57 protein-coding genes and 1 pseudogene (2 of these 58 only partly in view) are annotated in these 55564 nt (G+C 72.4%); 46 read left to right on the top strand and 12 right to left on the bottom strand.

The window, feature by feature from the left end:
- The 19 genes from ACFYSC_RS22065 to ACFYSC_RS22155 form a co-directional block, all read left to right on the top strand.
- Positions 1-249, top strand: partial view of an L-threonylcarbamoyladenylate synthase gene (locus tag ACFYSC_RS22065; RefSeq protein WP_362930421.1) — the 3' end only. It extends 417 nt beyond the left edge of the window; 249 of the gene's 666 nt are visible here — the last part of the coding sequence; the start codon falls outside the window, past its left edge; its stop codon occupies positions 247-249.
- A 137-nt stretch (positions 250-386) separates the two neighbouring features.
- A complete protein-coding gene (locus ACFYSC_RS22070) occupies positions 387-2582 on the top strand; it encodes a hypothetical protein (protein ID WP_389964612.1) in 2196 nt (731 codons plus the stop codon).
- A 40-nt stretch (positions 2583-2622) separates the two neighbouring features.
- Positions 2623-3003, top strand: coding sequence for a hypothetical protein (locus ACFYSC_RS22075; protein WP_362930425.1), 381 nt, complete (start codon positions 2623-2625; stop codon positions 3001-3003).
- A gap of 235 nt (positions 3004-3238) precedes the next feature.
- The gene (gene glyA / locus ACFYSC_RS22080) at positions 3239-4507 is read left to right on the top strand and encodes a serine hydroxymethyltransferase (protein ID WP_389964616.1); all 1269 of its coding nucleotides are present in this window, start codon (positions 3239-3241) and stop codon (positions 4505-4507) included.
- A gap of 57 nt (positions 4508-4564) precedes the next feature.
- Complete coding sequence (locus ACFYSC_RS22085; protein ID WP_389964619.1) at positions 4565-5896, top strand: glycosyltransferase family 4 protein; 1332 nt, start codon at positions 4565-4567, stop codon at positions 5894-5896.
- Between the two features lie 153 nt (positions 5897-6049).
- On the top strand, positions 6050-6475 hold the full coding sequence (locus ACFYSC_RS22090) for a hypothetical protein (protein WP_389964622.1): 426 nt from the start codon (positions 6050-6052) through the stop codon (positions 6473-6475).
- A gap of 75 nt (positions 6476-6550) precedes the next feature.
- Positions 6551-6766, top strand: a complete 216-nt coding sequence (locus ACFYSC_RS22095) for an AtpZ/AtpI family protein (protein WP_389964625.1) — start codon at positions 6551-6553, stop codon at positions 6764-6766.
- A gap of 64 nt (positions 6767-6830) precedes the next feature.
- On the top strand, positions 6831-7622 hold the full coding sequence (gene atpB / locus ACFYSC_RS22100) for a F0F1 ATP synthase subunit A (protein WP_389964628.1): 792 nt from the start codon (positions 6831-6833) through the stop codon (positions 7620-7622).
- 62 nt (positions 7623-7684) lie between these two features.
- Complete coding sequence (atpE, locus tag ACFYSC_RS22105) at positions 7685-7918, top strand: ATP synthase F0 subunit C (RefSeq protein ID WP_012888402.1); 234 nt, start codon at positions 7685-7687, stop codon at positions 7916-7918.
- Positions 7919-7949: 31 nt separating this feature from the next.
- Positions 7950-8498 carry a F0F1 ATP synthase subunit B gene (locus tag ACFYSC_RS22110; RefSeq protein WP_389964632.1) on the top strand — a complete coding sequence of 183 codons (549 nt, stop codon included), beginning with the start codon at positions 7950-7952 and terminating at the stop codon, positions 8496-8498.
- Entirely contained in the window at positions 8498-9307 is an 810-nt protein-coding gene (locus tag ACFYSC_RS22115; RefSeq protein WP_389964635.1) for a F0F1 ATP synthase subunit delta, read from the top strand. The genes ACFYSC_RS22110 and ACFYSC_RS22115 overlap by 1 nt, the downstream gene beginning before the upstream one ends.
- A gap of 23 nt (positions 9308-9330) precedes the next feature.
- Positions 9331-10980: a F0F1 ATP synthase subunit alpha gene (gene atpA / locus ACFYSC_RS22120; protein WP_389964638.1), complete on the top strand. Its 1650-nt coding sequence runs from the start codon at positions 9331-9333 to the stop codon at positions 10978-10980.
- A gap of 3 nt (positions 10981-10983) precedes the next feature.
- The gene (locus ACFYSC_RS22125; RefSeq protein WP_389964641.1) at positions 10984-11883 is read left to right on the top strand and encodes a F0F1 ATP synthase subunit gamma; all 900 of its coding nucleotides are present in this window, start codon (positions 10984-10986) and stop codon (positions 11881-11883) included.
- 1 nt (position 11884) lies between these two features.
- The gene (gene atpD, locus ACFYSC_RS22130; protein WP_389964644.1) at positions 11885-13312 is read left to right on the top strand and encodes a F0F1 ATP synthase subunit beta; all 1428 of its coding nucleotides are present in this window, start codon (positions 11885-11887) and stop codon (positions 13310-13312) included.
- A gap of 67 nt (positions 13313-13379) precedes the next feature.
- Positions 13380-13784 (top strand): F0F1 ATP synthase subunit epsilon, encoded by a 405-nt coding sequence (locus ACFYSC_RS22135; RefSeq protein ID WP_389964647.1) that lies wholly within the window; start codon positions 13380-13382, stop codon positions 13782-13784.
- Between the two features lie 37 nt (positions 13785-13821).
- On the top strand, positions 13822-14235 hold the full coding sequence (locus ACFYSC_RS22140; protein ID WP_389964650.1) for a DUF2550 domain-containing protein: 414 nt from the start codon (positions 13822-13824) through the stop codon (positions 14233-14235).
- Positions 14236-14498: 263 nt separating this feature from the next.
- A complete protein-coding gene (locus tag ACFYSC_RS22145; protein WP_389964654.1) occupies positions 14499-14858 on the top strand; it encodes a GntR family transcriptional regulator in 360 nt (119 codons plus the stop codon).
- Positions 14855-15721: an ATP-binding cassette domain-containing protein gene (locus ACFYSC_RS22150; protein ID WP_389964657.1), complete on the top strand. Its 867-nt coding sequence runs from the start codon at positions 14855-14857 to the stop codon at positions 15719-15721. Before ACFYSC_RS22145 ends, ACFYSC_RS22150 begins: the two co-directional genes overlap by 4 nt.
- Complete coding sequence (locus ACFYSC_RS22155; protein WP_389964660.1) at positions 15718-16425, top strand: hypothetical protein; 708 nt, start codon at positions 15718-15720, stop codon at positions 16423-16425. Before ACFYSC_RS22150 ends, ACFYSC_RS22155 begins: the two co-directional genes overlap by 4 nt.
- Positions 16426-16495: 70 nt before the next feature.
- Here the strand turns inward: ACFYSC_RS22155 and ACFYSC_RS22160 are convergent, their stop codons facing one another.
- On the bottom strand, positions 16496-16618 hold the full coding sequence (locus ACFYSC_RS22160; RefSeq protein ID WP_389964663.1) for a hypothetical protein: 123 nt from the start codon (positions 16616-16618) through the stop codon (positions 16496-16498).
- On the opposite strand from ACFYSC_RS22160, the gene ACFYSC_RS22165 reads away from it, so the two are divergent.
- Entirely contained in the window at positions 16612-16875 is a 264-nt protein-coding gene (locus ACFYSC_RS22165) for a hypothetical protein (protein ID WP_389964666.1), read from the top strand. The two genes, ACFYSC_RS22160 and ACFYSC_RS22165, sit on opposite strands and share 7 nt — an antisense overlap.
- A 266-nt stretch (positions 16876-17141) precedes the next feature.
- Entirely contained in the window at positions 17142-17333 is a 192-nt protein-coding gene (locus tag ACFYSC_RS22170) for a hypothetical protein (RefSeq protein ID WP_389964669.1), read from the top strand.
- A 61-nt stretch (positions 17334-17394) separates the two neighbouring features.
- Here ACFYSC_RS22170 and ACFYSC_RS22175 read toward each other — a convergent pair whose 3' ends face one another.
- Positions 17395-18300 (bottom strand): RHS repeat-associated core domain-containing protein, encoded by a 906-nt coding sequence (locus tag ACFYSC_RS22175; protein ID WP_389965180.1) that lies wholly within the window; start codon positions 18298-18300, stop codon positions 17395-17397.
- Between the two features lie 124 nt (positions 18301-18424).
- Positions 18425-20746 (bottom strand): annotated as a pseudogene (locus ACFYSC_RS22180) (DUF6531 domain-containing protein); the annotation flags it as partial.
- Positions 20747-20756: 10 nt separating this feature from the next.
- On the opposite strand from ACFYSC_RS22180, the gene ACFYSC_RS22185 reads away from it, so the two are divergent.
- The 3 genes from ACFYSC_RS22185 to ACFYSC_RS22195 are packed head-to-tail and all read left to right on the top strand — an operon-like array spanning position 20757 to position 21766.
- A complete protein-coding gene (locus ACFYSC_RS22185) occupies positions 20757-20936 on the top strand; it encodes a hypothetical protein (RefSeq protein ID WP_389965221.1) in 180 nt (59 codons plus the stop codon).
- Positions 20933-21274: a hypothetical protein gene (locus tag ACFYSC_RS22190; RefSeq protein WP_389964672.1), complete on the top strand. Its 342-nt coding sequence runs from the start codon at positions 20933-20935 to the stop codon at positions 21272-21274. The genes ACFYSC_RS22185 and ACFYSC_RS22190 overlap by 4 nt, the downstream gene beginning before the upstream one ends.
- Before the next feature lie 3 nt (positions 21275-21277).
- Complete coding sequence (locus tag ACFYSC_RS22195; RefSeq protein ID WP_389964675.1) at positions 21278-21766, top strand: hypothetical protein; 489 nt, start codon at positions 21278-21280, stop codon at positions 21764-21766.
- A 153-nt stretch (positions 21767-21919) separates the two neighbouring features.
- On the opposite strand, the gene ACFYSC_RS22200 is transcribed toward ACFYSC_RS22195, so the two are convergent.
- Positions 21920-22510, bottom strand: a complete 591-nt coding sequence (locus tag ACFYSC_RS22200) for a cob(I)yrinic acid a,c-diamide adenosyltransferase (RefSeq protein WP_389964678.1) — start codon at positions 22508-22510, stop codon at positions 21920-21922.
- A 65-nt stretch (positions 22511-22575) separates the two neighbouring features.
- Between ACFYSC_RS22200 and ACFYSC_RS22205 the strand changes: the two genes are divergently transcribed.
- On the top strand, positions 22576-25773 hold the full coding sequence (locus ACFYSC_RS22205; protein ID WP_389964681.1) for a S41 family peptidase: 3198 nt from the start codon (positions 22576-22578) through the stop codon (positions 25771-25773).
- A 344-nt stretch (positions 25774-26117) separates the two neighbouring features.
- On the top strand, positions 26118-26435 hold the full coding sequence (locus tag ACFYSC_RS22210) for an STAS domain-containing protein (RefSeq protein ID WP_362930475.1): 318 nt from the start codon (positions 26118-26120) through the stop codon (positions 26433-26435).
- Positions 26436-26546: 111 nt separating this feature from the next.
- On the opposite strand, the gene ACFYSC_RS22215 is transcribed toward ACFYSC_RS22210, so the two are convergent.
- Together ACFYSC_RS22215 and nucS are read right to left on the bottom strand one after the other, a co-directional pair.
- Entirely contained in the window at positions 26547-27137 is a 591-nt protein-coding gene (locus ACFYSC_RS22215; RefSeq protein ID WP_389964685.1) for a TetR/AcrR family transcriptional regulator, read from the bottom strand.
- A gap of 309 nt (positions 27138-27446) precedes the next feature.
- Entirely contained in the window at positions 27447-28106 is a 660-nt protein-coding gene (gene nucS / locus ACFYSC_RS22220; protein ID WP_362930479.1) for an endonuclease NucS, read from the bottom strand.
- A gap of 130 nt (positions 28107-28236) precedes the next feature.
- On the opposite strand from nucS, the gene ACFYSC_RS22225 reads away from it, so the two are divergent.
- The 4 genes from ACFYSC_RS22225 to ACFYSC_RS22240 all read left to right on the top strand — a co-directional run bounded on the left by ACFYSC_RS22225 (position 28237) and on the right by ACFYSC_RS22240 (position 30530).
- Entirely contained in the window at positions 28237-28410 is a 174-nt protein-coding gene (locus tag ACFYSC_RS22225) for a hypothetical protein (RefSeq protein WP_389964688.1), read from the top strand.
- Positions 28407-28751, top strand: a complete 345-nt coding sequence (locus tag ACFYSC_RS22230; protein WP_389964691.1) for an ATP/GTP-binding protein — start codon at positions 28407-28409, stop codon at positions 28749-28751. The genes ACFYSC_RS22225 and ACFYSC_RS22230 overlap by 4 nt, the downstream gene beginning before the upstream one ends.
- 124 nt (positions 28752-28875) lie before the next feature.
- On the top strand, positions 28876-29589 hold the full coding sequence (locus tag ACFYSC_RS22235) for an alpha/beta hydrolase (protein WP_362930485.1): 714 nt from the start codon (positions 28876-28878) through the stop codon (positions 29587-29589).
- Positions 29590-29738: 149 nt separating this feature from the next.
- A complete protein-coding gene (locus ACFYSC_RS22240) occupies positions 29739-30530 on the top strand; it encodes an alpha/beta fold hydrolase (RefSeq protein WP_389964694.1) in 792 nt (263 codons plus the stop codon).
- A gap of 255 nt (positions 30531-30785) precedes the next feature.
- Here ACFYSC_RS22240 and ACFYSC_RS22245 read toward each other — a convergent pair whose 3' ends face one another.
- Both ACFYSC_RS22245 and mce read right to left on the bottom strand, forming a co-directional pair.
- Complete coding sequence (locus ACFYSC_RS22245) at positions 30786-32087, bottom strand: DivIVA domain-containing protein (RefSeq protein WP_389964697.1); 1302 nt, start codon at positions 32085-32087, stop codon at positions 30786-30788.
- A gap of 481 nt (positions 32088-32568) precedes the next feature.
- Positions 32569-33015, bottom strand: coding sequence for a methylmalonyl-CoA epimerase (mce, locus tag ACFYSC_RS22250; RefSeq protein WP_389965182.1), 447 nt, complete (start codon positions 33013-33015; stop codon positions 32569-32571).
- Between the two features lie 84 nt (positions 33016-33099).
- Here mce and ACFYSC_RS22255 point away from each other — a divergent pair, with 84 nt between their 5' ends.
- Complete coding sequence (locus ACFYSC_RS22255) at positions 33100-34287, top strand: acetyl-CoA C-acetyltransferase (RefSeq protein WP_389964700.1); 1188 nt, start codon at positions 33100-33102, stop codon at positions 34285-34287.
- A 1-nt stretch (position 34288) separates the two neighbouring features.
- Entirely contained in the window at positions 34289-35269 is a 981-nt protein-coding gene (gene meaB, locus ACFYSC_RS22260; protein ID WP_389964703.1) for a methylmalonyl Co-A mutase-associated GTPase MeaB, read from the top strand.
- 48 nt (positions 35270-35317) lie between these two features.
- Here meaB and ACFYSC_RS22265 read toward each other — a convergent pair whose 3' ends face one another.
- A complete protein-coding gene (locus ACFYSC_RS22265) occupies positions 35318-35992 on the bottom strand; it encodes a DUF4230 domain-containing protein (protein ID WP_362930495.1) in 675 nt (224 codons plus the stop codon).
- A 179-nt stretch (positions 35993-36171) separates the two neighbouring features.
- Positions 36172-37569, bottom strand: a complete 1398-nt coding sequence (locus ACFYSC_RS22270) for a hypothetical protein (RefSeq protein ID WP_389964706.1) — start codon at positions 37567-37569, stop codon at positions 36172-36174.
- A 340-nt stretch (positions 37570-37909) separates the two neighbouring features.
- Between ACFYSC_RS22270 and ACFYSC_RS22275 the strand changes: the two genes are divergently transcribed.
- The 5 genes from ACFYSC_RS22275 (at position 37910) to ACFYSC_RS22295 (ending at position 43648) form a co-directional block, all read left to right on the top strand.
- Positions 37910-38443 carry a MarR family winged helix-turn-helix transcriptional regulator gene (locus tag ACFYSC_RS22275; RefSeq protein ID WP_389964709.1) on the top strand — a complete coding sequence of 178 codons (534 nt, stop codon included), beginning with the start codon at positions 37910-37912 and terminating at the stop codon, positions 38441-38443.
- A 271-nt stretch (positions 38444-38714) separates the two neighbouring features.
- Positions 38715-40382 carry a methylmalonyl-CoA mutase gene (locus ACFYSC_RS22280; protein WP_389964712.1) on the top strand — a complete coding sequence of 556 codons (1668 nt, stop codon included), beginning with the start codon at positions 38715-38717 and terminating at the stop codon, positions 40380-40382.
- Between the two features lie 101 nt (positions 40383-40483).
- Positions 40484-41425: a co-chaperone YbbN gene (locus ACFYSC_RS22285; RefSeq protein ID WP_389964715.1), complete on the top strand. Its 942-nt coding sequence runs from the start codon at positions 40484-40486 to the stop codon at positions 41423-41425.
- 100 nt (positions 41426-41525) lie between these two features.
- Positions 41526-42152 carry an AAA family ATPase gene (locus ACFYSC_RS22290; protein WP_389964717.1) on the top strand — a complete coding sequence of 209 codons (627 nt, stop codon included), beginning with the start codon at positions 41526-41528 and terminating at the stop codon, positions 42150-42152.
- Positions 42153-42235: 83 nt separating this feature from the next.
- Positions 42236-43648, top strand: a complete 1413-nt coding sequence (locus ACFYSC_RS22295) for an NAD-dependent malic enzyme (protein ID WP_389965185.1) — start codon at positions 42236-42238, stop codon at positions 43646-43648.
- A 96-nt stretch (positions 43649-43744) separates the two neighbouring features.
- On the opposite strand, the gene ACFYSC_RS22300 is transcribed toward ACFYSC_RS22295, so the two are convergent.
- Positions 43745-44689: an NADP-dependent oxidoreductase gene (locus tag ACFYSC_RS22300; RefSeq protein ID WP_389965188.1), complete on the bottom strand. Its 945-nt coding sequence runs from the start codon at positions 44687-44689 to the stop codon at positions 43745-43747.
- A 55-nt stretch (positions 44690-44744) separates the two neighbouring features.
- Between ACFYSC_RS22300 and ACFYSC_RS22305 the strand changes: the two genes are divergently transcribed.
- Positions 44745-45758 (top strand): GlxA family transcriptional regulator, encoded by a 1014-nt coding sequence (locus tag ACFYSC_RS22305; RefSeq protein WP_389964720.1) that lies wholly within the window; start codon positions 44745-44747, stop codon positions 45756-45758.
- Between the two features lie 37 nt (positions 45759-45795).
- Positions 45796-46374: a YqgE/AlgH family protein gene (locus tag ACFYSC_RS22310; RefSeq protein WP_362930509.1), complete on the top strand. Its 579-nt coding sequence runs from the start codon at positions 45796-45798 to the stop codon at positions 46372-46374.
- Positions 46375-46426: 52 nt separating this feature from the next.
- Here ACFYSC_RS22310 and ACFYSC_RS22315 read toward each other — a convergent pair whose 3' ends face one another.
- Positions 46427-47188 (bottom strand): TetR family transcriptional regulator, encoded by a 762-nt coding sequence (locus tag ACFYSC_RS22315; RefSeq protein WP_389964722.1) that lies wholly within the window; start codon positions 47186-47188, stop codon positions 46427-46429.
- Positions 47189-47337: 149 nt separating this feature from the next.
- On the opposite strand from ACFYSC_RS22315, the gene ACFYSC_RS22320 reads away from it, so the two are divergent.
- The 7 genes from ACFYSC_RS22320 to ACFYSC_RS22350 form a co-directional block, all read left to right on the top strand.
- Complete coding sequence (locus ACFYSC_RS22320; protein WP_389964725.1) at positions 47338-48930, top strand: DHA2 family efflux MFS transporter permease subunit; 1593 nt, start codon at positions 47338-47340, stop codon at positions 48928-48930.
- 125 nt (positions 48931-49055) lie between these two features.
- Positions 49056-49892 (top strand): L,D-transpeptidase family protein, encoded by an 837-nt coding sequence (locus ACFYSC_RS22325; RefSeq protein ID WP_389964728.1) that lies wholly within the window; start codon positions 49056-49058, stop codon positions 49890-49892.
- A gap of 45 nt (positions 49893-49937) precedes the next feature.
- A complete protein-coding gene (locus tag ACFYSC_RS22330) occupies positions 49938-50189 on the top strand; it encodes a DUF3039 domain-containing protein (protein ID WP_389964731.1) in 252 nt (83 codons plus the stop codon).
- Between the two features lie 92 nt (positions 50190-50281).
- Positions 50282-51466, top strand: a complete 1185-nt coding sequence (locus tag ACFYSC_RS22335) for a M43 family zinc metalloprotease (protein ID WP_389964734.1) — start codon at positions 50282-50284, stop codon at positions 51464-51466.
- A gap of 20 nt (positions 51467-51486) precedes the next feature.
- Positions 51487-52878: an MFS transporter gene (locus ACFYSC_RS22340; RefSeq protein WP_389964737.1), complete on the top strand. Its 1392-nt coding sequence runs from the start codon at positions 51487-51489 to the stop codon at positions 52876-52878.
- Between the two features lie 672 nt (positions 52879-53550).
- Positions 53551-54501, top strand: a complete 951-nt coding sequence (locus ACFYSC_RS22345; RefSeq protein ID WP_389964740.1) for a hypothetical protein — start codon at positions 53551-53553, stop codon at positions 54499-54501.
- 111 nt (positions 54502-54612) lie between these two features.
- Positions 54613-55564: the 5' portion of a DEAD/DEAH box helicase gene (locus tag ACFYSC_RS22350; protein WP_389964743.1), read on the top strand. Its footprint extends 797 nt past the window's final position; the window shows 952 of its 1749 coding nt (coding positions 1-952); the start codon lies at positions 54613-54615; the stop codon falls past the right edge of the window.

Consider the following 55564-nt stretch of genomic DNA (forward strand, 5'->3'; position numbering starts at 1 on the left):
GCCGTCTCCAGCGCCAACCGCTCCGGCGCCCCGCCCGCCACCACCGCCGCGGACGCCGAGGAGCAACTGGGGGAGTCGGTCGCGGTCTACCTCGACGGCGGCCCGTGCTCCGACGACGTGCCCTCCACCATCCTCGACCTGACCACGGCCGTCCCCCGGCTGCTGCGCCAGGGCGCACTCCCGGTGGGCAAGATCCGCGGTGTGATCGGCTACGTCGCGACGGACGCGGAGCCCGACTCCGCCGGTTGATCCGGCGTGTGCCCAGGCCCGTGCGCACGGTCCATGACTCACGGCCCGTGCCGTGAGTCATGCCGTCTGATTATCATCGTGACGCCGGGCGATCTCCCCGGTACCTTGAAGTGGGCCGACACTTCTGGGAGACGTCCATGGGCAAGTTCGACGGAATGGACCCCGAGCTGGTCCGCGATCTGCTGTCCGAGGTGCGTCAGGCGGCCGAGCAGATACGGTCCGTCGAGGGCAGGGTCACCCGGCTGATGAGCGCGGCCGGTCTGTCCTCGCAGTCCGCCCACCGTCCGGCGCAGGTGGCCGACTCCGGCGACAAGATGGTCCGTGACGTCTCCGCCCGCGTGGCGCTGCTGGAGAAGAAGATCAAGCAGGGCACCGGGCACGAGGCGGGCCCCAAGGCCGCGGCCCCGAAGCCGGACACCGAGCCGTCGAAGGCCGACGACCGCGCCCCGGAGAGGCCGAAGGCCGAGGACCTCACCCCGGCCGTTCCCAAGGACGGCGACGGCCCGGACACCGGGCACGACTCGGGCTCGCACTCCAAGCAGGACGGCGGCCCGGACGCCAAACATGACTCGGACGCCAGGAAGGATTCGGACGCCAAGAAGGACGCCGGTTCGGACGGCAAGCAGGAGGTCCGGCGGGACGCCAAGGTCGAGGACAAGCCCCAGACCGGTTCCAAGGGGGACGAGACCTCCCCGCGGCGCGACACCTCCGTCCCCGACACCTCCGCACGCGGAGACGACCAGGCCCAGGACACCTCCACCCGCCGCGACGACCAGGCTCCGGACACTTCGGCCCGCCGCGACGACTCCGCCCAGGACACCTCCGCGCGCCGGGACGGCTCCATCCCGGAGACCTCCGCGCCCCGTGACGACTCGACCCCGGAGTCGCCCGGCGGGCGTTCCGACGGGAAGATCGAGATCGTCTCCATCGGTGACCACGACGCAGGTCAGGACCCCGGTGGCGACGCCGGAGGCAAGGGGGACACCGGTTCCAAGGGTGACGAGCGCTCTCCCAGGGCGGACCAGACCGGGACCCAGCAGGTCGGGACGGACCAGCAGGGGACCGGCCGGCAGGGAGCCGATCAGACCGGGACCGGTCAGCAGACCGCCGACCAGACCGGAACCGATCAGACGGGGACCGGGCAGACGGGGACCGGGCAGACGGGGACCGGGCAGACCGGGACCGATCAGACGGGGACCGATCAGACAGGGACCGGGCAGGGGACGTCCGGCGCCGACATCCTGGACACCCCGCGCAAGGACCACCCCGACGACATCGACCAGACCGATCCGAGGCCGAAGGTCGTGACGGTGGACGGCGTGAAGGTGCTGCAGATCCCGCTCAACCAGCCCACCGCCGCCGAGGTGACCGATCTGCTGAACAACGCGGGAGGCGTCCCGCCGGCCGACATGCCCACCGTGGACGGCACTCCGGATCCCGCGGGGGCGCCCCCGGCCCAGGACGCCTCCCAGGGCGTCCCCCCGGCCCAGGACGCTCACCGCGGCGTGCCCGCCCAGGACACCGCTCAGGGCGTGCCCACCGCTCAGGACGCCTCCCAGAGGGTTCCCACGACCCAATACGCCCCTTCCGACGCCCCCACCGCCTCGCAGGGAGTCCCCACGGTCCAGGACGCCTCCCACTCCACCTCCCAGGGGGTCCCCACGACGCAGGGGACCGCGGACGCCCCGGCCACCGGGACGCCGGCCCCCTCCGGCGACTCCGGGACCGCGGGGGTCCCGCTCGACCGGCCGGGGCAGGTGGAGCCGCACGGGCCGGTGCGGGACGTCAAGCCCGCCTTCCCCATCCCGGACACCGTCGAGCCCGTCCCCGACCAGGAGATCCAGCCGCCGGGAACGGGTGGGGAGCCGGCCTCCTCGCAGCACGGCGCCCTCCGCCCGGACGGCTCCGCCGCCCATCACTCCGCCGCCCATCACGTGGTGCGGCACCCCTTCGACGCCCCGGACGCCCCGGACGCCCGGAGCACCGGCACGACCGGCGACGCCGTACCGCGGCAGGCGCCGCCGGTCGCGGGAGCGGCGGCGGGCGGTGGCCTGGGCGGCGACGCAGGCGGCGCGGGCGGCGCGGGCGGCGACGTGGTCTCGGCGCGGGTGGTCCCGCCGGACCCGGACGTCCTGGCGGGGCTGGTCGACGACGCGCGGGACGTCGAGCCGATGGACATGCCGAGTGTGCGGGTCCCCGGCGGCGAGGTGTGGGGCGAGGGGGCCTGGCGGCCCATGGACGTCGGGCCGGACGGCCCGGCGGGCGACCTGGACCCGGGAGACCCGCTGCGGCCGATCCCTCCGCCCGGTGACGAGCGGCAGGGCGGACGGTGACGGTGGACGGTGACCGCGAGGCGACTGTGAGGAGCGTGTGATGTACGTGGACCCGCCGGCGCCGCAGCCCATGCGTCAGGGAGAGACCCCTCCGGTCTCCCCGAGCCCCGGCCTGCCGACCCCGGGCACGGCGACGGCCTGGGAGTTCAACCCCGACTACCAGAAACTGGTCACGCTGTGGCGGGAGGTCCTCCCCCTGCTCGACACGCTGACCACCAGCCTGGACAAGGCGTACCGGATGGCCAGGAGCGGGGACGTCTGGGACGCGCCCGTCGCCGAGCGCTACGTGGAGGACATGACCGAGTGGCGCAACCGCCTCGGCCTCTACCGGCAGGCGATCCTCACCTCGATCAGCGACCAGGCGGCCGACACGCCGAGATGGGTGCCCGCCGACGTCGGGGCGCCGCACGCGTTCTCCTGAAGGACACCCCTGGCCGAAACGGCTGCCGGACCCGGCCGGGACGGCCGCCGGACCCGGCCGGGGAAGGCGTCCGGCCCGGCTCGACGGCGGATCCAGGCCCTTCCCGGCGTCGGGTCCGGGTCCGGTCCGGCGGCCGGGCGCGGGCCCGGCTCGGCGAGGCGATCCGCGCCTGACCTGGGAACGGAGAGGCGGTTGGACTTAGAGTGGGGTAGTCACCGTCCCGGGGATGTGAGCCATGGACGACGCAGATCCGTACTACGGTCCCGACTTCGGCCTCCTGCGGAGGCAGGACCCGGAGGTCGCGAGCGTCCTGCTGGACGAGCTCGAACGGCTTCGCGGGGGGCTCCAGCTCATCGCCAGCGAGAACTTCACCTCGCCCGCGGTGCTCGCCGCCCTCGGCTCGACGCTCACCAACAAGTACGCCGAGGGGTATCCCGGCAGGCGCTACTACGCCGGGTGTGAGGTCGTCGACCGGGCCGAGCGGCTCGCGATCGACCGGGCCAGGCGGCTCTTCGGCGCCGACCACGTCAACGTGCAGCCCCATTCGGGGGCCTCGGCCAACCTCGCCGCCTACGCCGCGCTGCTCCAGCCCGGTGACACCGTCCTGGCCATGGCGCTGTCGCACGGCGGTCACCTCACCCACGGCTCCAGGGTCAACTTCTCCGGCCGGTGGTTCGACGTCGTCGCGTACGGCGTGCGCCGGGACACCGAGCTGATCGACTACGACGAGGTGCGGGAGCTGGCGCTGCGGCACCGGCCCAAGATGATCATCTGCGGGGCCACGGCCTATCCCCGTGCGATCGACTTCGCCGCCTTCCGCGGGATCGCCGACGAGGTGGGCGCGTGGCTGCTCGCCGACGTCGCGCACACCATCGGGCTGATGGCCGGGGGCGCCCTGCCGTCGGCGGTGCCGTACGCCGACGTGGTCACCTTCACCACGCACAAGGCGCTGCGCGGGCCGAGGGGCGGCGGGATCATGTGCACGGAGGAGCTGGCGGCCAGGATCGACCGGGCGGTCTTCCCGTTCGTCCAGGGCGGTCCGCTCATGCACGCGGTGGCGGCCAAGGCGGTGGCGTTCGGGGAGGCGCTCCGGCCGGAGTTCGCCGGCTACGCCCGGCAGGTGGTGGCCAACGCCAGGGCCCTGGCCGACGGCCTGGCCGCGGAGGGCATGCGTCCCGTCTCCGGGGGCACCGACAGCCACCTGGCCCTGATCGACCTGCGCGACGCCGGGATGTCCGGCGCCGTCGCCGAGACGCGGTGCACCGCCGCGGGCATCACGCTGAACCGCAACGCGATCCCCTACGACCCCGAGCCGCCCACGGTGACGTCCGGTCTCCGGGTCGGCACCCCCTGCGTCACGACGCAGGGCATGGACGCGGAGGCGATGAAGGAGGTCGCCTCGATGGTGGCGCAGGCCGTCCGGAATCCGGACGCATCAGGAGAGATCAGGGAGCGGGTGGCGGGGCTCGCCCGCGAATACCCCGCATATCCCAGCGAACTCTGAGGTGTTCCGTACCCCTTTCCGGTCACAGCCGGTCGTGGCATCCGCGAAACTAGGTCCGTGCGCGAGTATCTGTTCATGGCGCTGGTGGCGGCCGCGGTGACATACCTGCTGGTGCCTCTGGTGCGCGTGTTCGCCATCCGCATCGGAGCGATGCCGGAGGTCCGTGACCGGGACGTGCACACCATCCCGACACCCCGGCTCGGCGGCCTGGCGATGTACGGCGGGCTCGTCGCCGGCCTGCTGGTCGCCGCCTATCTCCCGTACGCCGGAGGCAAGCTGGCCGAGGGCAAGACCGTCATCGCGCTGATCGCGGCGGGCGGTCTCATCACCCTGACCGGCTTCCTGGACGACTGGTGGGGGATGGACGCCTTCATCAAGCTGGCCGGGCAGATCGGCGCCGCCGGAGTGCTGGTGGTGTTCGACGTCAGCCTGCCCTGGCTGCCGCTGCCCGACTCGCTGGGCGGCCAGGTCATCCTTGACTCCACGCTGAGCCCGCTGATCACCATCATGGTCGTGGTGGTCATGATCAACGCGGTGAACTTCGTCGACGGCCTCGACGGGCTGGCGGCCGGGATCGTCGGCATCGCCGCGATGGCCACGTGGAGCTATTCGGTCGTCCTGTCGAAGGACTACGGCAACACCAGCATCAACGTGACGGCGGCGATCGCCGCGGTGCTCATCGGGGTCTGCCTGGGCTTCCTGCCGCACAACTTCCATCCGGCCAAGATCTTCATGGGCGACACCGGGGCGATGCTGATCGGCCTGGTCCTCGCCTCCACGATGATCACGATCACTCCGCTCGATTCCGAGACCTTCGAGGTCAACAGCTTCCCGGTGGTCCTGCCGCTGGTGGTGCCGGTCGCCATCCTGGTGCTGCCGCTGCTCGACCTGATCATGGCGGTCATCCGGCGCACGTCCAACGGGCTGTCGCCGTTCGCGCCCGACCGGGGGCACCTGCACCACCGGCTGCTGGACATCGGCCACTCCCACCGGCGCAGCGTGCTGCTGATGTACGCCTGGACCTTCCTGTTCGCCTTCGCCGTCGTGGCCATGGCCGCGTGGGGCGTGCCGCTCCTGCTGTTCCCGCTGGTGGTGCTGCTGGCCGTCGGCGTGCTGGTGATGATGGCGCTGCCGCGCTGGCGGGCGCGCCGGGGCGGCGGCGGGGCGGCGCCCGACGCCGGGCACCACGACCGGCCGGACACCGGTCCGGGCCCGGACGGCGGCCGGGCCCGCCCGCTCCCGGGGGAGATGCCGGGGCTGCCGCCGGAGATGCCCGGTCCCCGGTCCTCAGGCGCCGCGGGGGACGACACGGCCACGCTGGCGGTGCTGCCCGACATCACGGTCACCGCCCCCGGGCCGGGTGTTCCGGGTCCTGAGACGGGTCGCTGATCGTCCTCGCGTTCACGCCTTGATCGTTTACTTGAAACGGCAGGTAAAGGCGCTCTTCCATGAGCTTGTGATAGCTTTCACTAGCAGCCGCCGAGTTGGACGCGCCCTGTAAGGTACCAATCGCTCGCTTGATAACAGTCATCTGGAGTGTCGATGCAGACCAACGACCTGCGCCTCCTGAAGGGGGCCGCGATCCCCACGTTGCTGGTGGGTCTGGTCGTGGTCGTCGTCGCCGCTCTCCTGGCGGGGGGCGGGGGAGCACTCGGCGCGGCGATCGGCGTCGTGGTCGTCAGCGCGTTCTTCGCGCTCGGCATCCTGGCCGTCTCCTACGCCAGCCGGATCTCGCCGATGGCGATGATGACGGCCGCGGTGGTGGGCTACCTGGTGCGGATCGTCATCGTCATGGCGCTGTTCCGGATGTTCCAGGACGTCACGGTCTTCGAGCCGAAGGCGTTCGGCTGGGGCGCCCTCGCGAGCATCGTGGCCTGGACGGCCGGCGAGATACGCGGTTTCATGAAACTCCGGATCCTCTACGTCGATCCGGCCGCCGGTCCCCCCGGGCAGGGCGGCCCGCGATGAGGCGTAGGATCCTCCCGGGCGTGATGGGGCCCGATATGACTAGCCCTCACCATGCCTGCTATCGTCGTGCCCGCGATGAGCGAGAAGAAAATCCGGCCCGAGGACGACGGCCGCGACTTCGCCAACGCCGCCTGGTCGATTCCCAGCTATCTTCTCGCCGGGATGATCCTGTACGGCGGCGCGGGGTGGTTGCTGTCCAAGTGGACCGGCGTGGTCGCCTTCACGCCGATCGGGCTGATCCTCGGAGTCGCGCTCGCCGTCTACCTGGTCTACCGGAAGTACGGTCGCTAGCCGGCGGCGGTCGCCTCGCCGACGAAGCCATTTCGATCCACTACCACGCTGAAGGGAACGCCGCGTGAGCACGCTGACGCTCCTCGCTTCCGGGGACGAGTTCACCCCTCCGGGCCTTGAGCTCTTCAACTCCACCCCGATCATCTCCGGCGTCGCCTGGTTCACCAAGCCGGTGCTGCTGGCACTGCTGAGCACGCTCATCGTCGTGGCCTTCTGCTGGTCGGCCTTCGCCAACCCGAAGCTGGTGCCCCGGGGTGTGCAGAACGTCGCCGAGATGGGCTACATGTTCGTCCGCGACCAGGTCGCCCGGCCGTTCCTCGGCAAGGACGCAGACCGGTGGATGGGCCTGCTGCTCAGCATCTTCTTCCTGGTGTGGATCTGGAACCTGATGGGGGTCGTCCCCGTCCTGCAGTTCCCGGTCGCCTCGCACATCGCCTTCCCGATCGTGCTGGCCCTGTCGATCTACATCCTCAAGATCTACCTGGGAGTCAAGCACCAGGGCGCCGTCGGCTACTTCAAGAACATGATGTTCCCCCCGGGCCTGCCCAAGCCGATCTACGTGCTGCTGGCCCCGATCGAGCTCCTGTCGAACATGATCATCGCGCCCTTCACGCACGCGGTGCGACTGTTCGCCAACATGTTCGCGGGCCACATCATCCTCGCGTTCTTCAGCCTGGTCGGCTTCTGGTTCCTCTTCGAGAAGCTCACGCCGCTGGGCGCCCCCCTCGGTGTGGTCGGCGTCATCATGACGATCGCCATGACCGGGTTCGAAATGTTCATCCAGTTCCTGCAGGCGTTCCTCTTCTCGATGCTCGCCGCGATGTACATCGGCAACTCGCTCCACGCCGAGCACTAGACCACTCTTCGAATGTCCAGACCGGTGAAGCCCTCACCGGCCGACCAGTAAAGGAATACACAATGAGCGTCCTCGCTGAGGTCACCGGCTCCCTCAACGCTCTCGGCTCGATCGGTTACGGCCTCGCCGCCATCGGCCCCGGCATCGGCGTCGGCATCATCTTCGGTCAGGGTGTGCAGGCCATCGCCCGCCAGCCCGAGGCGTACGGCCTCATCCGCCAGAACATGCTGCTCGGCTTCGTTCTGACCGAGGCCCTGGCCCTGATCGGCCTCGTCGCGCCGTTCATGTTCCGCTGAGACGCACGACAACTGACGGAAGGCTGCACCAATGATTAAGGCAGCTTCACTCCTGGCGGCGGAGGAGGGGGGCAACCCCCTCATCCCGCACACCTACGAGCTGGTCGTCGGTGTCTTCGCGTTCTTCGTCGTCGTTCTCGTCGTCGGCAAGATCCTCACCCCGCGCATCCAGAAGACCCTGGCCGAGCGGACCGAGGCCATCGAAGGCGGGATCCAGAAGGCGCAGGACGCCCAGGCCGAGGCCCAGGCACTGCTCCAGCAGTACAAGGACCAGCTCGCGGAGGCGCGCCACGAGGCTTCCCGCCTGCGCGAGGAGGCCCGCGAGCAGGGTGCGCAGATCAAGGCCGAGCTCCGTGAGGAGGCGCAGGCCGAGGCCCGCCGCCTCGTCGAGGCCGCGCACGCCCAGATCGAGGCCGACCGCCAGCAGGCGTTCGCGCAGCTCCGCAACGAGATCGGCCGCCTGTCGGTCGAGCTCGCCACCCGCATCGTCGGCGAGTCCCTCGAGGACGAGGCGCGTCGCCGCCGCACCGTCGACCGGTTCCTCGAGGAGCTGGAGTCCAGCAGCGCGGCGGTCAGGTGATGAGGGGCTTGAGCAGGGCCTCGCTGGCCGAGGTCGAGGAGCGCTTCAACGCCGTGGCGGGAAGCGCGGACCTCGGCTCGCTGGCCGACGAGCTCTTCGCGGTCGCCGACCTGCTCGACCGTGAGCACGGGCTCCGCCGCTACCTGTCCGACCCCTCCCGCGACGCGGCCCAGAAGGGGCAGGCCGTACGGGTCCTGCTGCAGGGCAAGGTCGGCGCCGCCGCGCTGGAGACCATCGCGGCGGCCGCGTCCGCCAGGTGGACGCGGCCCGGCGACCTGGCCGACGCGCTGGAGCGGCTCGGCGTCGTCTCGGCGGCCGCCGAGGCCGAGGCGCAGGGCAGGCTCGACGACGTCGAGGACGAGCTGTTCCGGTTCGGCCGCGTCGTCGCCTCCAACCGCGACCTGCACCAGGCGCTGGCCAACCCCAACGTCCCCGCGGAGGGCAAGCGGGAGCTGCTCCGGGGGCTGATCGGGGCCAAGGTCTCGCCCAGCACCCTCCGCCTGGTCGGGCAGGTCGTCGCACACCCCCGAGGACGTAGCCTGGACGGGGGGCTGGAGGAGTTCGGCAGCCTGGTCGCCGCCCAGAGGCAGCGCCTCGTCGCGGTGGTGCGCAGCGCCGTCGTGCTCTCCGAGGAGCAGAAGCAGCGTCTCGCCAGGTGGCTGCGCACTACGTACGGTCACGACGTTCAGCTGAACGTCGAGGTGGATCCGCGGGTGCTGGGAGGGTTCTCGGTACAGATCGGGGACGACCTCATCGACACCACCGTCGCGGGACGAATCGAAGAAGTCCGCCGCCGGTTGGCCGGCTAGGCGAATAGGGAGACTGAAGAGAGATGGCGGAGCTTACGATCCGGCCGGACGAGATCCGGGACGCCCTTGAGCGCTTCGTCCAGGCATACGAGCCGGAAGGTGCCGCGCGCGAGGAGATCGGGACCGTCGTCGACGCCGGCGACGGCATCGCCCACGTCTCCGGCCTTCCCTCGGCGATGGCGAACGAACTGCTGGAGTTCGAGAACGGCACGCGCGGCCTGGCCCTGAACCTCGACACCCGTGAGATCGGTGTCGTCGTCCTGGGTGACTTCAGCGGCATCGAGGAGGGCCAGACGGTCCGCCGGACGGGCCAGGTCCTGTCCGTGCCGATCGGAGACAACTTCCTCGGCCGCGTGGTCGACCCGCTGGGCGTCCCGATCGACGGCAAGGGCGCCATCGAGTCCGAGGGCCTGCGCGCCCTGGAACTCCAGGCCCCTTCCGTGGTCCAGCGCCAGCCGGTCAAGGAGCCGCTGCAGACCGGCCTCAAGGCCGTCGACGCCATGACGCCGATCGGCCGCGGCCAGCGCCAGCTGATCATCGGTGACCGCGGCACGGGCAAGACCGCCATCGCCGTGGACACGATCCTCAACCAGCGGGAGAACTGGCTGTCGGGCGACCCCGACAAGCAGGTCCGCTGCGTCTACGTCGCGATCGGCCAGAAGGGCTCGACGATCGCCCAGGTGCGGGGCCGCCTCGAGGAGGCGGGCGCGATGGAGTACACCACCATCGTCGCCGCTCCGGCCTCCGACCCGGCCGGCTTCAAGTACCTCGCCCCCTACACCGGTTCGGCCATCGGCCAGCACTGGATGTACCAGGGCAAGCACGTGCTGATCATCTTCGACGACCTGACCAAGCAGGCCGACGCCTACCGCGCGGTCTCGCTGCTGCTGCGCCGCCCGCCGGGCCGTGAGGCGTTCCCCGGCGACGTCTTCTACCTACACTCCCGCCTGCTGGAGCGCTGCGCCAAGCTCTCCAAGGAGATGGGCGGCGGCTCGATGACCGGTCTGCCGATCATCGAGACGAAGGGCAACGACGTCTCGGCGTTCATCCCGACCAACGTCATCTCCATCACCGACGGCCAGTGCTTCCTTGAGACCGACCTGTTCAACGCGGGTGTGCGTCCGGCCATCAACGTCGGTGTCTCCGTCTCCCGAGTCGGCGGCTCGGCGCAGATCAAGGCGATGCGCAAGGTCGCCGGCACGCTCCGCCTGTCGCTGTCGCAGTACCGCGACCTGGAGGCCTTCGCGGCCTTCGCCTCCGACCTGGACGCGGCCTCCCGCGCCCAGCTGGAGCGCGGTCAGCGCCTGGTCGAGCTGCTCAAGCAGTCGCAGTACGCGCCGTTCCCCATCGAGAAGCAGGTCGTGTCGGTCTGGGCCGGCACCTCCGGTGAGCTCGACGACGTCCCGGTCGAGGACATCCGCCGCTTCGAGGCGGAGTTCCTGGACCACCTCGAGCGCAACAACAAGGGTCTCTTCGACGGCATCCGCGAGACCAAGGAGCTGTCGGACGACGCGGTGACGACCCTCAAGGACGCCATCACCGAGTTCAAGAAGACCTTCGAGACCGCCTCCGGCGAGCTGCTCGTCCGCGACGAGTCGGTGGCCGCCCTGGACGCCGGCGACGTCGGCCAGGAGAAGATCACCAAGCACGTCCGCACGGCTGAGAAGAAGTAGCCGATGGGTGCCCAGCTAAGACTGCTGCGGCGGCGGATCCGGTCGGTCAGGTCCACGGCGAAGATCACGCGTGCCCAGGAGCTCATCGCTTCGTCGCGCATCGTGAAGGCGCAGCAGCGGATGCAGGCGGCCATGCCGTACGAGCGCGAGATCACGCGCGCCGTCACGGGCGTCGTCAGCAACACCGCCAGCGTCGACCACCCGTTGACCGTGGCCAAGGAGCAGCCCGCCAGGGCCGCCGTGCTCATCCTGAGCAGCGACCGCGGGTTCGCCGGCGGTTTCAACGCCAACGTCCTGCGCGAGGCCGAGGCCCTGCGCGGCCTCCTGGAGCGCAGGGGCGTCACGCCCACGCCCTACGTGGTGGGCCGCAAGGGCATCGCCTGGCACTCCTTCCGGGGTCGCGAGATGGGCGGGCAGTGGGCCGGGTTCTCCGACAACCCCTCCTACTCCCACGCCAAGGAGATCGCTGACGCCCTGATCCAGGCGTTCTCGGCGGAGGACGGGGTGGACGAGATCCACATCGTCTCCACCGGATTCGTGTCCATGCTGACCCAGGAGGTGCGGGTCAACCGCATCCTGCCGCTGGAGGTCGAGGAGACGACCGAGGCGCCGGACACGCCGCTGCCGTACTTCGAGTTCGAGCCCGGCGCCGGTGCGGTGCTGGACTCGCTGCTGCCGCGCTACGTGGAGTCGCGCATCTTCAGCGCGCTCCTGCAGTCGGCGGCCTCCGAGCACGCGGCGCGCCGCCGGGCCATGAAGTCGGCGACCGACAACGCCAACGAGCTCATCAGGGTCTTCACCCAGCAGATGAACCAGGCTCGCCAGGCGGAGATCACCCAGGAAATCAGCGAGATCGTCGGTGGCGCGAACGCGCTGGCTGACGCCGCAGCGGGGAAAGAGTGAAATGACTGCAGAGACTGTTGAGACCGGCGTGGGCCGCGTCGCGCGGGTCACTGGTCCCGTCGTCGACGTGGAGTTCCCCGTCGAGGCGATGCCCGACATCTACAACGCCCTCACCGTCGATGTCACCATCGGCGAGGAGACCCAGACCCTGACCATGGAGGTCGCCCAGCACCTGGGTGACAACCTGGTCCGCGCCATCTCCATGCGGCCCACCGACGGCGTCGTCCGCGGCGCCGCGGTGACCGACACCGGCGGCCCGATCTCGGTGCCGGTCGGCGACGTCGTCAAGGGCCACGTGTGGAACGCCCTCGGCCAGCCGCTGGACACCGACGCCGCGTCGCTTCAGGTGACCGAGCGCTGGGGCATCCACCGCCCGTCGCCGTCGTTCGACTCCCTGGAGTCGCGCACCGAGATGCTGCCCACCGGCATCAAGGTCATCGACCTGCTCACCCCGTACGTCAAGGGTGGAAAGATCGGTCTGTTCGGCGGCGCCGGCGTCGGCAAGACCGTTCTGATCCAGGAGATGATCCGCCGTGTCGCGCTGAAGTTCTCGGGCACCTCGGTGTTCGCGGGCGTCGGCGAGCGCACCCGTGAGGGCAACGACCTCTGGCTGGAGATGGAGGAGGCGGACGTCCTCAAGGACACCGCGCTCGTCTTCGGCCAGATGGACGAGCCGCCGGGCACCCGTCTGCGCGTCGCGCTCTCCGCCCTCACCATGGCGGAGTACTTCCGTGACGTGCAGAAGCAGGACGTGCTTCTGTTCATCGACAACATCTTCCGGTTCACCCAGGCCGGTTCCGAGGTCTCCACCCTGCTCGGCCGCATGCCGTCCGCGGTGGGTTACCAGCCGACCCTGGCCGACGAGATGGGCGTCCTGCAGGAGCGCATCACCTCGACCCGCGGTCACTCGATCACCTCCATGCAGGCGATCTACGTCCCCGCGGACGACATCACCGACCCGGCTCCGCACAACGCGTTCGCGCACCTCGACGCGCAGACCGTTCTGTCCCGGCCGATCTCGGAGAAGGGCATCTACCCCGCGGTGGACCCGCTCGACTCCACCTCGCGGATCCTCGACCCGCTGATCATCGGCGAGGAGCACTACCGCGTGGCCCAGGAGACCAAGCGGATCCTGCAGAAGTACCGCGAGCTGCAGGACATCATCGCGATCCTCGGTATCGACGAGCTCTCCGAAGAGGACAAGGTCACCGTCCAGCGGGCCCGCCGTATCGAGCGCTTCCTCTCCCACCCGATGTACGCCGCCGAGGCGTTCACCGGCCAGCCGGGTGAGTTCGTGCCGCTGGACGAGACGATCGCCTCGTTCAAGGGCCTGTGCGCCGGTGAGTACGACCACCTCCCCGAGCAGGCGTTCTTCATGGTCGGTGGCATCGAGCAGGCCATCGCCAAGGCCAAGGAACTCGCCCGCTAGTCGCCTTGGGCGCCGGCGCGGCCCAAGGGCCGTGCCGGCGCCTGGTTCGAAAGGAACTGGAAAGAAAGTGGCGAAGCTGCGAGTAGGCGTCGTCTCTCCGGAGCGGGAGCTCTGGTCCGGAGAGGCCGACATGGTGATTGCCAAGACCATCGAGGGTGAGATCGGCATCATGCCGAGGCACGCCCCGGTGATCGGTGTCCTCGTCGAGGGCGGCGTGCTGAGGATCAAGCGCGGTGACGACACGGACCTGGTCGCCGCGGTCCACGGCGGGTTCATCTCGGTGGCCGGCGACGAGGTGTCGATCCTGGCCGAGACGTCCGAGCTCGGCTCCGAGGTCGACGTCGACCGGGCCCGGGACGCGCTCCAGCGGGCCCAGGCCTCGATCGACGCCAACGAGAGTGACGTCGACGACGCCGCCGCCGCCAAGCGCGCCAGGGCCAGGCTGCGCGCGGCCGGCGAGGAAGTCGGTTAAATTCTGCTTCTGAGCGGTACGGCTTTTGGGAGCGGGAATGACGGCGCTGAACGTGCTCATCGTGGTGACGGCGGTCGTCGTCCTCGTCGCCCTCCGCGGGCTGGTCCTGACACGCTCCCGGGGATCGGTGCTGTGTTGCCTGCGCCCGGTTCCGGGGAAGCGGAGCTGGCGGGTGGGGGTGGCCCGCTACGCCAAGGACCAGCTCAACTGGATTCCGCTCATAGGTCTGCTGCCAAGGCCGCGCCACGTCATCGTGAGGCGCGGCCTTGTCGTTTCCGGGCGCCGCAAGGTGGGGTCCGGTGAGTTCTTCGGGTTCATCGAGGGGGTCACGGCGCTGGAGTGCCGCAACGGCCCGGACGCCTTCGAGATCGCCATGGGTTACCGCGCGCTGACCGGGTTCGTCGCCTGGCTGGAGTCCGCACCGCCCAGTGCCTATCTCGACGTCGCCTGACTCCTCCGCCGCCTTCCCTATCGCCGGCAGGCCCCGTTCCCGGTCCGCCGGGGACGGGGCCTGCCGCTTTTCCAGCTCTCTTCTCCCTGATCCGGCCCCGCGTCCGGTACGGCTCGCGCCCCGGGTCCGGCCCTCGTGCCCGGTACGGCTCCCGCCCCGCGTCCGGTCGTCGTCCCCGGCCGGGTGCTCGCCGGAGGATTGACCGGTTCCCGTGCCCCTTCTATGGTTCATTAGTAGAGTAATGAACCATAGAAGCAGGTGCCATGTTCGACGACCGGAGCCCGATCTACCGGCAGATCGCCGAGCGCATCAGGGCCGATGTGCTGAGCGGGACGTTGCGCGGCGACGAGCAGGTCATGTCCACCAACCAGTACGCCGCCTTCTACCGGATCAACCCGGCGACGGCCGCCAAGGCCTTCCAGCAGCTGGTGGACGAGGGCGTGCTGTACAAGAAACGAGGGATCGGCATGTTCGTGAGTCCGGACGCCCCGGAGAGGCTCAGGGCCGGGCGCAGGGAGAGGTTCTTCACCGACGTGGTGGACCCGATGGTGGCCGAGGCCAGGGCCATCGGCATCCCGCTGGGCGAGGTCGTCGGCCGCATCGAGGAGCTGGAGGGGAGATGAGGGTCGACGTCCGGGATCTGGTGCTGCGTTACGGCGAGACCACGGCGCTCGACGGGCTGACGTTCACCCTGGAGAGCGGGAAGATCTACGGACTGCTCGGCCGCAACGGCTCGGGCAAGTCGAGCCTGACGTCGGTCCTGGCGGCCTTCCGCCGCCAGACGAGCGGCGAGGCGCTGGTGGACGGGAGGCCGGTGTTCGAGAACGCCGGCCTCACCCGCGGGATCGCCCTGGTCCGCGAAGAGGGGGAGGCGATCACCATCGGCACCGCCGAGGACGCCCTCTACTTCGCCGAGGGGCTCCGCCCGAACTGGGACGCCGGCTACGCCCGCTCGCTGCTGGAGACGTTCGGGATCCCGCCCAAGGCGAACGTCAAGGCGATGTCCAAGGGGCAGCGCTCGGCGCTGGGAGCGGTGGTCGGCCTGGCGAGCCGGGCGCCGCTGACCATGTTCGACGAGGCCCACCTCGGCATGGACGTGCCGTCCCGGCAGGCGTTCCACGACGCGCTGCTCGCCGACTACATGGCGCACCCGCGCACGTTCCTCCTGGCCGGCCACCCCATCGAGGAGGCCGCCCCGCTGTTCGAGGGGGTGCTGGTCATCGACCGCGGCCGGCTCGTCGTGCAGGAGGACGCCGGGACGCTGCTGTCGAGGGGGGCCTCGGTGACCGGCCCCGCCGCCCGGGTGGACGCCTTCACCGCGGGGCTGACCGTACTGGGCGTCAAGGACCTCGGCCCGACCAGGTCGGCGATGGTCTACGGCGACCTCGACGACACGCGGCGCCGCGAGGCCGCCGAGGCCGGCCTCGAACTCGGGCCGGTCGCCATGCAGGAGCTGTTCGTCCACCTGACCGGAGGCCCCCGATGAGGTTCCCCAGCCGTCTCCTGGCCGCCAACGTGTTCTTCGCGCTGCTGCTGTGGGGGTTGCTCCTGGTGGGCGTCGCCCTGGTCGCGGCGGGCGTCGCGGTCTTCGGCACGCTCACCGGGAGCACCTGGGAGAAGGGCGTGCAGCTCGCCCGATGGTACGCGCTGTTCGCCGGCGTGGCCCTGGTGCGGGAGTTCCTCCCGATGTACGTCGCGCACGGGGTGACCCGCCGCGAGTTCGGCGCGCAGGCGGCCGTCACCGCCACCCTGTTCGCGCCGTTCCTGGCCGTCCTGGTCGCGGCCGGCTACCTGCTGGAGGCGGGGGCGTACGGCCTGGCCGGCCTGCCGCAGACGCTGGACCGGGCCCACCTGTTCGCCGAGCCGACCCACGTGCCGCTCGTCTTCGCCGAGTACCTGATCGAGCTCGCCGCCTGGCTGGCCGCCGGATCCTTCATCGGGGCCGGCTTCTACCGATGGGAGGGAGGCGGCCTGCTCACCCTGCCGGTCGGCGTCGGCCTGGTCGTGCTGGCGGAGAGCGCGATCGGCACGGAGCTGCGGCTGCCGTTCGTCAGCCGCCTCGCCCTGGGCGTGGACGTCCCGCAGTCCCCGGCGGTCACCGCCGGCCTCGGGCTCGCCGCGTTCCTGATCGGCCTGGCCCTGACCTGGCTGGTCATCCGCGACGTGCCGCTGCGCAACAGGCCGGCCTGAACGACGGGCCGGGACCGGGTTCCGCACGACGCCGCGAACCCGGTCACGACTGCTTCCTCTGACCGGCCTCTCAGTGGGCGTCCTGCACCTCCTCGATCTCGGGCCTGCCCTCGATCTGGGCGATGCGGCGCAGGAGGTACGGCGATGCGAAGACGGCTCCGGTGGAGTGTGTGTATGGTTGTGTGTATGGCACGTAGGAACGTCTACATCGACGATGAGCTGGACGCGCAGCTCAGGAGACATCGAAAGCTCAACGCCTCAGAAATCTTCCAGAAAGCCGTGCGGGACGCCATCCTCGCCAGCGAGATGGACGACTACATCGCCGGTGTCGAGGCCGAGCTGGCGGAACGGGGTGTCACGGATGAGGAGTGGGCCGTCGCCGAACGGTACGCGGACGAACTGATGAACCGCATCGCGCCCTCCGGAAACGACGAGCGGATGGTCGGCTAGACGTGCCGCGTCTGATCCTCGACTCCGGGGCCGTGACCTTCTTGGCAGGCAGGACCCCCGAGTCGATCGCCGTCATGCGCCGACTCCGCGACGAAGGCGTGTGGCCACCCCTGATTCCTTCGGTCGTGCTGGTCGAGTGCTTCACGGGTCATCCGGCGCGGGATGTGGGGGTCAACCGTTTCCCCCCGGCACGTGCTCCTCGTACCGAAGTGCCGAAGGAGCTCGCCAGACGTGCGGCGGCCTTGCGCACCAAGGCCATGGCCGCCATGGCGAGATCAGACCGTAAAGCACTGCCCTCCGCGGTGGACGCGCTGGTGGTGGCGTACGCCGAGGCGGAAGGGCCCGCATTCGTGCTGACCGGTGACGGCAAGGACCTGCGTCCGCTGGCGGACGAGGCACGGGGAGTTCAGATCGAGATGCTCGCCCAGGCGGTGGAGAGGTCCCGAGGCCGCCGCTGATACCGGAGTCCGGTGCAGCGGTCACGGTCGTTCGGCGGTGGGACGCGGGTCTTCTCTCGTGTCAGGGGACGTAGTCCGTCACATGGATCTTGATCTTGGCCCATTCGTCGTCCACGTAGACACCGGGGCGGTTTCCGGTGGTCCCCCTGGCGGCGTCGTGGCCCTCCCCGCCCCACGTCGGCCTGTCCAGCCTCGACCCCCGGTCCGGACGGACCTCGGTGTAGAAGGTGAAGCTTCCCCGCTTGTGCCGCTCGGAGGCCGGCAGCGGCCCGGCGTACGCCTGGACCTGGGGAAAGGAGCTGTAGCGCGGCGACCGGCCCCACAGCTCGCCTGAGTCGAGGACCCTCTGCAGGAAGTCCGGCTCCTGGTTCGGGGTCATGATCCGGTGGAAGGGCCCGTACAGCAGTTTCTCGTTCTCCGGCACGTCCGGCGTGCAGCCCATCAGGCCGAGCGGGTTGTGGACGTAGGCGTAGGGGTTGGGGTGGGACAGCAGCCCCAGCGGGTCGGCGCTCGCGTACCGCGCGGTCTCCGGGTCGTAGTGGCGGTGGTGGTTGTGGTGCAGGCCGCTCTCCGGGTCGGCGTACTGCCCGGGGAGGCGCAGCGGGCACTCGGCGGAGCCGGCCGGCTCGTCCGGATGTTCGCCCCACAGGGTCGGCCGCGCCCGCCAGGTGACGGTACCGCCGGGGCCGGCCAGCTCCGCCGGCGCGCCGGCCGGATCGGTGACGACGGCCCGGAAACGCTCGTCGGACCACCCCTGTACGGCGTCGCCGGCCGGGAAACGCGCCTCGAACCGTCCCTGTACGGCATCGCCGGTTCGGGTGCGGCGGACCTGCGTGACGGGACGGAAGGTGCCGGGTTCGTACTCCCACACCGTGGCCTCCAGGCCGGTCGGCCCCGTCTCCGCGCCGTTCCACCCCGTGCCGCGGATCTCCTCGGCCAGCAGGAAGCCGTCCCAGGCGAAGTCCACCCGTTCCGCGACCGACCGGCCGTCCGGTCCGAGCCGCAGCTTGGAGACCCGGCGGCCCAGGGCGTCGTACAGGTACCGCCACCGGGTCCGGTCGGGGGTGAGGACGCCGCTCGGGCCACGATGCGTCCACGACGTTCCCCGACGGGTCGTAGGAGTACCGCTCGCTCCAGCCGGCGCCGTGTACGGCGGTGATCCGCCCGGCCGCGTCCAGGTCGTGGCGCCGCGGGCCCGTGACGGAGTCGTCGACCCCGGCGAGGAGGCCGTCCGCCCGGTAGGTGAAGGCGCTGTGCCGCAGGAGGACGCCGTGCCGTACCGGGTCCGCCGGGGCGCGGCCGGTCACCGCGTCCGGAGACGTGTCGGGGAGCGGGTCCGGGGACGTGCCGGGGTGCGGGCCCGCCGGGTCCGGGAGCGGGACGTCCGGCGCCGTCCGGAGGGTCTGGGAGGTGAGGCGGCCGGCCGCGTCCCAGGTCCGGGCGAGTGTCATCACCGAGTCGACGTGGCGCAGGACCTCGCGGCCCGCCGCGTCGCGGCCGAACGACACCGTCCGCCCGCCGGTGCGCACCCGCGCCGCCTGGCCCGACGCGTCGTGGTCCCACAGGCTCTCGGCGCCGGAGGGGGTGCCGCGCCGTACGCGGCGGCCCGCGGCGTCGTACGCCGAGGTGACGACGAGGCCGTCGCGCCACTCGGCGACGACCCGGCCGAGCGGGTCCCGCTCGAACCGCAGGTCGGCGTCGGCGTTGACCGCCCGCACCATGCGCCCGGCGGCGTCGTAGGCGAACCTGGAGACCAGGTCGCCGGACCGCCGTTCCACGACGTTGCCGAGGGGGTCGCGGACGTAGCGCGTCGCCCGTCCCGCCCCGTCGGTCCGCTCGGCGAGCCGTCCGGCCTCGTCGTAGGAGTAGGAGCGCACGTGCCCGGCGAAGTCGGTCTCCCGTACCAGGCGGCCGGCCGCGTCGCGCTCGTAGCGCCAGACCAGGCCCCGCGGGTCGGTCACCGAGACCAGCCGCAGCTCGGTGTCGTGGCCGAACTCGAGGCGGGCCCCGTCCGGCCCGGTCCGGGCCGACTCCATGTCGAAGACGGCGAACTCCGACCGTACGGCGTGCCCGGCGGCGTCGACGTACTCGACCGGGTTGCCCTCGCCGTCGTAGGCCCACCGCTCGGTCGCGCCGCCGGGGAGCGTCCTTGAGGCCAGCCGGCCCTCGGGGGTCCAGGTCAGCCGGGTGACGCCTCCCGCGGGGTCGGTGATCGAGACGACCCGGCCGAACGCGTCGCGCCCGTAGCGGGTCGCCCGGCCCTCCGGGTCGACGGCCGTGACCGGCAGCCCGGCGGCGTCGTACGCGGTACGCCATGTGCCGCCCAGCGGATCGACGAGGGCCGTCACGAGGCCGCGTCCGTCGATCTCGAAGGTCGTGGTGGCCCCGGTGGGGTCGGTGACCGCCGTGCGGTTCCCCCGGGGGTCGAACCGCTGCCGCCAGACGGCCCCGTCGGCGCCGGTGATCTCGACGGGCAGCCCCGGCCCGTCGTGGACGACGGTGACCCGGGTGCCGTCCGGGCGGGTGACGAGGGCCAGGTTGCCGTCCCGGTCGTAGGAGTAGCGGGTGGTCCCGCCGAGCGGGTCGGTGCGGGACAGGAGGCGGTCGCGGCGGTCCCACTCCGAGCGGGTGACCCGCCCGAGCGGGTCCACCTCGGCGACCACCTGCCCGGCGTCGTTCAGGTGGAAGCGGGTGGTGTGCCCGAGGGAGTCGGTGAAGGCGGTCAGCCGGTCCGCGTAGGCGAAGTCCGCGTTCAGGAAGCCCCCGGTGCCCCGGCCGCGCACGCAGCGTCCCGCCTCGTCGTAGGTGTAGCGGTAGTCGCCGCCGTTGCTGTCGCGCCAGCGGGTGAGCCGGCCCTCGGGGTCGTGCTCGAAGCGTACGGCGGCCCCGGAGGAGTCGGCGACCCCGGCGAGCCGGCCGGCGTCGTCGTAGCGGTACCGCCGCAGCTCCACGCCCGTCTCCCCGGTCCGGGGCAGGAGGCGCAGCGCGGTGATCCGTTCCCCGGAGGTCTCCACCGTGATCCGGTGGTCCCCGGAGTGCCGCACCGTCGCCGGCGCTCCGGCGTCGTCGTAGTCGACCTCGACGCGGTGCCCGTTGCGGTCGGAGATCTCCGCCAGCGGGAAGACCTCCGGCGGCGTGCCCGCCGTCCTGGTGAACCGGAAGACGTGGCCGTTCTCCGGCACGGTGACCGTATACGTCCCGCCGTCGGCGCTCACCGTCAGCGGCCAGGGCGGTCCCTCGACGGGCAGCACCGGGGCCTCCGGCATCGGTGCCGGATAGGCGAGGATCATGCCGTCGGCCGCGGCGAAGCAGGCGCCCGACGCGTCGGCCTCCACCCGCTGGTCCAGCGTCGAGCTCCACGACTCCCCGAACCAGCGGCCCGCGCGGTAGAGCGAGGAGCTGTGCGCGCAGATCGTGCTCGCGGTGAACGCGGCGCTGGACGACCTGCGGGACCGGGTCGCGCGGGCGGGCGGCGAGGTGGACCACGAGGCGCTGCTCGCGCGGCTGCGGGAACTGCAGAGCGACTCGGTGCGGCAGATGGAGTCGTTCGCCCAGTCCATCGGCGAGATCGTCGGCCGCATCGAGAGCCGGACGGAGCGGTGAGCGGGCACGGGCCGGCGCGGCCGGTGCTGATCGTCAGCTCTCCCGGCCTGCGGGCCGTGGCGGAGGACCTCCGGGAGGCCGGCGAACGGCTGACCGGCCGGTGGGACGCCCTGTGGGCGTCGGTGAACACGGCGGGCATGTGCGGGGGCGACGACATGATCAGCCAGCTGATCAGGGCGTCCTTCACCTCCGTCATGGACCGGGCGGAGGAGTCGGTGAGGTCGGTGACGGAGCTGTGCGGCGTCTACGGCGCCCACGGCTCCCGAATGGACGAGCCGGTACGGCAGGGCGAACACGCCGTGGTGAGGCACATCGCGTCGATCGAAACCGCGGGGTGACGGATGGGACTCCAGCTTCCCCCGGCTCTGGCGGCCCTGCTCGTGGATCTCGGCTTCCAGTGGACCCGGTCGGACGAGGTGATCCTCGCGCAGGTGGGTGACCTGTGGCGGGACTTCGAGTCGGGGCTGGACGACGTCGAGCACCTCCTCGCGGGCGCGCTCCACCGCATGCGGGACGGTAACGCGGGGGAGGGCGTGGAGGCGTTCACGGCCGCCATGCTCGCCGGAGACGCGCCGCAGGCGACGGTGCGGGACGCGGGCACGGGCTCGCTGGCGGTCGGCGCGGGCTGCTACATCAGCGCCGCGATCGTGCTCGCGGTGAAGAGCCACGTGATCGTCCAGCTCGCCCTGCTCGCGGCGGGGCTCTCGGCGCTGTTCGCGGCGGCGGGGCCGACCATGGGGGCGTCGCTCGCCCAGGTCCCGGTCGTCAAACAGGTCACCGGCCGGCTCATCGACATGATCATCTCGCGCCTGACCGCGCTGCTCGTCTGACGGCCGCGAACGGGACCCGGCGCCCGGCCTCCGCCCGCCGTACCATCACCCGCCGAGCCGAGCCGAGCCGAGCCGAGCCGAGCCGAGCCGAGCCGAGCCGAGCCCGTGCCGCCGCCGGGGGCCGGCGGGTTCCCGGCCCGCGCCGCCGGGGCGTCAGCGGGTGCCGCCGGGCCTCCAGAGGATCTCGTCGCCGTGGGCGGCGACCCGGCACAGGATGAACATCAGGTCGCTCAGCCGGTTGAGGTATCTGGCGGTCAGCGGGTTGACGTCGTCGTGGGCGGAGAGGGCCGCCCAGACGGTCCGCTCGGCCCGCCGTACGATCGTGCGGGCCACGTGGAGCTGTGCGACGGCGGGGGCGCCGCCGGGCAGGATGAAGCTGCGCAGCGGCTTGAGACGCTCGTTGAACTCGTCGCAGCGCTCCTCCAGCCACTCGACGTAGGAGGGCTCGACGCGCAGCGGCGGGAACTCGGGGTTCTCGGTGACCGGGGTGCACAGGTCGGCGCCGACGTCGAACAGCTCGTTCTGGATCCGGCCGAGGACCGCCGCGACGTCCTCGTCGAGGGCGCCGGTCGCCAGGGCCACGCCGATCGCCGCGTTGGCCTCCTCGACGTCGGCGTAGGCGGCCAGCCGGGGGTCGGTCTTGTGGGTGCGGCTCATGTCCCCGAGCGCGGTCGTGCCGTCGTCGCCGGTCCGGGTGTAGATCTTGGAGAGCACCACCGGCTCGTCCCTGTCAGCTCGCGTCATGGGGTTCAGCGTAGCGACCGTAAAACCCTTACGATCCTCTTCATAGCGGACAATATGCTGGATAAATGGGCTCTGGTTTCTACCTCCGATTTCCCCATCTCTCCCGTGACACGCTGACGTTCGTCGCCGACGACGACGTCTGGGCCGCTCCCGTGGACGGCGGGCGCGCCTGGCGCCTGACCTCCGACCGGGCCCCCGCGGCGCATCCCCGCCTCTCCCCGGACGCCACGAAGGTGGCCTGGACGAGCTTCCGCGACGGCGACCCCGAGGTGTACCTCGCGGACCTGGAGTCCGGCTCGGCCGAGAGGCTGACCTACTGGGGGGACATGCGGACCCGCACCCGCGGCTGGACGCCCGACGGGCGGGTCCTCGCGGTCAGCGCGACCGGGGAGCCGTTCGCCGCCTGGAGCTGGGCCTACACCATCGGTGACGGCCTGCCCGAGCGGCTGCCGTACGGGCCGGTCACCGACCTGTCGATCGCCGGGGAGGGCGAGGAGGCGGGGGAGGCGGCCGGCGCGGTGGCGCTGCTGACCGGCGCCCTGGGCCGCGACCCGGGCACGTGGAAGCGCTACCGGGGCGGCACCGCCGGCCGGCTGTGGGTACGGCGGGCGGGCGAGGAGTCGTTCACCCGGCTGCTGGCCGACCTCGACGGCCACTTCGCCGACCCGATGCTCGTCGGCGGGCGCCTGGTGTTCCTGTCCGACCACGAGGGGATCGGCAACCTCTACTCCTGCGCCCTGGACGGCACCGGCCTGCGCCGGCACACCGACCACGACGTCTTCTACGCCCGGCACGCCACCACCGACGGCACCCGGATCGTCTACCAGAACGCCGGCGACCTCCACCTGCTGGACGGGCTGGACGCCGAGACCCGGAAACTCGACGTCAGGCTCGGCTCCCCGGCGCGGGGGCCGCAGCCGTACCGGGTGGACGCCGAACGGCGGCTGCACGACCTGGCGGTGGACGAGACCGGCCGGGCCAGCGCCGTCGAGGTGCAGGGGACCGTGCACTGGATCACCCACCGGGACGGCCCGGCGCGGCAGCTCAGCTCCGGCCTGGCCGCCGGGACCCCGCGCCTCCTGGGTACGGACCGGGTGGTGTGGGTCGTCGACGACGGGCACCGGCAGGGCCTGGAGATCGGGCCGGCCGGCGGCGGGGAGACCCGCAGGATCGCCGAGGGGCTGCTGGGCGAGGTCGGTGACCTGGCCGTCGCGCCCGACGGGAACACGATCGCGGCGGCGGCCAGGGACGGGCGGCTCCTGCTGGTGGACGTCACCTCCGGCGAGGTCGTCGAGCTGACCCGGGCCGAAGGGCAGGTCGACGGGCTGGCCTTCTCGCCCGACTCCGCCTGGCTGGCCTGGTCGCACCCCGAGGCCGATCCGCTGCGCAGGATCCGCCTGGCCCGGCTGGCGGACCGGGTGGTCACCGACGTCACCGACGGCCGGTTCGTGGACACCTCGCCGGCCTTCACCGGCGGCCACCTGGCGTTCCTGTCGCGCCGCGGCTTCGACCCGGTCTACGACGCGCACTCCTTCGACATGTCCTTCCCGTTCGGCCACCGCCCCTACCTGGTGCCGCTGTCGGCGGCCACCCCGTCGCCGTTCGCGCCCAGCGCCGAAGGGCGCCCCGTCGGGTCCCCGGACGACGACGGCGACGGCGACGACAAGGGCGAGGACGTCTCCGCCGCCCCCGCGCTCACCGTCGACCTGGAGGGCATCGCCGGGCGGGTCGTGCAGGTGCCGGTCCCCGAGGGCCGCTACTCGAAGCTCAGCGCGGTCAAGGACGGGTTCGTCTGGCTGCGCGAGACGCTGGCCGGGGAACTGGGCGAGGACCGCGAGAAGGTGGGGGCCGACGCGCCCAAGCCCGCGCTGGACCGCTACGACCTGGTCAAGCGCAGGTGCGAGGAGATCGTCGACGAGCTCGACGACTACTGGGTGAGCGGCGACGGCACCCACCTCGTCGTCTCCTGCGACGGCGAGCTCACCGTCCACAAGGTCGGCGGCAAGAACGACGACGACGTGACCGTGGACCTGTCGCGGATCCGGGTCACCGCCGATCCCCGCACCCACTGGCGGCTCGCCTACGACCAGTTCGGCCGCCGGATGCGGGCCGACTTCTGGGTCGAGGACATGGCGGACGTCGAGTGGGACGCCGTGCTGGAGGAGTACCGGCCGCTGGTGGAGCGCGTCGCCACCGCCGACGACTTCGCCGACCTGCTCTGGGAGGTCGCCGGCGAGCTCGGGACCTCGCACGCCTACGTCATGGCGGCCCCGTGGGGGCAGCCGACCTGTGACCGGGTCGGCCTGCTGGGGGCCGACCTGTCCCGGGACGCCGACGGACGCTGGCGGGTGGACCGGGTGCTGCCGGGCGAGTCGTCGGACGTGCACGCCCGCTCGCCGCTGGCCGCGCCCGGCGCGGCCGTCCGCCCGGGGGAGAGGCTGCTGGCGGTGGACGGCCGCCCGGTGCCGCCGGACGGGCCGGCGCCGCTGCTGGTCGGCGCGGCCGACAAGCCGGTCGAACTGACCCTGGACGGCGGGCGCAAGGCGGTCGTCACCCCGCTCGGCGACGACCGGCGCCTGCGCTACCAGGACTGGGTGAACGGGCGGCGGGCGCGGGTCCGCGAGCTGGGGGAGGGCCGGGTCGGCTACCTGCACATCCCGGACATGGTCGCCGAGGGCTGGGCGCAGTTCCACCGCGACCTGCACCGGGAGATGGCCCGCGAGGCGCTGGTCGTGGACGTCCGTAACAACCGGGGCGGTCACACCTCCGAGCTGGTCATCGAGAAGCTGATCCGCCGCGTCATCGCCTGGGGGAACCCCCGCGGCATGACGCCCCAGACCTACCCCCAGGACGCGCCGCGCGGTCCGCTGGTCGCCATCGCCGACCGCGACGCCGGGTCCGACGGCGACATCGTCACCGCGGCCTTCAAGTTCCACCGGCTCGGGCCGGTGGTGGGCACCCGCACCTGGGGCGGGGTGATCGGCATCGAGGACGCCCACCGCCTGGCCGACGGGACGCGCATCACCGTGCCGAAGTACTCCTTCTGGTTCGAGGACCTCGGCTGGGGGGTGGAGAACCACGGCGTCGAGCCGGACGTCGAGAGGGACATCACCCCCGACGACTGGGCCGCCGGACGCGACACCCAGCTGGAGGAGGCCGTACGGCTGGCACTGGCCGCGCTGCGGGAGCGCCCGGCGGTGACCCCGCCCGACCCGGCGACCCGGCCCTCCCGCCGCCGCCCGGTGCTGCCGCCGCGGCCGTAGCGGGCGACGGCGTCACCGAAAGGCCGTGTCCGCCGTCTCTCCGGAGAGGCCGCCGCCCGTCGCCGGACCCGGCGACGGGCGGCGGGACCACGGCCGTCCGGGAGCCCCGGGAGGGACGACGGGATCGGGCCCGTCCGATCCTCCGGAGAAAAAGGCCGGCTCCGGCAGAATTTTTTCCCTCCGCCGGGGCAGGCCTTTTCGGTAGGCGGAAGGATCGCAGGGGGTCAGACCATCGCCTTTCACATCACGTAGTCATCGAGCCGCTCCGTGTGACCGCCCCTACAGGTCACGCGCCGTGGTTCTCGTCCGGCCGCATCCCCGGCGGCCGGACACGAGGAGGAGGCATGCGCGTCGCTGAAAACCCCGAAGCACAGGTGGTCGACGTCGGGAACCGTCTCGACGTGGGCACCGTCGCCGAGGTGCGCCCGCGGCTGCACGAGGCCGTCGACACGGGGCACGGTGACCTGATCGCCGACCTCTCCGGGCTGGAGATGATCGACGCCACCGGCCTGGGAGTGCTGGTCGGCACGCACCGGCGCGCGGCGGCCGCCGGACGCCGGCTCATCCTGCGCGGCGTGCCGCCCAGGGTCATGCGCGTGCTGGCGGTGACCCGGCTCAACCGGGTGCTCACCGTCGAACTCCCGGTGGACGCGGTCGCCTGACCCCGGTCTCGGGTCTCGGGTCTCCGGAAACGGCCCCGGGCGTCTGATTCCGGTCCCTGGAAACGGTCCCGGGCGCCGGCGGGCCATCGGGCCACCGGGCGGTGAGTCCCCTCACACCACCAAGGCCCGGTGGAAGACGTGCACGGCGGTGTCGATCATGTGGTCCACCTCGGGCGGGTCGTCGGCCAGCACCCATTCGGTGAGCAGCTCATGGATGGCCCCGATGACCCCGATGGCCAGCAGTCGCCGGTCCAGTCCGGCCGGGCCCGCCAGGGCGGGGTCATCGGGACTGATGATCTCGACTGCCTCGCGGAAGCCCGCCAGGGCCTGCTCACGCGCTTTGGCGAGGCAGCCGGCGGCTCGCCGTACCTCCAGGTGCATGAGGCGGGCCCGCCGCCTGTCCTCGGTGACGAAGCCGATGTATCCGCCGATGCCGGCCCTGATCCTTTCGAGCAGTGAGTCGGGGGCCTGCGCGACGGCCTTCGCCACGGACGCCAGTGACTCCTGCACGCACCGGTCGTGCACGGCCTCCATCAGCTCGTCGCGCCCGGAGAAGCACTCGTAGAAGGCGCGGTTCGAAATGCGGGCGGCGGCGCACAGCTGCTCGATCGTCGTCTCCGGGAATCCGAGATCGCAGTAGAGCGTGTACGCCGCGGTCATCAGGCGCTCGCGGCGGTCCGCCAGTCGCTCCTCGGATGACATTCCCCGATAGGGCCGTCCATTCATGTCAAGCTCCCGGTGCCGTCGTGAGCTTGACAATGCATCGCTTTATCACTTCCACCCCAAAGTCATGGCCCCAGAATCCACCATTATGGGTGCAAGATCCGTTTTTCTGGAAGAGTCAAAACGTCATGTATTCCGGTCTTCATGTAAGAAGGTCAGGATTCTGACCGGTCGGTCAAGCGCTCGGGGAGGCCGGAGCGGAAACACGAGAACATTTCTCATTTCGGACGGCCATGTGGCTTTCCGGAAAAGACGGCCCGGAGGGCGTCCGGAGGATCGGGGAGGGCTTCAGAAGAGCGTGTCGGTGCGCTCGATGCCCCGCAGCGCGTCGTAGTCGAGGGTGACGCAGCGGATGCCGCGGTCCTCGGCGAGCGTCCTGGCCTGCGGCGCGATGGCCTGGGCCGCCAGGATGCCGGAGACGGGGGCGAGCAGCGGGTCGCGGTTCATCAGCTCCAGGTAGCGCGTCAGCTGCTCCACCGCGTCGATGCCCGCGCGGCGCTTGAGCTCCACGGCCACGGTCGAGCCCTCGTGGTCGCGGCACAGGATGTCCACCGGCCCGATCGCCGTCATGTACTCGCGGCGGACCAGCGTCCAGCCCGCGCCGAGCGTGGTGATGTGCTCGGCCAGCAGCTCCTGCAGGTGGGCCTCGACACCGTCCTTGATCAGGCCGGGATCGACGCCCAACTCGTGGGTGGAGTCGTGGAGGATCTCCTCCATGGTGAGGACGAGCTTCTCGCCGCTCTTGCCGTGGGTCACCGTCCAGGTGCCCTCCTCCTCGCGGAGCCGGCACGGCGGGTTCATCCAGTTGAGCGGTTTGAACGCCCTGTCGTCGGCGTGCACGGACACGCTGCCGTCCGCCTTGATGAGGATGAGCCTCGGCGCCATCGGAAGATGAGCGGTGAGCTTCCCCACGTAATCCACGCTGCATCGCGCGATGACCAGCCGCATGGGGGCCAACCTTACCGCCGGAACGCCGGTGCCGGTGGCCACGCCGGCGGATCCGGCGACCCGCACCGGCGTTGAGCTGGATTTGGGGTGGTTTTGAGGAGAGCGGGGGACCTCTGGGAGACTGGTCGGCATGACGCGCAGCTTCGACCGGACCGGAGCGGCCGCCCCCGGCTCGACGGGCGCCGCGGGCGCCGTGACCTCCGTGGTTTCCCCGGTCTCCGCGGTTCCCGTGGTCTCCGCCCCCGTGCCGCCGCCCGGCCGCCCCGCCACGGCCGCGGCGCGGAGCGTCCGCGACCTGCCATGAGCCCCCGCCGATCCCGCCGCAAGGATCCCTTCGCCCGCGACGGCCGCGGCGGGCGCGGAGGCTCCGGCCGCCCGCCGTCCTCCCGCCCCGTGGGGATGTTCGTCGCCGGTGTCGACCAGGTCGAGGAGTGGCCGGACGGCGACTGGCACGTACGGCGGGTCACCGGCGCCGGGGCGGACAAGACCTACCGCTGCCCCGGCTGCGACCAGGAGATCAGGTCCGGCGTGCCGCACCTGGTGAGCTGGCCCGCCTGGACCGGCGGGGAGGAGGAGCGCCGGCACTGGCACACCGCGTGCTGGCGCCACCGGACCAGACGGGGGCCGGGCCGGACCAGATACTGACCGGATACTGAAAGGCGGCCGTACGGTCCCCGCACCCAGGGCGGCCGACGGCGGCCGACGGAGGCCGTACGGTCCCGTGCCCCGCTGCTCCGGCCACGACACGACGTCACGAAGTGAGGAACACATGGAGATCCGGGCCTCCACGGTGCTGCCCGCGCGCAGGGAGCCGATCGAGCTGGTCACCGCCGACGGGCTGACGCTCGTCGGCGAGCTGGCCCTGCCCGCGGACCGGCCCCCGGCCGCCACGCTGGTCTGCCTGCACCCGCTGCCCACGCACGGCGGCATGATGGACAGCCACATCTACAAGAAGGCGGCCAACCGGCTGCCCGCGCTGGCGGACCTCGCCGTGCTGCGGTTCAACACGCGCGGCACCACCTCCGACCGCGGCACCTCCCAGGGGGCCTTCGGCGGCGGCGAGGACGAGCGTCTCGACGTCGCCGCCGCGCTGGAGTACGCCGAGTTCCACGACCTGCCCCGGGCCTGGCTGGTGGGCTGGTCCTTCGGCACCGAACTGGCGCTGAAGTGGGGTCGCGACCCGCTGGTGGAGGGGGCGATCCTGCTCTCCCCGCCGCTGCACCGGGCCACCGACGCCGACCTCGACGGCTGGGCGGAGTTCGGCCGGCCGCTGACCGCGCTGGTCCCCGAGTTCGACGACTACCTGCGACCGGCCGAGGCCCGCGAGCGCTTCGCCCGGGTGCCCCAGGCCGAGGTGGTCGGGGTGGACGGCGCCAAACACCTGTGGGTCGGCGAGCCGTACGTGCGGATCGTCCTCGACGAGATCGTCCGGCGGGTCAACCCGGCCGCGCACCCCCTGCCCACCGAGGTCCCCGAACCGTAGCGCGGGCCGGCGCGATCCAGCGAGGCCGCCGGACGGCCGGGAGATCGAGGGGCCGGAAGACCGGGGCGCGGGCCGGCGTCTCCGGTCCGGCCATGCCGCTTCGCGCGTCAAGGGATGTCAGAACCGGGACGCGCGACTACCGTGGATCTGTGCATCTGTACACCCGGTCGGCGGGCGAAGGACTTCCGGTCGTCCTGCTGCATGCGTTCCCCCTGTCCTCTGCCATGTGGCTGGCCCAGCGCGAGGGCCTGTCCGCGGTCTGCAAGGTCATCACCCCCGACCTGCGCGGCTTCGGCGGCTCGGTGCTCGGGGACGAGGAGCCGTCCCTCGACGTGATGGCCGACGACGTCGCGCGGACGCTCGACCGCGAAGGCGTCGACCGGGCCGTCATCGGAGGGCTGTCCATGGGCGGCTACGTGACGATGGCCCTGTGCCGCCGCCACCCCGACCGGCTGCTGGGGCTCGTCCTCGCCGACACCAAGGCGAGCGCCGACCCCGACCAGGCCAGGGTCAACCGTGAGCGCATCGCCGCCGCCGTGGTCGAGGACGGCCCGGCCGTACTGCTGGAGGAGGTCCTCCCGCCGCTGGTCGGACGGACCACCGCCGAGCGCCGGGCGATGGTGTACGGCAGGGTGCGCGGGCTGGTCCAGTCGGCCCCGCCGCGGGCGGTGGCCTGGGCCCAGCGGGCCATGGCGGCCCGCCCGGACTCCTTCGACACCCTGCGCGCGCTCAAGGTGCCCGCGCTGGTGCTGGTGGGGGAGGAGGACGGCCTCACCCCGCGGGCCGACGCCGAGGCGATGGCCGGGGCGGTGCCCGACGGGCGGCTGACCGTGATCGAGAAGGCCGGCCACCTGAGCGCGGTCGAGCAGCCGGAGGCGTTCAACCGCGCGCTGGCGGGCTTCGTCGCCGAGCTGGCCGGGCGGGCGCCGCTCGGCGGCTGAGTGCGAACCGGCCCGGGGACGCGGGACCCAGGACGCGCGGGCCCAGGGACCGGGCGGACCGCGAGGACCCGGGGCGGGGGTTCCGGGACGCCGTGAGGACCCCGCGGCAGGGTTCGGGCGGAACGCGAGGATCCGGGGCGCGGGCTCGGGGACGGCGCCACGAGGACCCCGGAAGACGAAGAGGAGCCCGGCGATCCACACGGATCGCCGGGCTCCTCAGGTCAGCCGTCTCGACGCCTCCCGATCAGCGGCCCCCTACTCCTGCCACCACTCGGCGTCGTCGTCCTTGGTCTCGGCCTTGGGCGCGGGAGCCGGGGCCGGCGCCGAGGCCGAGGCCGGAGCCGGGGTCTCGGCCGGAGCGGAGATGGCCGGCTTGACCGGGGCCGGGGCGATCGCCGGCTCCGGGTCGGCGGCCGGAAGCGGCGCGCCACCGAGCAGCTGGCGGAGCTGCGCGAGGTGGCTGGTGATGCTGTCGCGCTGCCGGGTCAGCTCGTCGACCTGGCGCTGGGCGACCGAGAGACCCCGCTCGGCCTCGATCTTGGCCTCGGAGACGATCGTCTCGGCGTTCGTCTTCGCCTCGGCCACGAGCTGGTCGGCGTTCTTGCGCGCGTTGGCGAGCAGCTGCTTGGCGTGGGTGTCGGCGTCGCGGCGGGCCTGCTCGGCCTGCTGCGTGGCCTTGGTGGCCCGCTGCTCGGCGGTGGCGGCGCGCTCCTCGGCCTTGGAGACCATCTGCTGGGTGTGGGCCTGCGCGGTGGCGTGGCGCTCGGCCTCCACGCGCTCGGCCTCCTCGCGCCGGGCGGCGAGCTGGATCTCGAACTCGGCCTCGTCCTGGGCCCGCTTGGCCTCCGACTCCTCCAGGACCCGCTGGGCCTGGGCGCGCATCTCGTCGGCCTGGCGCTTGGCGGTGGTGAGGATCTCGTCACGCTCGCGCTTGGTCGAGGCCCGCAGCTGGGCGACCTCGCGCTCGGTGGTGGTGCGCAGCTTGTCGATCTCGCGCTCGGCGTCGGCGCGCTTCTCGGCCACCTCGTGGTCGGCGGTGGCGCGCAGCTTGGCCACCTCGCGCTCGGTGGTGGAGGTCAGCTCGTTGGCCTCGCGGCGGGCGGTCGAGCGGATCTCCTCGGCCTCGCGCTCGGCGGTGGTGCGCATCTCGTCGGCCTCGCGGGTGGCCAGGGCCCGCTTCTCGGCCGCCTCGTTCTCCGCGGCGGCGCGCGCGTCGGCGGCATCGACCTTGGCGGCGGCCCGGATCTCGTTGGCCTCGGACCGGGCGGCCTGGACCAGCTCGGTGGCCTGCTCCTCGGCGAGCCGGAGCAGCTGCTCGATCCGCGCGCCCAGGCCGGAGTAGGTGGGGCGCTCCTGCTCCTGCAGCTGGCGCTGGGAGTCGGCCAGGTCGCGCTGCAGGCTCTGCGCCTGTTCCTTCGCCTGACGCAGCTCGGCGTCGACCTGCTTGAGATGATCATGGACCTGGTGCCGGTCATAGCCACGGAGCACCACGTCGAATTCCCGAGCGGGGGAGTCTTCAAAGAAATTGTTGAGCTGGGCGTCGATGTCGGACTGCATGGAGGCTCGATCCTGGGTTGTCGAGACGGCTACACGGGGCGGACGAAGGATTCGGACACCCGAGCTGGGATCCGTGGCGGGACCCACGTCCGGTGATAGGCCAGCGTACTCTGGAGTTGCCGCGTTGGCGGTCCCCTCTGACTTTCTGCGTGACTTGTTACGTATGAACCTTTCCTGCATGTGACGCGACACCCGGCCGCCGCGTTGACCGCATCCGGCCGCCACTTGGCCGGGCGCGCCGGCGGCGACCGGCGGGCGCGTTGACCGGACACGTTGACCGCTTCCGGCCGCCGCGTTGACCGTGTCCGGCCGTCACCCCGATCGCTCCCGGGTGTCACGCCGCCCGCGTCCGCCGGACACGGGCGTCCGTGCCCGGCCGTCACACCGGCCGTGCCCGGGGTGGCAACGTCCGGCGGGGCCGTCAACGTCCGGCGGGGCCGTCGGCGTCCGGCGGGGCCGTCGGCGTCCGGCGGCCGGGCCGTCAGCGTCCGTGGGACGACGCGTCGCCGGTGCCGGGGGCCTGAACCAGCTCGGTCAGCACCCCGCCCATGTCCTTGGGGTGGAGGAAGGCGATCGACGACCCCAGCGTGCCGTGCCGGGGCTCGGCGTCCAGCACCCGGACGCCCCTGCCGCCGATCTCCCGCATCGCCTCCGCCACGTCCGGCACCCCGAACGCCACGTGGTGCACCCCCTCCCCGCGCCTGGCGAGGAACTTCCCGACCGGGGTGTCGGGGCCGAGGGGCTCCAGGAGCTGGATGTAGGAGCCGCCGCCCTCGCCGTCGGCGACGTGCAGCAGCGCCTCCTTGACGCCCTGCTCCTCGTTGGTCTCGCGAGCGACCACCCTGAGGTCGAAGGTGCGCTCGAAGAACGCGATCTTCTCCTCCAGGTCGTGGCAGGCGATCCCCACATGGTCGATGCGCATGAACATATGGACGGCCTCCATGGCGATCGGTTCGGTACTCATGGGTATGGTGGCAAAGTCGTTCGAAGACTCGCCAGGAGGCCCCTGCTCATGTCTGGTTCCGTCATCGTCGCCGGAGCTCGCACCCCCATCGGACGGCTGCTCGGCTCGCTGTCCGGCCTCACCGCCGCCGAGCTCGGCGGCATAGCCATCAAGGCCGCGCTGGAGCGCGCCGGCGTCGCCCCCGAGACCGTGCAGTACGTGATCATGGGTCAGGTCCTGCAGGCCGGGGCGGGGCAGATCCCCTCCCGCCAGGCGGCCGTCCTGGCCGGGATCCCGATGACCGTGCCGTCGCTGACCATCAACAAGGTCTGCCTGTCCGGCCTGGACGCCATCGCCCTGGCCGACCAGCTCATCAGGGCCGGCGAGTTCGACATCGTGGTCGCCGGCGGCATGGAGTCGATGTCGAACGCCCCGCACCTGATGCGCGGCCTGCGCCGGGGCGTCAAGTACGGCGACGCCACCGTCGTCGACTCTATGGCCTACGACGGCCTGACCGACGCCTACGACCAGATCGCGATGGGCGAGTCCACCGAGCGGCACAACGTCCGCCTGGGCCTGACCCGCGAGGAGCAGGACGCCTACTCCGCCCGCTCCCACCAGCTCGCCGCCGCCGCGATCAAGAACGGCGCGCTCGACGACGAGATCGTCCCGGTGCCGGTCCCGCAGCGCAAGGGCGACCCCGTCCTGTTCTCCGCCGACGAGGGCGTGCGCGGCGACACCACCGTCGACGTCCTGTCGCGGCTGCGCCCGTCGTTCGTCCCGGACGGCACCATCACCGCCGGCTCCGCCTCGCAGATCTCCGACGGCGCCTGCGCGGTCGTCGTGATGTCGAAGGCCAGGGCCGAGGAGCTGGGCCTCGACTGGCTCGCCGAGATCGGCGCGCACGGCAACGTCGCGGGTCCGGACAACTCGCTGCAGTCGCAGCCGGCCAACGCCATCAAGCACGCCCTCGCCAAGGAGGGCATCACCGCCGGCGACCTCGACCTGCTGGAGATCAATGAGGCGTTCGCCCAGGTCGTCCTCCAGTCGGTCAAGGAGCTCGACGTCCCGCTGGAGAAGGTCAACGTCAACGGCGGCGGCATCGCCATCGGCCATCCGATCGGCGCGTCCGGCGCCCGCATCGTCCTGACCCTCGCCCACGAGCTGAAGCGCCGGGGCGGCGGGACCGGCGCGGCCGGCCTGTGCGGCGGCGGCGGCCAGGGCGACGCCCTGATCATCCGTGTCCCGTCGGCCTGACGTGGAGACGTCCAGCCCCGCGGCGCGGCGCGACCCGCTGCCCGCGGAGGTCTCCGAACTGGTCGCGCAGGCGCGGCAGGGCCGTCCCCGGGCGGTCGCACGGCTGATCTCCCTCGTGGAGAACGGCTCGCCGCTGCTCCGGGAGGTCACCGCCGAGCTCTGCGCGGCCCGGCCGCCCCGGGCCCGCGTCATCGGGCTGACCGGCTCCCCGGGCGTGGGCAAGTCCACCTCGACCGCGATGCTGGTCCAGGCGTTCCGCAAGCTCGGCAGGCGGGTCGGGGTCCTCGCCGTGGACCCGTCCTCGCCGTTCACCGGCGGGGCGCTGCTCGGCGACCGGGTGCGCATGCAGGACCACGCCACCGACCCGGAGGTCTTCATCCGGTCGATGGCCAGCCGGGGCCACCTGGGCGGCCTGTCGTGGGCGACGCCGCAGGCGCTGCGGGTCCTGGACGCCGCCGGGTGCGAGGTCGTCCTCGTCGAGACCGTCGGGGTCGGACAGGCCGAGGTGGACATCGCCTCGCTGGCCGACACGACCGTCGTGCTGCTCGCGCCGGGCATGGGCGACGGCATCCAGGCCGCCAAGGCGGGCATCCTGGAGGTCGCCGACGTGTTCGTGGTGAACAAGGCCGACCGCGACGGCGCCCAGGCGGTCGTGCGCGAGCTGCGCACCATGACCTCCCAGATCGAGGGGCCCTGGCGACCGCCGATCGTGACGACCGTGGCCTCCCGGGGAGAGGGCGCCGAGGACGTCGTCGCCGCCCTCGACGAGCACCTGGCGTACCTGGAGGAGTCGGGCGAGCTCGACCGCAGGCGCCACGTCAGGGCCCGCGACGAGATCGAGGCCATCGCGGTCGCGACGCTCCGCGCCCGCTTCGCCCACCTGCACGGCGACCGGCGGCTCGACGCGCTCGCCGGGCGCGTCGTGTCGGGCGGTCTCGACCCCTACACCGCCGCCGACGAGCTGCTGGACGCCGCCGGCTGACCCCGTGCCCGCCGTACGGCCCGCCGGTCCGGGACCGGCGGGCGGAGCCTACGGCCGGCCGTCCAGCGTGACGGTGACCTTCTTGAAGCCCAGGCCGCCCAGCATGCCCTGGAGCATGGCCCTGGTGTTCTGGTCGGCCCGGTCGCGCAGGTCGCTGGCCTGTGCGGCATCGGCGATCTTCTTCTCGGCCAGCTGGTAGAGCTCGCGCTGGTCGCCCGGGGAGGACGACAGGAAGTCCTGGACCCGGTCGAACAGGCCGCGCTGCTGGGCGTAGACGTAGGACCGCCGGTTGTCGAGGTTGGGCTTCTCGAGCTGCGCGTGCGGCAGCTTCACCGTCACCTCCCTGCGGTCGGGCGACACGGTCAGCGCGCCGGAGGACAGGCCGCCGAAGTCGACGTAGGCGTCGACGCCGCCGGCGCCCACGAAGAGGGTCCGGGTGCCCTTGACGGCGTCGGGCAGGAACGCGGCGTCCTTCTCCAGGTCGACGATGACCTGGAAGTTGCCGGTGGCCGCCTCGAAACGGCTGAGGTTGTGGATCGACTGCAGCAGCGCGGGCTGGCTGCGGTCGATCGAGGTCTCGCCGAACGGGTTCAGCCGCGTCCAGACCAGCCAGGCGGCTCCGGCGACGATGGCGAGCGTGACGACGACCCCGGCGAGGAAGCGCAGGCCGCGTCGGCGACGCGGCGGGGACGCCCCGGGGGGTGCCTGTGGAGAAGCGTTCACGACGATCTCCTTCCCCCCACGGGGTCCTTCTCACGCCCGCCGGCCCGGCCGTGCCCCCGGAAAGGCCGTCCCGGCAGGCCGTCCCGGTGAATCGGAACGGGAGACCGGGGCGGGAGCCGTCCGGCGGCCCGGTGGTCCGGCAGTGATCCGGGAACGGTCCGGAAACGGTCCGGCGGGCCTCAGCGGTCCGGCGCGGTCCGGCCCGCCGGGGCCGTCCGGGGGAGGGGCGGCGCGCCCGCCGTGGTGGGCGCGCCGCCCGGCGTCCCGTAGAGGGCGGACGCCTGGGGCGCCGGCCCGGCGGGCGCCGTGCCCCCGGCCCCCGTCCCTCCGGTCCCGAGGCCCCCGGCTCCCGGATACCCGCCTGCCGGAGGCTGCGCGGCCGGCTGCGCGACCTGCGGTACCTGCCCGCCGAAGTCGCCGCTCTGCAGCCGGCACCCGGCGAACCGGTCGTAGTGCGTCCGCAGCCAGTCGCGCCGCTGGGTGTCGGTGAGACCCGCGAACCACGCGGCGGCGTACTGGTGCTCGGCCAGCGGCCCGCCGGGCAGCGGCCGCCCCGCCAGCCACGCGACCACGATGTCGCGGTACCCCTGGGCGGTGGTGCCGGCGCAGCGGGGGGCCAGGCCCTCGACGAACTCGGCGGCCGCCTGGTCGGCGAACCCGCTGGACAGGTCGTCCACGTGGATCGGCACCGAGCCCGGCGGCAGCGGGGCGTCCTCGCGCCGCGGGCGCTGCTCCAGCCGGGAGAACTCCCCGGGCGTCCCGGCCAGCCGGGAGGCGATCCTGACGAACGCCGAGCCCAGCTCGGGCAGTCCGTCGCGCATCCCCGGATGCACGCAGACCATGATCGGCCACTCCTCGCAGCTGTAGACCACCCGCTGCGCGGTGACCGTCCGCGGCTCGTTGAGCAGCCGGGCCATCCCCGCCGCCGCGGCGAGCACGGCGAGCAGCGCGCCGGCCAGCGCGAGCGACTGGCGCGTCACGACCGCGGCCCAGCCGAGCAGCAGCACGGCGCTGATGCCCAGCAGCCAGAACGTCTGGTCGGCGAACGCCGACGTGCTCAGCCCCTGGAAGGGGTCGTACGGCTCGCGTGTGGCCGGGGCGAGCCGGTCGGCCCAGGTCCCGCTCTGGGCGAGCCAGGTGAAGAGGCCGTAGCAGCCGAGCCCGGCGATCACCGGGGTGATCGTCCAGGGCAGCAGCCACCCGATCACCCAGCCGACGGTGACGTACAGCGCCAGGCCGGCCATCCCCATGAACAGGCCGCTGGGCGGCAGCCGCCCGGACTGCTCGCCGAGGATCGTCCGGACGGCCAGCACCAGCGTCGTCGCGGCGAACGCCACGGCCGGCACCGCCGCCACCGCCAGCGGCGTGCGCACCGCGCGCCAGGTGGTCGGCAGCCACCGGCCGCTCTCGCGCCGCCTGCGCACCGCCACCCAGGCGGCGAACGCCGCGGACACCGGCCCCGTCAGGCGGAGCGAGCCGATCATGGCGACCACGGTGTTCTCCCAGGCTCCGACGCCGGGTATGAGGACGCTCCACGCCGCGGCCAGCCCCAGCACGAGCAGGACGGCGGCAGCCACCAACGCGCTCTGCTGGAGTTCTTCGCGTGAAACGCCCCTGTGCTCACGCACCGGCGTGCGTGGAACGCATCCACGCCGCGTCGGCCGGCCATGAGCTCGCGTGGCGCACGAGCGCCATCGGATCGTCGTTCATCAAGCACCCCCCGTGCTGTGAATGTGCGGTGGCCGGTCCCCTCGGCAACCGGTCCGGCGTGCATCCCCCGCAGCCGGACTGAGGCGACGCGGCTTTGGCCGCGCCCTCACCATTCGATGTGGGAACCATAACTGAGCGTGACGTTTGGTGCCCGGGTTCTTGGTGAAGCGGTCAATCTTGTGACTCTACGTATACGGGCGAACCGGGATGAGCTCGCGCTACCGTAGCCCTGTGGCTACAGGTCAGCTGAATCTGCCGTTCGACCCCATCGAGCGAGCCGCCCGGACGTGGCGCGTTCACTTCGGGCCGTCCTCGGCCATGGCCGCCGTCACATCGATCATGAGAGCGCACCAGATCCTGCTCTCGCAACTGGACACGCTACTCAAACCGCATGACTTGACCTTCGCCCGCTACGAGGCGCTGGTCCTGCTGACCTTCAGCAGGACCGGGTCGCTGCCGCTGTCGAAGATCGGCGAGCGCCTGATGGTCCACCCCACGAGCGTGACCAACACCGTCGACCGGCTGGAGCGCGCCGGGCTGGTCCGGCGCATGCCCAACCCGCGCGACGGCCGGGGGGTGCTGGCCGAGATCACCGGCAGGGGACGGAAGGCCGTCGAGGCGGCCACAGCCGACCTGATGGCCGCCGACTTCGCCATGACCATGTACGGCGAGGCCGAGCTGGAGGAGATGTTCGGCCTGCTCCGCACGCTGCGGGTGGCGGCCGGCGACTTCGCGGACTGAGCCCCGGCGGGCCGTACGGCTCCCGGCTCGCCGTGACGGTCCCCGGCCTCCCCGCGCTTCCCGTGGCGGCTCCGGTTCTCCCGCGCGTCGGCTCGCCGTGTTCTTCCTCGCGCCTTGACCAGAAATTATTAGGACGTCCTAGTATCTCTCCTAGGGGGATGTCCCGGGCCTCACCCGTCACGAGCGGGCGGCCCGCCGGCGTCCTCCACGAGGCCACGAGCCACGAGGCCACAAGCCGCACACGAGCCGCGAGCCGTACAAGGGAGTTGGCATGAACGCCGAGGAGATCGAGGCAGGGCGGGCGCGCTGGCAGGCGCGGTTCTACCAGACGGCCAGGCGGCCGACGGAGTTCCGGACCCTGTCGGGGCTGGAGGTGGAGCCCGTCTACGGGCCCCAGGGCGACGACCCGCGGATGGAGCGCATCGGCTGGCCGGGGGAGTACCCGTTCACCCGCGGCCTGCACGCCACCGGCTACCGGGGCAAGACCTGGACCATCCGGCAGTTCGCCGGGTTCGGCAACGCCCGGCAGACCAACGAGCGCTACAAGATGATCCTCGCCGCGGGCGGCGGCGGGCTGAGCGTCGCCTTCGACATGCCGACGCTGATGGGCCGCGACTCCGACGACCCGCGCTCGCTCGGCGAGGTGGGCCACTGCGGCGTTGCGATCGACTCCGCGCTCGACATGGACCTGCTCTTCGACGGCATCCCGCTCGGCGACATCACCACCTCGATGACGATCAGCGGCCCGGCCGTGCCGATCTTCTGCATGTACGTCGTGGCCGCCGAGCGGCAGGGCGTGCCGGTCGGCAGGCTGAACGGCACGCTGCAGACCGACATCTTCAAGGAGTACATCGCCCAGAAGGAGTGGCTGTTCGCCCCCGAGCCGCACCTGCGGCTGATCGGCGACCTGATGGAGTACTGCGCCGCCGAGATCCCGGCCTACAAGCCGCTCAGCGTGTCCGGCTACCACATCCGCGAGGCCGGCTCCACGGCCGCGCAGGAGCTGGCCTTCACCCTGGCCGACGGGTTCGGCTACGTGGAGCTCGGCCTGTCGCGGGGCCTGGACGTCGACGTCTTCGGGCCCGGCCTGTCCTTCTTCTTCGACGCGCACATCGACTTCTTCGAGGAGATCGCGAAGTTCCGGGCGGCGCGGCGGATCTGGGCGCGCTGGATGCGCGACGTCTACGGCGCGAAGACGGACAAGGCGCAGTGGCTGCGCTTCCACACCCAGACGGCCGGGGTCTCCCTCACCGCGCAGCAGCCGTACAACAACGTGGTGCGCACCGCCGTCGAGGCGCTCGCGGCCGTGCTCGGCGGCACGAACTCGCTGCACACCAACGCCCTGGACGAGGTCCTCGCGCTGCCCTCGGAGAAGGCCGCCGAGATCGCCCTGCGCACCCAGCAGGTGATCATGGAGGAGACCGAGGTCGTCAACGTCGCCGACCCCCTCGGCGGCTCGTGGTACGTCGAGGCGCTCACCGACCGGATCGAGGCCGAGGCCGAGGCGATCTTCCAGAGGATCCGCGACATGGGCTCCGACGGGACGATGACCTCCGGCATCCTGCGCGGCATCGAGGACGGCTGGTTCATGTCCGAGATCGCCGAGGCCGCCTTCGACTACCAGCGCAAGCTGGAGAAGGGCGACAAGCGGATCGTCGGGGTCAACTGCCACACCTCCTCCGTCGAGGAGCCGCTGGAGATCCTGCGGGTCAGCCACGAGGTCGAGCGCGAGCAGAACCGCGTCCTCGCCGGCCGCCGCGCCGCCCGCGACCAGAAGGCCGTCGACGCGGCGCTGGCCGAGATGACGCGGATCGCCGCGGGCGAGGGCAACCTCATCCCGCCGATGCTGGAGGCGGTCCGCGCCGAGGCCACGCTGGGCGAGATCTGCGACGCCCTGCGCGGGGTGTGGGGCGTCTACAGCGAGCCCGCCCGCTTCTGAGAGCCGCCGCCCCCGCCGGCCCGTCGTGGAGCGGGCCGGCGGGAGGCGGGAATCAGGGTGGCGATTCTGCGTGGCCTGCGGGATACGGCAGGATTGGAGTCATGAGCCCAGCGGACTTCAAACGACCCGGATCGCTGTACGGCGCCGTGGATCTCGGCGCGCGCAAGCAGGCAATGGAGGCGCAGGCCAAGCGCGAGGCCGTCGCGCGGGAGGGCGGCGGGACCGCGGCGCAGGTGATCCACGCCGACGACGCCACCTTCGCGACGGAGGTCGTCGAACGCTCCATGAACAGCCTCGTGCTGCTGGAGCTCACGGTGACCCGTGCCGAGCAGGCCAGGGAGTACAGCCTGCTGCTGGAGAAGCTGGCCGCCGAGAACGCCGGCCGGTGGACCCTCGCCCGGGTGGACGTGGAGACCAGCCCGCAGATCGCCCAGGCCCTGCGGGTGCAGAACGTCCCCGCCGTATACGCGATCTTCCAGGGGCAGCCGGTGGCGGTCGCCCCCGGCATCGCCACCGAGGAACAGCTCCGTGACTGGCTGTCGCAGCTCATGGAGGCTCTGGCCCAGTACCTCTCGCCGGCCGCCGAGGGCGCCGAGGCGGGGGAGGAAGGCCAGGCGGCCCCGGAGCCGCAGGCCGAGCCGGAGATCATCGCCGCCGAGCAGGCCATCGACGCCGGCGACCTCGAGGGCGCCGTGGCCGCCTACGAGCGGCTGCTGGCCCGCTCCCCGAACGACGTGGACGCCAAGCTGGGGCTGGCCGGGCTCGGCCTGATCCGCCGGACCCAGGACGCCGACCCCGCCGACGTGCAGCGTCGCCTGGCCGACCCCGCCGACATCGAGGCCCAGCTGCTGGCCGCCGACTTCGAGATGCTCTCCGGCGAGGTGGACGCCGCCTTCGACCGGCTCGTCGCGGTGGTGCGCCGTACCTCGGGCGAGGAGCGCGACCGGGCCCGGGTGCACCTGCTCGGGCTGTTCGACACGCTGCCCGCCGAGGACCCGTCCATCGCCCGGGCCCGCCGCAACCTCGCCAGCGCCCTCTTCTGAGACCGGCGTCCTCCGCTGGGGGCGGCGCCCTCTTCCGGGAACCGTCCCAAGCGGGGGCGCGGAGAATGCTGAACGCGCTCCCACGGGGCATTGAACGGGCATGCGGGTCGTCACCATCTCCGCGACGTACGGCACCGCCGGAAGCGTGATCGGCCCGGCGGTGGCCGGGCGCCTGGGCGTGCCCTTCGTGGACCGGGCGATCCCCGGCGAGGTGGCCGAGGTGCTCGGCTGCACGCTGGAGGAGGCGCTGGCCCGCGACGACCGGGCCGAGCACGGGCTGTCCATGCTGCTGTCGGGGGTCATGCGGCTCCCGGCCGTCACCTTCGGCGGCCTCGACGTCTACCTCCCGGGAGCGCCGCCGCTCCCGGAGGACTTCGTCGCCCACACCGAGCGGGTGATCAGGCGGACGGCGCGCGAGCGGGGCGGGGTGTTCCTCGGCCGCGCCGCGGCGATCGTCCTGGCCGACCACCCCGGCGCGCTGCACGTGCGGCTGGACGCCCCGGTGGCGCGCAGGGTCGTCCAGACCGCGACGCTGACCGGCGTCCCCGAGGAGGAGGCGCGCAGGCTCGTGCGCGACGCCGACCGGGCGCGGACCGCCTACGTCCGCCATTTCTACCGCGCCGACCCGGCCTCGGCGACGCTCTACCACCTCGTGCTCGACAGCACGACCATTCCGGTCGACACGTGCGTGGAGCTCATCGTGACCGCTTCGATGGCACTGAGCTGACCGAGCTGGCCCGTCCACCCGTCAGGTGATGGCACGATGGATGCATCCTTGAAGCAAGTCAGTCGCAAAGGAGCGGATTGACTGTGGCCACCGTGCCGAGCGTTTCATACTCCATCACCGTGCGCCTTGAGGTGCCGGCCGGCGGCAAGGCCGTCAGCCAGCTCACCCACGCCGTAGAGTCCGCCGGGGGTGTGGTCACCGCGCTCGACGTGACCACGGCGGGTCACGAGACCCTGCGCATCGACGTGACCTGTGCCGCGAGGGACACCGAGCACGCGCAGGCGATCGTCGACAACCTCGGCGGGGTCGAGGGCGTCGTCATCCACAAGGTCTCCGACCGCACCTTCCTCATGCATCTCGGCGGCAAGATCGAGATGAAGTCGAAGGTGCCGCTGCGCAACCGAGACGAGCTGTCCATGGCCTACACCCCCGGCGTCGCCCGGGTCTCGATGGCCATCGCCCGCAACCCCGAGGACGCCCGCCGCCTCACCATCAAGCGCAACAGCGTCGCCGTCGTCACCGACGGCTCGGCCGTGCTGGGCCTGGGCAACATCGGCCCGGCCGCCGCGCTGCCCGTCATGGAGGGCAAGGCGGCGCTGTTCAAGCGGTTCGCCGACATCGACGCCTGGCCGATCTGCCTGGACACCCAGGACATCGACGAGATCGTGCGCACCGTCCAGCTCATCGCCCCCGGCTTCGGCGGCATCAACCTGGAGGACATCTCCGCGCCGCGCTGCTTCGAGGTGGAGCGGCGGCTGCGTGAGCTGCTGGACATCCCGGTCTTCCACGACGACCAGCACGGCACCGCGATCTGCGTGCTGGCCGCGCTCACCAACGCGCTGCGCGTGGTCGGCAAGGAGCTGGGCCAGGTCCGCATCACCCTCGCCGGCGCCGGCGCCGCGGGTACGGCGGTGCTGCGCCTGCTGATGGCCGCGGGCGCGCGCAACATGATCGTCTGCGACTACCTCGGCGCGGTGCACGGCGGCCGGGACGACCTGGACGACACGCTGCGGTGGATCGCCGACCACACCAACGCCGAAGGCTACGCGGGCGACCTGCGCGGCGCGATCAAGGGCGCGGACGTGTTCATCGGCGTCTCCGCCCCGGGCATCCTCAGCGGCGACGACATCGCCACGATGGCCGACGACGCGGTGGTGTTCGCGCTGGCCAACCCCGAGCCGGAGGTCTCCCCGGACGACGCCCGCGAGCACGCCGCCGTGGTCGCCACCGGCCGCTCCGACTACCCCAACCAGATCAACAACGTGCTGGCCTTCCCCGGAGTCTTCCGCGGCCTGCTCGACGCCCAGGCCAACATCGTCAGCGAGGAGATGCTGCTCGCGGCGGCCAAGGCACTCGCCGCCGTCGTCACCGACGAGGAGCTGGGCCCGAACTACATCATCCCCAGCGTCTTCCACGCCGACGTGGCCGGCGCCGTCGCGGCGGCCGTGCGCGAGTCGGCGGGCGGCCGGGCACGCAGCGGCATGACCGAGGCCTGACGGAGAAGTCCCCGCCGAGGGCCTTCGGATGGTGAGACCCGGAATCGCCGGTCCTCGGTCCCACCATCCGGGGCCCGGCGCCGGCGGAGCCCGCGGTCACCCCGTCCGATCCGCCACCGACAGGACGATCTTCCCGGTGGTGCGGCCCGATTCGCCCAGCCGGTGCGCCTCGGCCGCCCGGGAGAGGGGAAGCACCGTCTCCACGCGTACGCGCAGTTCACCGCTCTCCAGCAGCCCGGCGATCCTGCGCATGCCGTCGTGGTCGGGCTCGACCAGCATGAATCCCGCGCGGATTCCCAGCGCCCGTGCCCGGGGAACCAGATCGTCGCCCCCACGCGGCAGCGACACCAGTACGCCGCCCTCATCCAGCACCCGCAGCGAGCGCGGGCCGTACTCACCGCCCACCGCGTCGATGACGACGTCCACCCGATCCACGGCGGTGACGAAGTCGACCGCGGTGTAGTCGATCACCTCGTCGGCGCCCAGGTCGCGCAGGAAACCGTGTTTGGCCGCCCGTGCCGTGCCGATGACGTGCGCGCCCAGATGTTTGGCCAGCTGTACCGCGAAGTGGCCGACGCCGCCCGCCGCCGCGTGGACCAGTACGCGCTGCCCGGGGCGGACCCCGGCGGTGTCCACCAGCGCCTGCCAGGCGGTGAGCGCCGCCAGCGGGACGGCGGCCGCCTCCACGTGGCTCACGTTCGCCGGCTTGCGGGCGAAGTGCCGGGCCGGCGCGGTGACGTATTCGGCGTAGGCGCCCGCCTGGTGGGGGAAGCACAGGAAGCCGAACACCTCGTCGCCCGGCGCGAGGATCCGCACGCCGAGCCCCACCTCCTCGACGACTCCGGAGACGTCGTAGCCGAGGATCGGCGGGTCGTCCCAGGGGACGAACCCTCCGGTGGCCCGCGACTTCCAGTCGATGGGGTTCACCCCGGCCGCGTGAACCCGCACCAGCACCTCGGTGGGCAGCGGATCCGGCCGGGGGAGTTCGATCTCGGTGAGAACCTCGGGACCGCCCCAGCCCAGGGGCGTGATCGCACGCATCATGGGCTCAGCCTCACCGGGGTCGGCCGCCTCCGCCAGCGGCCCGCATGCCGGTATGCGCAAGAATCGGGCCATGCACCGCGTCGCCGTCCTAGCCCTCGACGGGGTGGTCCCGTTCGAACTCAGCCTGGCCGCCCGGATCTTCGGCACCGCCGAGGGACTGTACGAGGTGATCACCTGTAGCCTGGACGGTGCGCCGGTCGCGACCGGCGCGGACTACTCGGTCGTGGTCGCGCACGACGCGAGCGTGCTGGCCGAGGCCGACACCGTGGTCGTCCCGGGGTCGGAGGCGCACGCCGCGTTCACCGGGCCGCACGCGCTGCCCGAGCCGCTGGCGATCGCGCTCGGCACCATCCGCCCCGGCACCCGGCTCGTGACGATCTGCATCGCCACCTATGTGCTGGCCGCGGCCGGATTGCTGAACGGGCGGCCGGCCACCACACACTGGCGGCACGCGGCGCACTTCCGGCGGCACCATCCCCGGGTGAGGCTTGACCCCGGCGTGTTGTTCGTCGACGACGGCGACATACTGACCAGCGCCGGTGCGGCCGCCGGGTTGGATCTGTGCCTGCATCTGCTCCGCCGCGACCACGGCAGCGAGCTGGCCAACCAGGTGGCCCGCCGGTGCGTGGTGCCGCCCTGGCGTGACGGTGGGCAGGCGCAGTACGTCGAGCGTCCGCTGCCCGCGTCCTCCGATGCCTCTGTGGCCGCCACCCGTGAGTGGGCGATGCGGCACCTGGGTGAACCGCTGTCACTGGTCACGCTGGCCGATCACGCACGGATGAGCCTTCGCACCTTCACCCGCCGGTTCCGCGCGGAGACCGGGACCAGTCCCGGACGGTGGCTCCTGCAGCAGCGTCTCGATCTCGCCCGTACCCTGCTGGAGGCCGGGGACCTGCCGGTGGACCGGGTGGCGACGCGTTCGGGGTTCGGCACGGCCGCCTCGCTCCGGCGGCACTTCGCGGTGGGGGTCGGCGTCTCACCCGTCGCCTACCGGCGCGCATTCCGGCGGGGGGCCGCCGTCGCGGTGAGCCCCGGGTGCTTTTCCGGGAATCCGGAGCCGGGGTGAGCGGCGCGAAGCGGGCCGTACCCCTCATCATGGATGTATGGCGGAAGCGATCTACGTCGGTGGGCTGCTGGTGGCCGCGCCGCAACTCGACGACCCCAACTTCCGGCGCAGCGTCGTCCTGATCCTGGAGCACGACGCCGAGGGCGGCACCCTGGGCGTGGTGCTCAACCGGCCCAGCGACATCTCGGTGACGCAGGTGCTGCCGACCTGGGACACGATGGTCACCGGGCCGCCCGTGCTGTTCCAGGGCGGTCCCGTGCAGACCGACAGCGCCCTGGCGCTGGCCGCGGTCCCGAGCGGGCAGGAGCCGCTCGGCTGGCGGAGGCTGCACGCCGGCACCCCGGCGGTGTCGCGGCTGGGCACGGTCGACCTCGACGCACCGCCGGAGATCCTCGCCGGTGAGATCGCTCAGATGCGGATCTTCGCGGGATACTCCGGGTGGACGGCCGGGCAGTTGGAGACCGAGATCGGGGAGGGAGCCTGGTACGTCGTGGACGCCGAACCCGGCGACACGTTCTACCCCGACCCCGGCTCGCTGTGGCGGGCGGTGCTGCGCCGCCAGCCGGGCGAGCTTGCCTACGTCGCGACCTGCCCCGACGACCCCTCCATGAACTAGCCGGGTACGGCCGCGCCGTACCCGGCGGGACCTACCCCCGGCGGCCGGCGGCTCAGCCGCCGCCCGGGATGGGACCGTCGTCCGGAGCGGAGCCGTCGCCCGGGACGGGACCGTCGTCCGGAGCGGAGCCGTCGCCCGGGACGGGAGCGTCGTCCGGAGCGGAGTCCTCGCCGGTCGCGCTCCCGCCGGGCGCGGGGCGGTCCCAGCCGGGGCGCAGCGAGCGTTCGGCCAGCCTGAGCATCGGCTCCACGTGGCGGGTCAGGTCGGCGAGGTCGTTGAGCTCACCCGGCCCGCACCCCTCCAGGCCGATCCGGACGGCGGAGGTGAACAGCGAGACGACGAACTGGGAGAGCAGGTCGCCGGGGTCCCTGCCCTCGCGCCGGGCGATCTCGGCGGCCAGCATCCGCTCGTTCTGCATCATCATGCGCACGCCGCCGGCGAAGAGCGCCGGGGTGCTCTCGATCAGCTCACGCGCCTTGAGGAACCTGCTCCGGTCGGCGATGTCGGACTGTTCCATCAGCGTGATCATCGCGTGCATCGCGCGGCCCAGGGCGGTGAACGGGGACTCCTCCGCGGGCCTGGCGGCCAGCTCGGCGAGCAGGATCTCGTGTGCGTCGGCGTCCAGAGAGAGGGCGACGTCCTCCTTGGTCGCGAAGTAGCGGAAGAAGGTGCGGGGGGAGACGTCGACCGCGGCGGCGATCTGGTCGACCGTCGTGGCGTCGTAGCCCTGCTCGGCGAACAGGTCGAGGGCCGCGTCGACCAGCGCCTGCCGCGTCCTCTGTTTCTTGCGTTCACGCAGGCCGGGGCGGCTCATCTCTGTCACCTCTTCGAAACGTGGTGTTCACAGTGTGCCATACGTCACTGAGTGACAAAGTAAACAGTTTGCCAGTTGTCAGTGACTGCCATAAATTACCCCCGTATGACGCCTCATCCGGGGCGGCCGAGCGCAAGGGGGAGTTATCCATGGCAGAAGCCGAGACGGTGGCCGCGCCGTCACCCGACGTCGATCCGCCGCCGGTTCAACGGCATCCGTGGCTCACCCTCCTCGCGGTCTCGCTCGGCGTGATCATGGTGATGCTCGACGGCACCGTCGTCGCCATCGCCAACCCGGTGATCGCCACGGACCTGAAGGCGTCCCTCGCCGACCTCCAGTGGGTGACCAGCGGCTACCTGCTCGCCCTCGCGGTGTTCCTGATCACCGCGGGCAAGCTCGGCGACCTGTTCGGGCACAAGATGATCTTCTTGGTCGGGGTCGCCGGCTTCGCGCTCTCCTCGCTCGCGATCGGCCTCAGCTCCTCGGTCGGCATGCTGATCGCGCTGCGCGTGCTCCAGGGCCTGTTCGGCGCGATGCTCCAGCCCGCCGCGCTCGCGCTGCTGCGCGTCGCCTTCCCCGGTGAGCGGCTGAAGACCGCGATGGGCGCCTGGGGTGGCATCATCGGCCTGTCCAGCGCCGCCGGCCCGATCGTCGGCGGCCTGCTCGTCGAGCACGTGAGCTGGCAGTCGGTCTTCTTCATCAACGTCCCGGTCGGCGCCGTCGCCCTGGCCATGGGCCTGTGGGTGCTCGTCGAGAGCAGGGCGCAGACCCTGTCCAAGGTCGACTGGCTGGGCGTCCTGCTGCTGTCGCTCACGATGTTCTCCCTGGTCTGGGCCATCATCAAGGCCCCCGAATGGGGCTGGGGCGACCCGCTGACCATCGGCTTCCTGGCCGCCGCCGTGGTGCTCGGCGCCGTGTTCGTGTGGTGGCAGCGCCGCGCCGCCGAACCGCTGCTGCCGCTCAGCCTCTTCGGCAACGCCTCGGTCTCCATCGGCACCGGCCTGATGGTGCTGGTCGCGTTCTCCATGTTCGGCGCGATGTTCTTCCTGACGTTCTTCTTCCAGGGCGTGCACGGGCTCTCGCCCATGGACTCGGGCCTGCGCATGCTGCCGATGAGCGCTGGAATGATCTTCGCCTCGCCGCTCGCCGCCGTGCTGATCGGCAAGCTGGGTCCCAGGGTGACGATCTCGGGCGGCATGCTCGTCACCGCCCTGGCGATGTTCCTGCTGTCGCGGCTCAGCCTCGACGCCGCCTTCATCGACAGCGCGATCCCGTTCGTGCTGCTGGCCTTCGGGCTCTCACCGGTCTTCGTCGGCGCCACCGAGATCATCGTCGGCAACTCGCCCGAGGAGCTCAGCGGCGTCGCGGGCGGCGTCCAGCAGTCGGCCATGCAGGTCGGCGGCGCGCTCGGCACCGCGATCCTCGGTGCGATCGTCTCGGCCCGGGTCGCCGACGTCTACCCGCGGCACTGGGCCGACACCGGCCTCCCGGCGCTGCCGCCCGAGCAGGCCGAACCGCTGAAGGCACTGGCCCAGTACGGCGGCGCGCCCACCGCCCAGCAGATGCCGGGCGTGCCCGAGCAGGTCATCCGGGGCATCGCCGACGTCTCGCACCTGTCCTTCCTGGACGGCATGCACCTCGGTTTCACGGTCAGCACGGCGGTCGCGGTCCTCGCCGCGGTGTTCGCCCTGTTCGTCAGGGCGGGCCGCAAGACCGCCGACGCCCCGATCCACATGGGCTGACCCGCCGGACCCGGTACGGCTCCCGCCCGCCGGGGCAGGGAGCCGTACCCGTTTCGTGGCTCTGAGCTGCGGCGACGCGATCGGGAAGGGGATTGGAAGTCCCCATGAACGGTTAGACGTCAGACATGAGAACGATCACCCACTGTTTCCGGATCACAGTGATGATCACCGTTTCCACGGTGATCCTCGCCCCCGGTCCGGCTCGCGCCGGAACCGTACCCTCCCGGAACTCCCGCGACGTCCCCGCGCCGGGGCCGCCCGTCCTGAGGTTCGGCGACGGCGCCGGCCTCGGCCGGGAGATCGTCGCGGTGAAGAAGCGGCTCAACGGGCTGGGGTTCAACGCGGGCCCGCCCACCCCCGTCTACGACTCCGGCATGCGCACGGCCGTATGGGCCTTCCAGAAGGCCAACGGGATGCGCCCGCTGGACCGTATCGACGCCGCCACCTGGCGGGCGCTGGTCCATCCGGCGCGGATCAGGCCGCTGGTGCGCGACGGGGAGCCGTCGAGGGTGGAGATCGACCTGCGCCGCCAGCTCCTCACCGTCTGGCGGCGCGGCAGACCCGTGCTGGTCAGCCACGTGTCCACCGGCGCGGAGCGGTCCTACTGCGAACGCGGCCACTGCGGGTTCGCCGACACCCCGCTCGGCGACTTCCGGGTGGGGGAGCGGGTGCGCGGCTGGTCGATGGGCTACCTGGGCGCGATGTACTACCCCGTCTACTTCAACGGCGGCATCGCCATCCACGGCTCCACGCTCGTCCCGCGCTACCCCGCCTCCCACGGCTGCGCCCGCATACCCCTGAACAACGCCGTGCCGCTCTTCCGCCTGGCGCGGCCGGGGGAGCCGGTCCACGTCCGCCGGTCCGCACCGGAGCGGAACCGTCTCCCGGACCGGGGCGCGGATCGGGACGCGGACCGAGGCGCGAATCGGGGCGCGGATCGGGACGCGGACGGCCGCCGATGAGCGCCGGAGCGGCGACCGGTGGGATGCGGGCATAAAATCTGCAGGGTGAGCACGAAGATTCTCCTTGAGAGCGACGTCCGGCCGAACCTCTCGCACGGTGACGGCGACCACGAGCGGTTCGCCCACTACGTCGAGAAGAACAAGATCATGGAGAGCGCGCTGAGCGGCACCCCGGTGCGCGCGCTCTGCGGGAAGGTCTGGGTGCCCAACCGCGACCCACAGAAGTTCCCCGTCTGCCCCGAGTGCAAGGAGATCTACGAGGGCCTCCCCAAGGGTGAGGACTCCGGCGGCGAGTGAGTGTTGCTCGCGGCTGATCGCCGCAGGTCAGGCTAAGGTCGGTTCTCGCCGGACGGCGAACGACCGGCCGGGGTGACCTGTCGGGGGAGTGCATGGCTCGGCGCGCGATCGCCGTTCTCGTGATGTGCGTGTCGGCGGCGGGCTCCGCTCCCGGCGCACCGTCGCGGCCGTCCGCGGTGGCCGGACCGGCCCGGTGCGCCGAGACCGCGCGGGCTCCGGTCCCCGGCATGCCGGCCGTACGGCTGCCGGTTCCCGGTGCGCCGGCCGAGAGCACCCCGGTCCGGGAGTCGTTCCCGGGCACGCGGGCGCGGGCGCCGTTCCCCGGCGTGCGGGCCGAGGCCGCGCGGGTGCGGGCGCCGCTCCCCGGCGCGTCCGTCGAATCGCACGGCTCCGGCCGGGTCCAGGCCGAGGAGATGCTGGCCGACCTGCGGGCGCGCCAGGCCAGGCTGCCGCGTCCGGCGGGCCTGAGCTGGACCCCCGTCACGGTGCCCGTCCAGGCGCACGTCATCACCGCCGGTTCCCTCGGCGCGCCCGACGACACGGTGCGCGCCCAGATCGCCACGCTCAACGCCGCCTACGGCGGGCGGTACGGCGGGGCCGACACCGGGATCAGGTTCCGCCTCGACGGCCTGACCCGGACCGACGATCCCGTGCTGTTCCGTGACCCGCTGGGCCGTCTGGCGACGCTGGAGCGGATGCGCCGGGGCGGGCCGGAGACCCTCAACCTCTACATCGCCCAGCTCGGCCGCCTGGTGCTGGGCTACTCGACCTACCCGTACTGGTACGCCGGCGACCCCGCGGGCGACGGCGTGGTTCTCGACTGGCGCACCCTGCCGGGCGGTTCGCTGCGCGACTTCGGACTCGGCTTCACCGGGGTCCACGAGATCGGCCACTGGCTCGGGCTGCTGCACACCTTCGAGAACGGCTGCCTCCCGCTGGGCGACACCGTCGACGACACCCCGTCCGAGGGTCTCCCCACCCAGGGCTGCCCGGTGCGCAAGGACACCTGCGCGGGCGACGGCGCGGACCCGGTGCACAACTTCATGGACTACACCCACGACCGGTGCATGTCGGGGTTCACCGAGGGCCAGGCGACCAGGATGCGGGAGATGTGGACGGCGTACCGGCGGACGCCGCCCGCCGGGCCGGAGCCCGAGGCGACGCACCGGCAGGCGTCGCCCGCGGAGCCGGAGGCCGGGACGATGCGCGAACGGGCGCGGGCCGCCGGGCCGGAGCCGGGCACGCCGTACCGGCAGGCGCCGCCTGCCCGGCCGTAGCGGGACACTACCCTTGTGAGGTGACAGTACCGAAGACGGTTAAGACTCCGTACGAAGCCCCTCGTATCTTCGGCCCCGCATACCGCACCGCCTCGCTCGGCATCCTGCTCGTCGTCACGCTCATCGCGTTCGAGGGCATGTCCGTCGGTGCGATCATGCCGGCCGTCTCCAAGGACCTCCACGCGCTCGACCTGTACGGCATGAGCTTCTCCGCCTTCCTCATCGCCGGTCTGTTCGCCAACGTCGTCGCGGGGCTGTGGTCCGACCGGCGCGGGCACGCGGCGCCGTTCCTCCTCGGCGTCGGCCTGTTCGTCGCCGGCATGGCCCTGGCCGGCGCGGCCGGCTCCAAGGAGCTGTTCATCGTGGCCCGCGCCGTACAGGGCCTGGGCGGCGGCGCGACCATCGTGGCGACGTACGTGATGATCGCCCGGGTCTACCCCCCGGTGGTCCGGCCCAAGGTGTTCGCCGCGCTGTCGGCGGCCTGGGTGCTGCCCGCGATGATCGGGCCGAGCGTCGGCGGCGCCGTCGCGGAGGTGTTCGGCTGGCGCTGGGTCTTCTACGGCATCGTGCCGCTGGTGATCCCCGCGATGCTCATGCTGCTGCCCGCGCTGCGCACCGGCGGGGGACCGGCGCCCGTGCCCGCCACCGGTCCCCGCTCCCGGCCGCTGGCGATGACCCTGTCGGCGGCGGCCACCGCCGCCGGCGCCGGTGTTCTGCTGTACGGCGTGGACCGCCTGCACACCGCCCCCGTCGTCGGCGGCGTCGCCACCGCCCTGGGCCTGGCCGGACTGGTCGCGGGCCTGCCCCGGCTGCTGCCCACCGGGGCGCTGCGGTTCGGCCGCGGCCTGCCCACCACGATCATGATGCGCGGCCTGCTGTCCTCGGCGTTCTTCGGGGTCAACTCCTTCATCCCGCTGGTGCTCACCTCGGTGCGCGGTTTCAGCGTCGCCGAGGCCGGGATCGCCCTCACCACCGGCGCGCTGGGCTGGTCCACCGGCTCCTACCTGCAGAGCCGCCGCGACTACGACCGCGCCCTGCTGGTGCGGATCGCCGCCGCCGCGGTCACCGCCGGCATCCTTGCGACCCTGCTGTCGCTGGTGCCGGGCGTCACCGGGTGGATCGACGTGCCCGCCTGGATCATCGCCGGGTTCGGCATGGGCGTCGGCGTCGCGAGCATCAGCGTCACCGCGATGCGCCAGTCTCCCGACGAGGAGCAGGGGGCGAACTCCGCCGCCCTCCAGGTCGTCGACACCCTGGGCAGCGCGCTCATGATCGGGTTCGGCGGCGTCCTGATCAACCTGGTCGGCCACGACGACATCGCCACCGGATACACCATGATCGTCATCCTGACGGCGGCCGTGGGGCTGTTCGGCACGATCATCGCCGTGCGCATGCGCGAGCCCGCCTCCTGACCGCCGCGCCCTCTTCCGCCGCGCCCGTCTCCTGAACGCCGCACCCCCTGGAAGAACTCGCCTCCTGATCGCGGCGGCCCCGGAGAGCCCGCCTCCGGGCCTCGGCTGCCCCTCCGGTGGCGTCCGCGCCCGGCCGCGGCGCTTCCCCCGTCGGTCCACGGCCTGATCTCCGTACGAGCCGTACGAGCCGTACGAGCCGCACGGACGCCCGGAAGGTCACGGAGGAGCGCGGCGGTTCCCGATCGGTCTATGGCCTGATCGCCCTCCGGAAGGCATGGTAGGACGGGATGACCGTGACCACCGGAGGGAGTCGTCGTGGGCGAACGGCCTCGCCGGGCGTGGCAGCCGGAGGAGCCCGGCGGGCGCCCGCACCCCCCGGAGGAACCTGAAGGACCCTCGCGTCCCGTCGGGTCCCCCGCCCCCGGACGCCAGCTGGGGGCGCCCCGGGACTTCGAGGAGTTCTGGACGCCGGACGACCACGACCCCCCGGGCTTCCGGGGGCTCCGGATGTTCCGGGGACTCCGGGGTTCCCGTGACGCCCGGGACTCCTCGAAGCCGCAGGACGCTCGGGACGCCGAGGGAGCCCGGAACCCCGGAGGCTCCGAAGGCCACGAGGGTTCCGGTGGTCTTGAGGACTCTGGGGGCTCCGAGGGCTCCGGAGGCGACAGCCGGGTGTGGCCGCCGGAGGAGCGCGGGCGGCGGGGCCAGCACCGCGCCCGGCCCGGGGAAGGACGGTCCCGTCGGGCCGATGAGCGGACCCCGCCGGGAAGGGAACGGTCCCGGCGGCCCGAGGAGCGGGCCCGGCCCGGGGACGCCCGGCTCGCCGGGGAGCGGGCCCGGCCCGGGGACGCCCGGTTCGCCGGGGAGCGCGCCCGCATCGCCGAGGAGCCCGCGCCTCCGCCTCCGCCCGCCCGGCCCCGCCGGGCACGGCACGCGGGAGAGCCCAAGGAGGACGACCTCCCCTCCCCGGCCCGCTGGTACGGCGGGCCCGCAGGAGTGCCGCGCGAGGACGACCTGCCACCGTCGGCCCGCCTGTACGGCGCGCCCGCCGCCCCCGCCCAGGCCCGCGTCCCCGGCCCGCTGCGCCGCGTCCTGCTCGTGCTGCTGGCCGTGCTGGTCGCCGGCGGGGCCGTCGCCTGGGGGGCCGCACTCCTGCTGCGGACCCTGCCGTCGTCCTCGGGACCCGCCGCGGTGAGCGACCCCGCCGCCGGAGTGCGCTATCCGCTGCCCGAGGGCTGGCGGACGGGCGGCCCGCCGCCGGTCACCGGGTTCACCTCCGTGGCCGGCCGGGACGGGCTGGTGACCGTGCTGACCAGGCCCGCCGATCCGGTGACCGACGCGCGCAAGGAGACGGTCCGGCTCGCCGACCTGTACGGCAGGCTGCTGCTGCACGGCGACGAGGTGAAGGTCACCGAGGACCGGGAGGTCACCGTCGGCGGGAGGACGGGCTACAGCCGCACCCTGCGGGCGGAGTACAGGGACGTGGTCAACCGCCCGGCCTACCTGCGTGTGATGTTCCTCACCGGCCGGACGGGACCACCGGTCGTCGTGCTCGCCGCCGCACAGCCGGACGACCCCCGGACCCGTGCCGAGATCGACACGGTGGTGGCCGGGATCCGCTAGGGGGCGGCACCGTACGGTGTCCGGAGCCCTTTAGCACCCGGAGGCGATATTGGCGAGCATCTCACCGGATCGGCACGTCCTGTCGGCGACTCAGATTACGCTGGTGACACTGTGAGCACTTCCGCCGCATCCCACCTGTCCCCCTCGTACCCCGACCGCGCAGCCTGGGGCACCGCGCCGAAGCTCCGTGCCTGGCAGCAGGAGGCGTTCGACCTCTACTGCCGCCGCGCGCCGCGTGACTTCCTCGCGGTCGCCACGCCCGGCGCCGGCAAGACCACCTTCGCGCTGCGCATCGCGAGCGACCTGCTGTCGCGGGGGATCATCAAGGCTGTGACGATCGTCACACCCACCGAGCACCTCAAGAGACAGTGGGCGGACGCCGCAGGCCGGGTCGGCATCGCCATCGACCCCGAGTTCAAGAACAGCCAGGGCGCGACCTCACGCGACTACGTCGGGGTGGCCGTCACCTACGCGCAGGTCTCGATGCACCCGGCGCTGCACCGCGCGCGCACCGAGGCCCGCAAGACCCTTCTCATCTTCGACGAGATCCACCACGCGGGCGACGCGAAGTCCTGGGGCGACGGCGTGCGCGAGGCGTTCGAGCCGGCCGCGCGGCGTCTGGCGCTGACCGGCACGCCGTTCCGGTCCGACGTCAACCCCATCCCGTTCGTCACCTACGCCGAGGACGGCGAGGGCATCCGGCGCAGCGTCTCCGACTACTCCTACGGCTACGGCCCGGCGCTGGCCGACGGCGTGGTCCGCCCGGTGATCTTCCTTGCCTACTCCGGCGAGATGCGCTGGCGGACCCGCGCCGGCGACGAGATCGCCGCGACGCTCGGCACCCCGCTCACCAAGGACCAGCTCGGCCAGGCGTGGAAGGCCGCGCTCGACCCCAAGGGCGACTGGATCCGGCAGGTGCTCCACGCGGCCGACCGGCGGCTGACCGAGGTGCGCCGGGGCGTCCCCGACGCGGGCGGCCTGGTGATCGCCACCGACCACGAGACGGCCCGCGCCTACGCCCGGCACATCCGCTCGATCACCGGCGAGGGCGCCACGGTCGTGC

Origin of the sequence: Streptosporangium sp. NPDC004379 (genome assembly GCF_042873875.1) — a bacterium.
In the GTDB taxonomy this organism is placed as follows: Bacteria; Actinomycetota; Actinomycetes; order Streptosporangiales; family Streptosporangiaceae; genus Streptosporangium.

Coding starts and splice junctions, on each gene's coding strand:
- mce (WP_389965182.1), bottom strand. CDS start 33,015: ATGTTCATGCGCATCGACCATGTGGGGATCGCCTGCCACGACCTGGAG.
- ACFYSC_RS22200 (WP_389964678.1), bottom strand. CDS start 22,510: ATGACGCGAGCTGACAGGGACGAGCCGGTGGTGCTCTCCAAGATCTAC.
- ACFYSC_RS22155 (WP_389964660.1), top strand. CDS start 15,718: ATGAGGTTCCCCAGCCGTCTCCTGGCCGCCAACGTGTTCTTCGCGCTG.
- ACFYSC_RS22275 (WP_389964709.1), top strand. CDS start 37,910: ATGAGCTCGCGCTACCGTAGCCCTGTGGCTACAGGTCAGCTGAATCTG.
- ACFYSC_RS22165 (WP_389964666.1), top strand. CDS start 16,612: ATGGCACGTAGGAACGTCTACATCGACGATGAGCTGGACGCGCAGCTC.
- ACFYSC_RS22255 (WP_389964700.1), top strand. CDS start 33,100: ATGTCTGGTTCCGTCATCGTCGCCGGAGCTCGCACCCCCATCGGACGG.
- ACFYSC_RS22305 (WP_389964720.1), top strand. CDS start 44,745: ATGCGCAAGAATCGGGCCATGCACCGCGTCGCCGTCCTAGCCCTCGAC.
- glyA (WP_389964616.1), top strand. CDS start 3,239: ATGGACGACGCAGATCCGTACTACGGTCCCGACTTCGGCCTCCTGCGG.
- atpD (WP_389964644.1), top strand. CDS start 11,885: ATGACTGCAGAGACTGTTGAGACCGGCGTGGGCCGCGTCGCGCGGGTC.
- ACFYSC_RS22125 (WP_389964641.1), top strand. CDS start 10,984: ATGGGTGCCCAGCTAAGACTGCTGCGGCGGCGGATCCGGTCGGTCAGG.
- ACFYSC_RS22280 (WP_389964712.1), top strand. CDS start 38,715: ATGAACGCCGAGGAGATCGAGGCAGGGCGGGCGCGCTGGCAGGCGCGG.
- ACFYSC_RS22235 (WP_362930485.1), top strand. CDS start 28,876: ATGGAGATCCGGGCCTCCACGGTGCTGCCCGCGCGCAGGGAGCCGATC.
- ACFYSC_RS22095 (WP_389964625.1), top strand. CDS start 6,551: ATGAGCGAGAAGAAAATCCGGCCCGAGGACGACGGCCGCGACTTCGCC.
- ACFYSC_RS22215 (WP_389964685.1), bottom strand. CDS start 27,137: ATGTCATCCGAGGAGCGACTGGCGGACCGCCGCGAGCGCCTGATGACC.
- ACFYSC_RS22145 (WP_389964654.1), top strand. CDS start 14,499: ATGTTCGACGACCGGAGCCCGATCTACCGGCAGATCGCCGAGCGCATC.
- ACFYSC_RS22195 (WP_389964675.1), top strand. CDS start 21,278: ATGGGACTCCAGCTTCCCCCGGCTCTGGCGGCCCTGCTCGTGGATCTC.
- ACFYSC_RS22170 (WP_389964669.1), top strand. CDS start 17,142: ATGGCGAGATCAGACCGTAAAGCACTGCCCTCCGCGGTGGACGCGCTG.
- ACFYSC_RS22325 (WP_389964728.1), top strand. CDS start 49,056: ATGAGAACGATCACCCACTGTTTCCGGATCACAGTGATGATCACCGTT.
- ACFYSC_RS22320 (WP_389964725.1), top strand. CDS start 47,338: ATGGCAGAAGCCGAGACGGTGGCCGCGCCGTCACCCGACGTCGATCCG.
- ACFYSC_RS22205 (WP_389964681.1), top strand. CDS start 22,576: ATGGGCTCTGGTTTCTACCTCCGATTTCCCCATCTCTCCCGTGACACG.
- ACFYSC_RS22300 (WP_389965188.1), bottom strand. CDS start 44,689: ATGCGTGCGATCACGCCCCTGGGCTGGGGCGGTCCCGAGGTTCTCACC.
- ACFYSC_RS22110 (WP_389964632.1), top strand. CDS start 7,950: ATGATTAAGGCAGCTTCACTCCTGGCGGCGGAGGAGGGGGGCAACCCC.
- ACFYSC_RS22335 (WP_389964734.1), top strand. CDS start 50,282: ATGGCTCGGCGCGCGATCGCCGTTCTCGTGATGTGCGTGTCGGCGGCG.
- ACFYSC_RS22285 (WP_389964715.1), top strand. CDS start 40,484: ATGAGCCCAGCGGACTTCAAACGACCCGGATCGCTGTACGGCGCCGTG.
- nucS (WP_362930479.1), bottom strand. CDS start 28,106: ATGCGGCTGGTCATCGCGCGATGCAGCGTGGATTACGTGGGGAAGCTC.
- ACFYSC_RS22150 (WP_389964657.1), top strand. CDS start 14,855: ATGAGGGTCGACGTCCGGGATCTGGTGCTGCGTTACGGCGAGACCACG.
- ACFYSC_RS22230 (WP_389964691.1), top strand. CDS start 28,407: ATGAGCCCCCGCCGATCCCGCCGCAAGGATCCCTTCGCCCGCGACGGC.
- ACFYSC_RS22070 (WP_389964612.1), top strand. CDS start 387: ATGGGCAAGTTCGACGGAATGGACCCCGAGCTGGTCCGCGATCTGCTG.
- atpA (WP_389964638.1), top strand. CDS start 9,331: ATGGCGGAGCTTACGATCCGGCCGGACGAGATCCGGGACGCCCTTGAG.
- ACFYSC_RS22115 (WP_389964635.1), top strand. CDS start 8,498: ATGAGGGGCTTGAGCAGGGCCTCGCTGGCCGAGGTCGAGGAGCGCTTC.
- ACFYSC_RS22290 (WP_389964717.1), top strand. CDS start 41,526: ATGCGGGTCGTCACCATCTCCGCGACGTACGGCACCGCCGGAAGCGTG.
- ACFYSC_RS22090 (WP_389964622.1), top strand. CDS start 6,050: ATGCAGACCAACGACCTGCGCCTCCTGAAGGGGGCCGCGATCCCCACG.
- ACFYSC_RS22140 (WP_389964650.1), top strand. CDS start 13,822: ATGACGGCGCTGAACGTGCTCATCGTGGTGACGGCGGTCGTCGTCCTC.
- atpE (WP_012888402.1), top strand. CDS start 7,685: ATGAGCGTCCTCGCTGAGGTCACCGGCTCCCTCAACGCTCTCGGCTCG.
- ACFYSC_RS22075 (WP_362930425.1), top strand. CDS start 2,623: ATGTACGTGGACCCGCCGGCGCCGCAGCCCATGCGTCAGGGAGAGACC.
- ACFYSC_RS22210 (WP_362930475.1), top strand. CDS start 26,118: ATGCGCGTCGCTGAAAACCCCGAAGCACAGGTGGTCGACGTCGGGAAC.
- ACFYSC_RS22245 (WP_389964697.1), bottom strand. CDS start 32,087: ATGCAGTCCGACATCGACGCCCAGCTCAACAATTTCTTTGAAGACTCC.
- ACFYSC_RS22310 (WP_362930509.1), top strand. CDS start 45,796: ATGGCGGAAGCGATCTACGTCGGTGGGCTGCTGGTGGCCGCGCCGCAA.
- ACFYSC_RS22315 (WP_389964722.1), bottom strand. CDS start 47,188: ATGAGCCGCCCCGGCCTGCGTGAACGCAAGAAACAGAGGACGCGGCAG.
- ACFYSC_RS22225 (WP_389964688.1), top strand. CDS start 28,237: ATGACGCGCAGCTTCGACCGGACCGGAGCGGCCGCCCCCGGCTCGACG.